The organism is Pseudocolwellia antarctica, assembly GCF_049933045.1.
Classification (GTDB): Bacteria; Pseudomonadota; Gammaproteobacteria; order Enterobacterales; family Alteromonadaceae; genus Pseudocolwellia.
In genome coordinates this window covers 2,191,511-2,249,181 of sequence record NZ_CP187926.1, presented here as the reverse complement: position 1 = coordinate 2,249,181, position 57,671 = coordinate 2,191,511, and the positions used below count along the sequence as shown (strand labels likewise).

The following is a 57,671-nucleotide window of genomic DNA, read 5'->3' as shown; positions in this document are numbered from 1 at the left end:
ACGGGTTAATTAGACAATATTTGGTAAAAGGAACATCAATGAAAGGATTAACTCAACAGCGATGTAATATCATCGCTGCTAAATTAAATGCAAGACCAAGGAAGCGACTTGGTTATAAAACACCGGAGGAATGTTTTTATGAATAACTACTTTTGTTGCACTTCAAACTTGATACTAAGAACCCTATAGATAGTTTTTAGTTCAGGATAGCGACATTAACAAAAACAATGGTTAATAAAATAGGGCAGCAATATCAACAAGTGCATAGGTGCAAGCAATCATAAATGTAATTAATTCATCAAAATATAAAATTAAGGCAGTAAGGTTTATGATCTTACTGCCTTAATTTTAGAGCTTGAGTTCGTTGTTACAAACCCTTTAGCTACTTTTTAGTTCAGGATAGCGACATTAACAAAAACAATGGTTAATAAAATAGGGCAGCAATAACGTAAATAGTTACCCCATACTTTTAACGATGTACTGTTATTTTCAGTATTCATGTTAGCGAGTTTGTTACCACGCTTCCATAACCAACCAACTACGATGAAATAAAATAAGCAGCTTAATGGTTGAACAATAGTCGTTAGTATTTGAATCACTAAACCAAACAAGCTATCGAAAAAGGCGATTATAAGTAAACTTGCCGTAAGTACAACGAGAGATACAATCCACGTTGCGTTGATGCGTGATTTGTTTTTCTCTTCAACTAAATACGAAACAGGTACTTCAATCGACGAAATAGTTGATGTTAATGCGGCTATTGAAAGCAGTAAGAAAAAGGCAAAAGATACCACTAAACCTATAGTACCCATACTTGAAAACAGCTGCGGTAAAATACTAAAAATTAACTGACCTTCGCCAATAAGTTTTTCATCTGAAAATACTTCAAAGCCAGCGTGTTGAGCAACAAACAGTGCAGGTATAATTAATAAGCCAGCCATAAATGCAATAAGCATATCTACAGATGCGATTGAAAAAACAAGCTTGCCAATGTCTTGGTCTTTTTTCATGTACGAGCCGTAAACCATCATGCCGCCAACACCTACCGACATTGAGAAGAAAGCTTGTCCCATGGCTGATACGATTAAACTTGGCTCCATAACTTGAGTAAAGTCAGGTATTAAATACACTTCTAAACCTTGCATAGCGCCTGGTTGTTGTAAAATATAAATAATTAAAGCGACTAGCATAATAAATAACAAAGGCATTAGTCGGGTAGACCATTTCTCTATACCCGAATTTATTCCCTGATGGATAATTGCTGCGCCAAGTAGAGAAAATATAGGAGTGAACACTAAGTTTCTTGATGTACTTGAGGTTGATAACCACAATGATATATCAGATAAACTAAACAATTGAGCCAGTGGAGCTAATGCATTAGCTAACATCCAACCTGCAACTATAGTGTAGAAACTCAGCATGAGTATTGCTCCACCTAAGCCGATAATACCTGCGTATTTACCAAAGGTGGGTATGGTGTCTTTACAAACGTCTTGTAGCGCTCTTACAGGGTTTTTTTGCGCTTGGTTACCTATGTATATTTCTGCATAAAGTGCGGGTAAGGCGAAAAGTAAGGTAACGATTAAGTAAACAAATAAAAATGCACCACCGCCGTTATTCGCAGCTTGTGTGGGAAATGCCCAAATATTACCTAAACCTATAGCTGAACCTGCGGCTGCAAGGACAAAACCTAAGCGTGAATGAAAAGAATCTCTTTTTAATGTCATTAATGATTTAATTGTTTGTTGTTTGCTGAGGAAATCTTACCTACTAAAATGAATTATAAAAAGTTTTTTATGTTTTTAATGAATATAAACACTCATATTAGACATAATTGCTTATCTCTACTTCAAGTTAACGATAAAATAGTGCTTGGATTACCTTGATTAATCCCAATATAGGCATAGATATTTGATTTGTTTTCAACTGTGTTTAAGATTATTAATATACGATAAATAATCTTGTTTCTCTTAAAAAGGTTGTATTGATGCTTCAGTTTAAAATTATTCCCGTAACAAAGTTTCAGCAAAACTGTACCCTGTTTTGGTGCGATGAAACCATGGATGCAGCAGTAATTGATCCAGGTGGAAATTTTGAATTAATAGAAGCAGCAATTAGTGAAAACAAACTTAAATTAACTAAGGTGCTGCTCACTCATGCTCATATAGATCATGCTGGCGCGACGCATAAAGTTGCTAGCTTTTATAATGTACCTATTGAAGGACCTCATAAAGAAGATCAGTTTTGGATTGACCTTATTCCACAACAAAAAGAAAGTTTTGGATTTAGTGAAGCTGATTTCTTTGAACCTGATCGTTGGTTAAATCAAAACGATACCGTTAGCTTTGGTAATATCGAACTTGAAGTTTATTTTTGTCCTGGGCATACACCTGGGCACGTTATATTTTTCCATCGAGATAGTCAGTTAGCACAAGTGGGTGATGTGTTATTTAAAGGCTCGGTGGGGAGAACTGATTTTCCAAGAGGAGATCATGCAACACTTGTTCAGTCGATACGTGAAAATTTATTTCCACTAGGTGATGATGTACGTTTTATTTCAGGTCATGGACCTATGAGTACATTTGGTGAAGAGCGTAAAAGTAATCCCCATGTTGCCGATAAAAACTTTAACTAAACTGTCTTAATTAAGCTTTAAAATAATATCGATAAAGTTACGGACTCTAATTTAACTCAAGCATTTTATTCAACTATATTCAACTAAGAGAAACACTGTGAAAGCCACACTATACGAAATTCAAACTTTTCTACATAGGATCAACTCAAGTAAGATTTTTCAATGGTCTATTATCGCCGTTATTATAATATCTGCGTTGTTAATTGGCGCTAAAACGCATAATTTACCTGAAAATATAGTAACGATTCTTTCTATTTTAGATCAAGGTATTACCGTGTTTTTTGTAGTTGAATTAACCATACGTTTTATTACTTATAAAGATAAAAGAAACTTCTTTAAAAGCGGCTGGAATATATTCGATACCATTATAGTTATTGGTAGTTTGATCCCTGCAGGTGGTTCAGGAGTGTTGCTGGCTCGTTTATTAAGAGTGTTCAGAGTTTTGCGTTTAGTTTCTATGGTGCCAGAACTACGATTACTGATTAATGCGTTACTTAAAGCTATTCCAAGAATGGGTTATATCGCTTTATTAATGTTTGTTATTTTTTATATTTATGCAGCGGTTGGTAGCATTATGTTCAGCGCAATTAACTCTGTGCTGTGGGGTGATGTTTCTATCTCAATGTTAACCTTATTTAGGGTAGCAACTTTTGAAGATTGGACCGATGTTATGTACGAAACCATGGCGGTTCATCCAATGAGTTGGATTTATTATTTAAGCTTTATATTCTTAACTGCCTTTATCTTTTTGAACATGATGGTAGGTACAGTTCTTGAGGTTATGGGTAAAGAACATGAGGCTTTTATCGCTGAATCTCATGGTGAAACGGGTGAAGAAGGGCAGCCAGCGAGTAGAGCGCAAATTGATAAATTAGAAAAAGAATTACAAGAAATTAAACAGCTGTTACTAGAACAAAAATCTAGAACTGATTAGCTTAACTCACCTGATGAGCTTGCTAGAAAGGTTGAGCTGTTTAAATGTTTAAACAAATGAATATAGACCAATTGCCGAAGAAGGTTACAGCTTAGCTATTCTTAAGCTAGGACTAAGCAATAGTTAAGTTAAGACTAAGCGTGGCATTCTTTAGCCAGTTCACAGAGTTTTACTACTGTTTTTAAATTTCTAGAGGTAGCTGTAACATCGAGTTTCTTTTCTAAGAAGGTATTCGATAATTTAGTTTTACCGTAACCATTAGGGCAATGTAGGTAAACCACCTTTGCACTAGCTGAATCGTTTGAATCAACAGACGATTCAAGTTCTTCACCTGCCGTTAAATAACCATTTAATAACACGATATTATTTGTATTTATAGCGCCTGATAAAAAGCTAAAAATCACTTGGCTACCTTGCTCAACTACTGAGATATTATCAAACGGTAATTGTTTTAACGCATTGTTTAATGCCGTTTCAGATAACACTAAAACAGGTACGTTAAAACCAAAGTGTTTTAAAATAGCAGCTTCAATTAACGTACTTAATTCAACTTCAGACTTGTCATTGCAGCTAAATACAAGGTTGCCACTTTGAATATAGGTGGATACTTGCTTTAAACCGAGAGTTTCGTACAAAGACTTTAACTCTTTCATGTTAACTTTTTTCTGTCCGCTAACATTAATCCCACGTAATAAAGAAATATAAATAGACATTGATGGCCTTTGTTTTTAAGTGTTTGTAAATAAATTAATATGATCACTTGTTCTAATTTACTTTTATAAAACCTTCATCTACCTGTTTGTAAATTGTATAAGGTAAAACAAGAGTATCTAACGCTAAAGATAAAACTGTATCTATAAAATAAAAAGGTACGCCACCTCTATCTGTATTTCTTATCGACGCTGGAATGTTCTTTTCTGCTTCTGTGAGAGGAGGCCTTACACGCTTAGGCTCTCCATAAAATAAACAAAGATGGTAAGAAAGACCGCTATATATACGAGGGATTTCTTCACAAAAACTGTTTTTATTTCCTATTGAAATATTTATATGATTATCGGTTGGATCAATTGTCTTTACTGTTGCACATGACAGAGTGCCAAAAATTAAGAATATACTGATAATTCCTTTCATAAAAATGTCTCCTGACTATTTATTATATACTTTTAGAAATAAAGATAAATTGCTATACACAGCATAATATTTTTGCTGTTTTTATCATTTTATTTTAACTTGATATTTTTGAAGTTAATATATGATCTTGCCATATACCTGCTATTTTCAAGTAAGACTTAGCTAAACCTTCTTTTTGAAAACCTAATTTAATAAGTAAGCTTTCTGAAGGTCTATTTTCAGGCATGTAATTGGCCATAATCCTATGTAACTTGTAGGTTTGAAATACATATTTAATAGATACATTAAGCATTTCATACATTAACCCTTTATCTTGATCTTCTTCGTTAATTGAGTAACCAAGATTACAGGCTTGAAAGGCACCATGTACAATATTTGAAAAAGTGCATAAAGAGACTATCTTATTTTTGTCTTTATTAAGGGCTACAAGAGATATGGAATTACCTAATTGATAGTCCAATGAACTATTTTCAATACGTTTTTTAGTTTCATATTCATCAAAATATTCAGGTGTTCGGATTGGTTCCCACTGAGATAAATGCTGTTTATTATTGTTTTGATACTCCACGAGTAACTTAAAATCTGCAGGAGTTAATATAGTGATGATTAAGTTTTTTGTTTCTAATACAGGGACTAATTTCACTCTTAGTTCTCTTTGATATTTATGTGGTTTGAAGTTTTAGCTTATGGAGGCCTTAATTTTTTAAGTGTAAATTTGGGGTAGTTAAAATACTAATACTCATTAAAATAGAATCACATAAGTATTGTAGATAGGTAATAGTGAAAAAACTAAACCTACATACCAATAACCAGAAGCATTAAATTGGTCATAATGTTTTGTTGCTGTTGGATGATTTGACCAATTAGATTTTTTAAATAAATGAGGGAAGATTAATAAGGATAAAACGGCTAACCATTGAAAACAATAGCTGATTTCGCCTCCGCTATCTCCAAACGCATCATCCCAACCGTTATTCATTGAATAAACAAAGTAGGGAAAAAATATTTTAGCGCTAAGTACTATTAAAGCGAGTAAAATAGCTAACCAAACACCTATTCTATTTTTAGTATTCCACGTAAATCCATCATATTTTTTATTTCCTCTTTGAAATAAATACATACCTGTTAATGGCAGATAAACAATAAATAAAAAAAGATAAAAGTATTTCATAAAAATTTAGACACATTATGCATATTGAAGAAGGTAGAAGTCGAACATATTAATTGTTATGAAATTAACTATTGTGACGTTAATTTAGCGTAGCATTCTTTTAATTCAATATATAAGTTAATTCAATATATAAGTTAATTTAATCTTGCTCTAGTATATTGGTGTTATTAGTAAAATTTGGTTCCCATAGCGTTATCTGGTTACGACCCAGTGATTTAGATTTATACAGAGCTAGATCAGCTTGGTCAATTAATTCGGTAGGGGATTTTGCATTAAACTCTATAGATGACACACCAAAGCTACAAGTTACGGCTATATCATCAAAACGGCTTTTTTCTACTTTCTTACGCATGGTTTCTGCAAGCGCTAGGGCTTGCTCTTTCGTGACTCGATGTAAAATAATACAAAACTCTTCGCCACCAAAACGCGCAACAATATCGTTTTGACGAACACAGCTTTGCAATATATCAGAAACACCAACAAGTACAGAGTCACCCGCACTATGACCATAGGTATCATTAACATTTTTGAACAGATCAATATCAGCTAAAATAATACAGTATTCTTCGAGTAACTCAGGGTTAGTAAAGTCTCTGTTCATATGATCAAATAAAATACGGCGATTATAACTATTTGTTAAAGGATCACGCGCCGCGAGCAGATCAAGTTCTATATTCAGTTTGTTAGAGGCGATAAATCGACGATATATAAGTCCAACTAATAATACACATACCGATAATAATAACGCTAGTGCAATACTCGCATATTTGTTTTTTATAAGTTCTAACTCTGTAATGGTTCGTGCTTGTTCTGTTATTTCTATTTCATTATTCTTTTTAACTAATTCAAGTTGATCGAACTTTGTTTTTTCTCTTAATGATTTTAGCTCAATTTCTAATTTATGTGAATGTAAGCTGGCTTTAGCAAGAATAAGTTTATTGTTATTGTTTTCATTTTGGATCATTTGAGTGACTGCAATTTCTTCCTCTGCATAACGTAAAGCTTCAAGGAAATTCCCCCGTGACTTTTCAGCGAGTAGTAAATTTCGGTAGGCGTATAACGCTTGTGACTTGTCGTCAATATCGATTGATTGAGCAACAGATTTTTGTAGTAAACTAATCGCTTCTTCGTTGTCTATTCCTATTAAAATCCCTGCTAAAGCAGTTTGGGATTTTATCTGATATATTTTACTTCCTATTTCAGTCGCTAATTTCAAAGACTCTCGATAAGATACTATCGCATTAACATCATCTTCTTGTTCACGGTAAATGTTGGCAATAACACGTGCTGTAAGTGACGCTTTTGATTTGTCATTTTCGAGTAAATAAACATCGTATGCTTGTTTTGCCATTATCATCGCTGAGTCATAATTACCCGCGTTTAAATCAATAACGGCAATCTCTCTTAGTGCAGAGGCTCGAGTATTTAGATCTACTTTTTTATCTGATAATTCTATTGTTAGTTGATAAAAAGATCTCGCTTGGGTGAATTGTTTTAATCGAGTGTAGATAAATCCTAATTGGTTAGATGTTTTTGCTATACCACTGTCATCATGCATTTTTTTATAATACAAATGTGCTTCGTAAATATGCTCAAGAGATTTCTCATATCGACCTATATGTCGATAAATTATACCTGCTCCCATCAAAGATTTATTACGACCTATGGGATCATTGAGTTGTTCGTGTATTTTTAAGCCACGAATAGAATACTCAAGTGCTATTACTAAATTACCTAAATAACGCTCTGCTTCAGCAAGTGTATTTAGGGTACGTGCCATTAATTTTTTATTACCTAGGTTGGTATATACATCTAAGGTTTTTTTATAAAAGTAAGCGGTTTGCTTTCTATTTTTTAAACGTTTGTACGATTGCGCTATTTTTTTATAGGTTTCACCAAGCTTGTCTTGTACTTCTTTATCGTATCCTAAAAGGTATTTTGTGGCTTGATTGTATTGAGCTATAGCGTCGTCAAAATCTTTTTGTTTATAAAGGACATCACCCTTAGCGATTAACGTTAATGCGATAGGAAATTTATCCCCATGTTCGAGAGTGGCAGGTAATAACTCTTCAATATTTATATTCGCTTGTTCATAGCGTTTTTCATCAATTAATATCTGGATGTAATCAATCGACGACATTATCTGATTACTTTTATCATTCGTACTTTTATAAGTAAGAGAAGCTTGTAAGAAATGGTGTAATGCCTGCTCTATATCTTTAGAACGTTGAGCTAGTTTAGCGAGTAAGGTATGTGATTGAGCACTAATAGAGTGATTCTTATTGTTTTTTGAGAGACGTAATGCTTCATTAGCTAACTTGATGCTTGTTAATGTGTCTGCATGGGTAAGAGACTTTGCTCTTTTTAAAAGCTCAGCTTCGGTTAACTTCTTATTACTTGAAGCTTTGCTTGAGGTTTGTGATGAGTGTTCTTGTGAGTTGGCTGTGCCAAAGCTAAACGTAAAAATAATGCATAAAAAAAGCCTCATTGAGCATAGCTTAATGAGAGGGAATAATGGATTGATAGGCTTTTTAAGATAAGTCTGTAACATCCGATGTAATGTGCGCAAGTAAACGTATATCAACATATTTCGCAGTTTAAAATATTTATAGTTTTACGGGTAACCGCAGGACTTGATAAAAAGTATAGCTGGTAAAACCAGATGGTCAAGCAGGATAACATATTAATAATAAAACTGATTTTGGGATTGAAATCCGTAACATTTTCATTATTTATACCAAGTGATTAAGCTTATTAACTTATGTTAATTAAGCTTAGTGGTTATCACTTTTAAGCCCAAAGCTATCATGGCAACACCTGTGACTCGGTCTACCCAATGTCCCATTGCTTGAAACTTCTTATTGATAGCGGGTCTTGAAAGTAACAATACGACACTTGAAAACCATATAAATTGAATAGCCATTATCCACGTACCGTAGATTAATAAATGCGATAAAGGTAAGTCAGGAGATAATACTAAGGTAAACAATGATACGAAATAAATAGGGGCTTTAGGGTTTAATGCATTACATAAGAAACCTGCACCAATACTTTTTAGTGCTGATTTTTCTTTAGGAATAGTTTGAGTTGTTTCATCAGCAGCAATGTTAGTGGCTTTTTTGGATGTAAGTCCTTTATAACCTAGATACATTAAATAGCAGCCACCAATAATTTTAATCGCCCAAAGTGCTGAGCTTGAATTGGCAATAATGGCTGCTAACCCAAGTGCTGAATAAATAAGATGAATAGATAAGCCTAAGGTGATGCCTATACTACAAAGTAAGCCTGTTTTCTTACCATGGGTTAGCGTTTGTTGCGAAACCAAAACAAAGTCGGGTCCTGGGGCTGCAGCCGCTAAAAAGTGAATGGTAGTGATGACAATTAAGCCTTGAATTAAATCCATTTTATTCGTCTCTGTTTTAACATCAGGTCTCTGTGATGTAAATAATTAGACTCATTCTATGTTGAGTCAGCAATTTTGTCGAATGTTAGATTACGAGCAGTAGACTAACATGATAAACTGGACACAATTCATCACCATAAATTACAGAATACAAAACAGTCTATGTTCCAATTAAATTTAACGCAGTTTACCCAAGAAGAATTCTTACGTGATTACTGGCAAAAAAAGCCTGTATTGATCAAGCAAGGTTTCTTAAATTTTGAAGATCCAATCTCACCTGATGAATTAGCGGGCATTGCTTGTGAAGAGCAAGTTCAGTCGCGTCTTATTCACCATACTGATGGTAAATGGCAAGCTGATTTTGGTCCGTTTGAGTCTTACGATCATCTAGGTGAAGAAAACTGGTCGTTGGTAATACAGGCATTAGATAATTGGTCGGAAGATGCGGCTAAAATTATAGAAGCTTTTCGCTTTATTCCTCATTGGCGTTTAGATGACTTAATGGCGAGCTTTGCAACGCCAGGCGGTAGTGTTGGTCCTCACATGGATAAATACGATACTTTTATTTGCCAAGGTTCTGGAAGCAGACGTTGGAGAGTAGGGGATAATGGTGAACATAAAGAATTCTCTGCTCATACGGCTTTACTTCATGTTGAAAGCTTCGACGCGATTATTGATGAAGAATTAGACGCTGGCGATATTTTATATATCCCACCAGGTTTCCCACATGAAGGTTCATCATTAAATAATTCAATGAGTTTTTCTGTTGGTTTTAGAACAAATTCAACGGTGAGTTTGTTAAGTGCTTTTGCTGATCATTTAATTGATAACGATCAAGGCAATGAATTAATTCAAGATCCTAATCGTGAAGCGACGAATAACAGCGGAGCTATTGATAATAAAGATTATCAATTGATTAAAAATCAACTCCAACAAATTCTTGATAACGATGATGCTTTTAGAGATTTTACGGGCAGCTATATGTCGCAAGCTAAACATGAAATGGATCTTGTGCCTAATGAAGAGCCGTTCTCAGATGAAGACATTTCAGACATATTGTCGCAAACAAGTATATTACGCTTAGGTGGATTACGTGCTTTTTACTTTACCGACACAGTAGAGCAAGGCATTTGTTACATTAATGGCAGCCAAGTTGATTTCGATTCAAGTATTACACCTGTTGTTAAATTAATGTGCGATAACGTATGTGTCGAGGCAGAAGATTTAGCACAATGGAAAGATAACTCAGCATTTATTGGCTTTGTTAAAGCACAATTAGATTTAGGTTATTGGTATTTTTCAGAATAAATAAAGTGAGATTATCTTAAAAGAATTTCAATAAGCTAATCTCAACCATTTATGAAAATGAATACCCAAGTTAATAGTAAAGGTTATTGTTAGAGTTATGTTATGCGTATAGATAAGTTTATTTGTAAAAGTACTGAATTAACCCGAAATGAAGCTAAAAAAGTACTTAAAATTGGTGATGTAAAGGTAAACGGTGAAGTTGTTAAAAATGCAGCTACACAAGTTCATGAGAATAATACCGTTGATATTGATGGACAAATTCTAACTCCACGAACCTCTCGCTATATTATGGTACATAAACCATTAGATACTATTTGCTCGAATATTGATGAGGTTTATCCTTCTATACTCAATTATGTTGAAGTAGATAAAGCCTTTGATTTACACATAGCAGGGCGATTAGATGCAGATACCACGGGTTTAGTGATAGTTACAGATGATGGTCGATGGTCGCATAATATTATTTCCCCTAATAAAGAATGCCCTAAAACGTATCGTGTGTGGTTACGTAACCCTATTGATAAATCAGCGATTGAAAGGTTCAAAGTTGGTGTTCAGCTTCAAGGCGAAGACGGTTTAACCAAACCAGGCATACTTGAGATTATTGAAGAGCAAGAAGTGCTATTAACGATTACTGAAGGGAAATACCACCAAGTAAAACGTATGTTTGCCGCTATAGGTAATAAAGTGGTTGGCTTACACCGCGAGAGTATTGGTATTGTTGAATTGGCTGATTTACCTTTGGGTGAATGGCGTTATTTAACAGAAGGTGAAGTTGATTTTTTTAAATAATTAAGCTGGTTAAATACTTATTAGCTGGTTATTTCTATAGTTATATTTAAAGTTATAAATTGACTCAAATAGAAGACCGAAATAACTAAACCTCTACTGTTCTCTGCCGATATAAGTAAATATCCTATCAAAAGTTAATATAAATTATTTAGAGGTTGGTTGTCATGGATGTTCTTCCAGAGCTATTAGCAGCAGCGCTTGTTCCCAAAGCTGAAAGTACAGGGAACAATAAAAAACAAAAGAATGAACATTATAAGAAAGAGGCTTTGCCGAAAAAGGTTGATGCTTCTGACGAAGATGATGTTGATGAAAATAAAGCTAAGCTGGTTGAGAAAAGATCTAACTGGGTTGAGAAAGATAGACGCTCTACTAATGACCGTAGAAAACAGGTGGCTAAACGTGGTCGCTGGTTAGAGTCTAGAGATATTAAAGATCGTAGAAGATCTGAAAATAAAATATCAATTACCATTTAACCATTTTAGTATTTAATGCCTTTCTGATATTGAATTGTGTAGTTTTTAGGAGACTTTTAAACTGTAGATTTTATAGGTAAAAATAAACTAGTCAGTGTTTTATAACTATGAACATATAGCTATTAGTTATATGTTTGTAAGCTGTATTGAGTAGTTTGTAGTGATATAATTTTACAGAATAGCGCTTAATACTAATAAGATTTAAGCGCGTATTTAAATTTTATATAGGAGTTTTCCGAGTTTACTTTTTAGGATTTAACTCATTAAATTTAGCTAACTGTTCAGGTGTTGCTGGCAGTTGATGTTTCTCTTTCCATTCAGAATACGGCATTCCATATACTTGCTGGCGTGCAGTTTCAATATCGACTTCCACACCTAACTTTTCAGCTTCTGAAACTGTCCATTTAGATAAACAGTTTCTACAAAAATCAGCTAAGTTCATTAAATCAATATTTTGTACATCTTTACGACTGTCTAAATGTGCAAGAAAACGTCTAAATACTGCTGCTTGAATTTCTATTTCTTTATCCATGACTTATTACTCTTTATTTGTTTTAGTGCGTTTAAGGCTATTCTAACTACACCGTAATTGTTTATTAATCTAATGACTCTATAAGTTGTTCGTCTTCTGACTCTTCAACTGGCGCTATCTGATCATGTCGTCTTATTTGAATGATCATCCCCATGTACGGATGATCAAAATAGTGTATTTCTTTACTGCGTACACGTTTGTTTTGTTCAAGGCGAATAGATTTTAATTTAACTGGCTGTTTTGTAATAAGTTGATTAGTTGCCTGTTCTGCAAGCGACATATTAATAACGTTGAAGTCAGCTGTTATATGCAGAAAATGTTCTACTTCAACTTTTAATAAACCTTCTATTGTCCAATCTTGCGAAGGTTTTTGTGGTTCTATAAGTTGCTGCTCAGAAGTTAGCTCATCACCTGTTACAAGGGAGTTTGTTACTGGGTTAACTAAATCATTAGGATCAGAACTTAGCTCAGCTAATACGCTTTTTATATCTGGCTGTGTGTTTTTAGCTTGTTTTAATATGTTGGCAATTTGCTCTTGAAGCGCTTCTTCTTGTATTTGGCTATTAATGTTTATTGTTGTGTTTGAAGAAATATTATTAATATCATTTAATGAGCTGTAAGCACCTTGTTCAGTAAATAATTGATTATTTTGTTGAATAGCTAATGCATTTAGGTTCGCACGCTTGTAGTTACTTAGCGCTTGATTATAGGGCTGTATAAGATTCTCACCTGCATATAATTTAAGAGGTATTGCGTCTTTTGGGCCTTTTGTTATTTGGCGCCATCCCATATGTAATAAAGGTCTGAAGTTTCGACTACGCTTTAGCTGTTGAAAAATATCTTGAAGTTGTAAAGATTCTTCACTGATCAAGTAAGGATGATCTGTCGTTAAGTCTTCTTCACCTGTTATTAACTCTGGAATATTATTTGGCTCGGTTCCGTTGTAATAAAAGTTTGGGTTTTCTTTTTTATACTCAACAAAAAAGGCTTCTGGAATTTTACACAATTCTTGTGGAATATTTACTTGAGTTAACGGCTGATTATGTTGGTAACTACTTTCTATAGCTTGAACCAATTCAGCATCAATAGCCGTGTTATTTTCATTATTTTGATAGCTATTAGAAATAAATGTAGATGAATAAACTTCTTGTCTGCCTATTGAGTTTTCAGTCAAACCAACTAAGCCTGCGCCTAACTCAGCGTTAGAAAAGAGAGTAAGTTCTGAGTTATCAAAAAGGTTAAAGTTATGATCTTTAGCTTGGATTACTTTTTCTTCATAGTTTGAAGATTGAATAGTAAAGTTACTTGTTATGAAAGGTGAGGCAGGAGTATTGATAAAACCTTCACAAGTCGGCAATCTATTTTTTAATGTTGAAATGTCAGAAGCTAAATATGGACCTAAAAGGTCAATAACTGAGATGGGTTTAGGTAATTCACTGGATTCAGGAAAGGCTTCTTGCAGACGACTTTTATCGTCAATCTGGCTGAATAATATTACTTCAATTTCAAACCATGTATTTTCATAATTTCTTGCTGCATTAACATTTAAAGACAATGTAATTGCAGGGAACAAGGCAATGAAACTGGTTTTCTTTAGTAAGTTCCTGATCAATTTTTTTCCTTTAATTTCTATATTTCGAGTAACTTATTGCTCAATAATACCAAATTTTAACGGTAAATAGTTACTAATAAATTTACATTTAATTAACAAATAGATATTACTTCGCTAAGTTAATTCATTTAGTACTGAAGCGATTAAAATAAATCGAGACTTGCTGTCTTCAGTTTTTTGAATAAATCTCAGTTTATTTGCGCCTTCCATTTTGTACATTGTTTGTTTTTGTTGAATGAGTTTAATAATTTGCATTGGATCAACTTTCGTATCGTCACTAAATTCGATTGAACCACTGGTGTTGCTTGCTTCAATACGAGATATTCCTATTTTTTGTGCTTTTAGGCGCAATTTAGCAATATGAACTAAGTTTTTCGCAGGCTGAGGTAATAAACCGAAACGGTCGATAAGCTCTACCTGTATCTCGTCTAGCTCTTGCTTGTTTTTGCAACTGGCAATACGTTTATAAATACTCAATCTTAAGCTAATATCAAATATATAATCATCAGGCAGTAAAGCTGGAACTCGTAGTTCAATTTCTGTTTGGCTTCGCATCACTTGGTCGAGTGATAATTCTTTACCATCTTTAAGTGCAGCAACTGCTTGGTCGAGCATTTCCATATATAAACTAAAACCAATTTGACTCATAGAACCACTTTGATCTTCACCTAACAATTCCCCCGCACCACGTATTTCTAAATCGTGTGTGGCGAGTGTAAAACCTGCACCCAAATCTTCAAGTGATGCGATTGCGTCTAAACGCTTTTTAGCATCTTTGGTCATGGCTTTTACGTGAGGGGTAAGTAAGTAAGCATAGGCTTGATGATGAGAACGACCTACACGACCACGAAGCTGATGCAATTGCGCTAAACCTAAACGGTCAGCTCGGTCCATAATAATAGTATTTGCACTCGGTACATCAATACCCGTTTCAATAATAGTAGTACATAAAAGGACATTGTAACGTTGATGATAAAAGTCGCTCATTACACGTTCAAGCTCTCTTTCACGCATTTGTCCATGGGCGACAATAATGCGAGCTTCAGGCACTAAGGTTTGAATGTCAGCTGCTGTTTTTTCTATAGTGTCTACATTGTTATGTAAAAAGTAAACTTGCCCACCACGCACAATTTCACGCAGTATTGATTCACGAATAAGAGCGTCGTCTCTTTGTCTCACAAAAGTTTTTACTGCTAAACGTTTTGCTGGTGGTGTAGCAATAATAGATAAATCACGCATGCCGCCCATCGCCATATTTAACGTTCTTGGAATAGGTGTGGCTGTTAGTGTTAAAATATCAACATTACTTCTTAGCTGTTTAATTTTTTCTTTTTGTTTAACACCAAAGCGATGTTCTTCATCAACAATTAATAAACCTAAATCTTTATATTTAATACTGTTTTGTAAAAGCTTATGAGTACCGATTAAAATATCTATTTCGCCAGATTCTACTTTGGCGATAACTGCATTTTGCTCTTTAGTGGTTTTAAAGCGCGATAATACTTCGATTGAAATAGGCCAGTTGGCGAAGCGATCTCTGAAGTTTTCATAATGCTGCTGAGCAAGTAGAGTAGTAGGTACAAGAATGGCGGTTTGTTTACCATCGTTAACCGCAATAAATGCCGCACGCATTGCTACTTCTGTTTTACCAAAACCAACATCACCACAAACTAGACGATCCATGGTTTTAGATGACAACATATCACTGATCACTGCATTAATAGCTTGTTCTTGGTCATGCGTTTCTTCAAAACCAAAACTGTCAGCAAAGGCACGATATTCTTGCTTGTCTCGTTTAAAAGTATAACCATGATTGTTAGCGCGTTTGGCGTAAATATCTAATAGTTCTGCCGCTACATCTTTAACTTTTTCAACGGCTTTTTTCTTCGCTTTACTCCAGCTATCTGTACCTAACTTATGTAAAGGTGCATGTTCAGCATCTGTGCCTGAATAACGGCTAATCAAATGTAATGAAGCAACGGGCACGTAAAGTTTTGCATCGTTAGCATAACTTAACATTAAAAATTCAGTGGTCATGCCGCCAGTTTCTAATGTTTCTAATCCTGAATAACGTCCAATACCATGGTCAATATGCATAACCGGTTGACCGATAGATAATTCAGCGAGGTTTTTAAATAATGCGTCAGCTTGAATATCTTTTTGTTTATTGCGACGACGAGTTTGTTGGACTCTATCACCGAGTAATTCTGATTCAGTAATTAAAGCGATAGCATTCTTTTTAGCCACGCCTTTACTTTGAAAGATAAAACCATGGGTGAGGGCGTTTACGGTAATACCTATAACGTCATCACTTTCAACAAAACTGTCGATATCATTAAAGGTTTTAGGTTTTATATTGTCGCGTTTAAGCAGTTCTAAAACACTTTCACGTCGACCTTGGCTCTCAGCAACAAAGAGTATTTTACCTGGCGATTCTTTGTCTTTCATGAATCGAGTTAATAACTCAAATGGTTGTTTTAATTTATGGTCTACGGTGAGATCAGGTAACGATTTTACATCGAAATGAATTGTGCCTGCTTTAGTGCTAGGTTCTTCATCAAGGTTACTTTCAAGTGTAGCAGTTAATTCTATGTTTAATTGAGGGTTTTCTGCTGTTTTAGTTGCACGGTTCGCTTGTAAAACAATTCTATCGTAAGGTTTTAACTCGGTGTAAAGCTCTTCACTATTTAAAAATAATTTATCAGGGGCGACTAACGGGCGAGAAGTATCATATTTTCGATCTTCATATCTAAAGGTGGCATCTGTCCAGAATCCAGCTTGTGCTTTATCAATATCACCCGAAATAATGACTAAAGTATTCTCGGGTAAGTAGTCACACAAGGTATTAGTTTCATCAAAAAATAGTGGTAAATAATATTCGATACCAGCGGGTAAAATGCCATTGCTGACTTGATGATACACAGACTCTTTAGGAATATTACCTGTGAACATTTCACGGTATTGACTTCTAAATAAATTAATACCGTTTTCATCTGTTGGAAATTCATGGGCAGGTAATAAATCTATGCCTGCAATTTTGTCACTCGAACGTTGAGTTTCAGGATCGAATAAACGAATTTCGTCAATTTCATCGTCAAAAAAATCTAATCTGAATGGTGTTTTACTGCCCATAGGAAATAGATCGATAATTGCGCCACGTGCACTAAATTCACCATGTTCCATTACTTGATCTACAGCACGGTAACCGCTCGCTTCCAGTTCTCGTTTTAACTGAGTAAGATCTTTTCTATCACCTTTTTTGATGATTAAACTGTTTTGTTCAAGATACTTCTTAGGTGAAATACGTTGCAGTAAAGTACAAACTGGAACAATCACTACGCCTTTTTTCATTCGAGACAATTGATATAAAGTTGCAAGGCGTTGCGAAATAATGTCTTGATGCGGTGAAAAAGTATCGTAAGGTAATGTTTCCCAATCAGGAAATAAGCAAATTGATAAGGCATTACTGCTATTTAAGCTTTTAAGTTCGTGCTCAATTCTTATGGCAGATGGCGTGTCATGAGTCAGTAACAAAACAGGCGAGTCGGCATTACATGCACCATGATATATCGCTAAACTTGAGCTACTGCCTTGTAAGTTCGTCCATGTTTTTTTATCTGCATTTTTCCCTTTTCTTTTCGCTAATACAGGATTGAAAAGGCTTGTATTCTTACTCATAACATCTCTATAAATTTGTTGTCTTTATATTATTACGTATGGCTTCGGCTAAGCGATCATTAAAATTAACCGAAATGAAAAGTAGACGTATTTTATTCGCTCTTCAGTCTATTAAATATAAACTAAAATTTTGAAAAATCAGCGTTATATTACCATGAGAATGATTAAAAAGTTTATAGGCTACTAAGTATTTAAGGTAAGTTTTAAGTTAACGTATTATTTAAGGTAAAAAAGGGTAAAAATTTGAGTAGGTCCTTTACATAAAAAAGGTTTAATAATACCCTAGCTTCCTACAATTAACTTAAAAGGAATTAAGTATGTCTTGGGCAAAACTCGACACACATATAAACGCACACTCACTTATTACTGTAGATAGCCATTCTTGTAAACAATATGGTGTTTCATTAAGCCAAACTTTCCCATTTCATAAAGTTAACTTTACTTGCCAAGCATTAGCTATGCTTTCGCAGTTAAACGATTTTGACCAACAAATGGTAGAAAAAGAAATTAAACATATTTGTGCCCACCCTAATGCAAAAAACTCATTAAAGCACAGTCGCAATCCGTTAAAGCGACTTTGGCGAACACAATACCCGTTTAAAAATTATCATTATTTGGTCAGATACGACTTAGATTTAAATACAATCAATATTACAGATATCTTATTTGATAAAAAATTGACCGGACCAAAAGATAAGTTCTCAGCAGAACGAACCATGCTATATGAAGTCGATAGGATAACGTCAGCTACTTATGATAAAGCTAAGGACTTGGATGGCATTGAAGAATTAAAAGGCGCATGGGAAAGAGCTCCAATACCTACAACACAAGTAAAAACATCTCATGCAGCTGTTAACGGTATGTTGAACGAGTTAGATAAAGCTGCGTGGTTGATGGGCACACATTTAGATACGGCTTATCAAAGTGATAAAATAAAAGCTTATACTTTATTTCATAACCCTACAGATAAAGCTCTCTTAGATGTTGCAGAGTGTGCTTTTGATAAACGCCAAGGCAATAAATCTCATAATGCTCAACATTTAGCGGCTATATTGGCACAGAATCATCAACAAGGTAAAAAAGTTAAATGGGTAGTACATAGCCAAGGGGCTATTATATTCTATGCAGCATTACAGCATTATCGTATCCATTACGGTAAAAGTTTAACTACGCAAGAAGTAGCAATTCATGGTTCAGGGGCTAATGTAAATAACTTTATTGAAGTAGCAGGTAAATTAGGTATAACTATTAACTCTGTTCGCAATAACCCCTATGATATGGTGCCGAATGTATTTGGTGCTAATGACCTGTCAGCAAGCAGCTTGGCTCGTTCGCTAAAGTTTGGGATATATCTTGTAGCAGACCCAGGCGTTAGCCCACATACATTACCTTTTTTAGGATTAAGAACTTACGCTGACCAATTACAATTATTGGGTAATGTGCCTGCGGCAACTAAAGTGAGAAAATTTATGAATACTCTACCAATAGGTGACAGTCGAATATGATACAACTCATCAAAGGTTATTGGCGTGGTTTTGTAGGTGGTCCTAGTTTTGATCAAGCGGTTAACCATAAGTTTATTTTAGAGGATAAGCAATTAACAGTAACCTTACCTAATACTAACCTTGCTGTTGTTCCAAACAAAATAGATATCAGTTTTCCGTATACGTCAGCTTGTTGGTTTGATGAGAATAAAAAGATGTATGAACAACATACATTTGTTCGGATTGTTACCAGTGCTTGGATGTATGTACCCGTTATTAGCATTATCCCAGGCGATGAATTTGGCATGTTAAGTTGTCAATTACGTATTAAACAGACTGATAAAATTAATGTATTCGATAAGCAAGCATTAGCTGTATTTGTAATACAAGCTTATAATGATTTTCATAATGGATCAGATGGTAAAAATACAAAAATTCGTAAAGAGATCACTGAGCAATCGAGTAAAATGGCTGTACCTTTTACAGCCGAAGAGTTAGAAGAAGAAATTACTGGCTGGATTGAAAATAGAGGGAAACCTCCCATCCCTCCAGCTCAAATGATTAAGTTTAATCAGAATGATTGGGTATTTTATCAAGAAGTACGCAGTAATAGTTTATCAAGAAATGATTATTATTGTTTACCGTTAAATGAAAGTAGTTTTTTAGAAGTTAAGTTTGATCATAGTGTCGATAGATCTGATAAACACAAAAAGTGGTCGAAAGCAGCTCTAGCGTCTCAACAACAGATTATGGAATCTATTCGTTTAACACCTATTCTGGATGAGAAAAATAATTTACTTGTTGATAATGTGACAAAGGATAAAGCGTGATAAAACTACTTAAAGGTTTTTGGCGTGGATTTTTTGGTGGGCCTGATTATATTAACAATACTCATTACCAATTCACGTTAGAGAATCAGAAACTCGAAGTGGTATTGCCAAGTGAACCTGTTAAATATGAACATGTGGATTTAACCTACCCCTATAAATCAAAACAATGGGTAGAGGAAAATTTTAAGATTGAAAATCAACATGAATATTTTCAATTAATGGGAGATGGATGGAGTTTTTGTCCGTTAAGAGGGTTATTTTATTATAATGTATATGGTTCAATACTTTGCTTGATTCGTTTAAAAAGAGTTAATTCTATAAATGTATTAGATAAACAAGCTTTATCTCAATATGTTATTCAAGCTTATGATGATTTTTATAATGGACCTGAAGGATCAAATACTCAATTACGACAATCAACCCAAGAACAATTACCTGATGTTTCACCTGAACATTTAGAAGTAGAAACTATGGCTCGAATACAGGTTTGGGGTCATCCTTCAATCCCTGCTGCAACGATGAAAAGTATTAATAATATTGAATGGGTTTTTTATCAAGAAATTAGAGATACAAGCTTTGCAAGAAAAGATTTTTATTGTTTACCTTTGAATGAAGATACCTTTTTAGAATTTCAATTTGATTATACTGTTCAGAAGAGACCCGAAAAATTTAAAGGGTGGGAGAAATATGCTTTAGAGCTACAAGAGCGTATTATGAAGTCTATTCGTTTAATCGATATTCCACCGAATAAATAATAACTCATTAATGACAAATCGACTATTCATAACTCAGTGTAAAAGTTAATGATACAACTAATAAAAGACTTTTGGCGTGGCTTTGTTGGGGGACCTGAGTTTAAGCTTAGCATTACTCATAAATTTAACTTAAAAGATGAACAATTAAGCGTTACTTTACCTGATAGTAATGTTGCAGCCGCTTCTAGTACTGTTGATGTTCACTTTCCTCACTCATCAAAGAGTTGGTTTGAACAAAATAAAAAAGTATATGAACAACATGAGTTTGTTCGGCTTATTACTGAAAATTGGATGTATGTACCTACTATAAGTATTACTCCTAGCTCTGAATATGGCATGCTGAGTTGTCAGTTACGTATTAAACAGACCGATAAAATTAATGTACTCGATAAGCAAGCATTAGCTGTATTTGTAATAAAAGCTTATAACGATTTTCATAATGGACTAAATGGTAAAAATACAAAAATTCGTCAGGAGATAACGGAACAGTCAAGTAAAAAAGCCACACCTTGGACACCAGAAAAACTTCAAGAAGAAATTGATGGTTGGATTGAGAATAGAGGAAAGCCTCTTATTCCTGCAGCCCAGATGATTAAGTTTAATCAAAATGATTGGATATTTTATCAAGAGGTACGTAGTAATCGCTTATCACGATACGATTATTATTGTTTACCCTTGAGTGAGAACAGTTTTTTAGAAGTTAAATTTAATTATCGAGTTGATAGATCAGATAAATTTAAAAAGTGGGAAAAACATGCATTAGCTTCACAAGAGCTAATTATGGAGTCTATTAGTTTAGCACCCATTCCTTTAGATCAAGATAACTTACTTGTTGATAATACAGCAAAGGATTAGAAGTGATAAAACTACTAAAAGGTATTTGGCGTGGATTTTTAGGTGGTGTTGACTATAAAAATGATGCTACCTACCAGTTTACTTTAGATTCTGAAATGCTTGAAGTTGTTTTACCTTGTGACTATCCTATAAGCTTCAGTGATAGAGATTTACATTACCCGTATCAGTCAATTGAATGGTTTGAGGACAGCGCTAGAGTTGAAGAACAACATAAATTTATTGCAATAATAACTGATGGTTGGAACTTTCGGTCATTCTGGAGTTTATTATTTTATCGTGTATACGGGACGTTAAGATGTTCTATACGTTTAAAAAAAACCGATTGTATAAATGTACTAGATAAACAAGCTTTATCTCAATATGTTGTTCAAGCTTATGATGATTTTTATAATGGACTTAAAGGATCAAATACTCAATTACGACAATTAATCCAAGAGCAATTACCCGATGTTTCACCTGAACATTTAGAGGTTGAAACAATGGCTCGAATACATGTTTGGGGGCACCCTTCAATTCCTGCTGCAATGATGAAAAGTATTAATAATATTGAATGGGTTTTTTATCAAGAAATTAGAGATACAAGTTTCGAAAGAAAAGACTTTTATTGTTTACCTTTGAATGAAGATACCTTTTTAGAAGTTAGATTTAATTATATTATTCAGAAGAGACCTAAAAAATTTAAACGATGGGAGAAATATGCTTTAGAGTTACAAGAGCGTATTATGAAGTCTATTCGTTTAACCGATATTGTTGCTGTACAAGCTAGTAAAAACACTAACTCTCAAGATCTTAAATAAATCAATTAAGAGTTATCTGTTTTAAATTCTGATAAAATAACTTTTTTGCAATTTTCAGTATGTACCTTATATTTTTAAGGACAATTATTTGATTTATTTTTTAGGATACTCCTTTGACCAATAACGATATTTTACGTCGCCTTAGATACACGTTTAATTTTAACGACCAAAAAATGATTAACATTTTTGCTCTAGCTGAAAGTACGGTTACCCGTGAAGAAGTAAGCAATTGGTTAAAGAAGGAAGAAGATCCCGCTTATATTAATTGTCCGGACGTTACATTAGCGACTTTTTTAAATGGTTTGATTAATGAAAAGCGTGGTAAAAAAGAGGGTCCTCAACCACAACCTGAAAAAAGAATTACCAATAATATTATTTTAACTAAGTTAAAAATTGCTCTTAACTTAAAAGCTGAAGATATACTTGAAATTGTAAAAGCTGAAGAGTTTAATTTTAGTAAATCTGAACTTGGTGCTTTTTTCAGAAAGGCTGATCACAAGCATTATAAAGTATGTAAAGATCAATTCTTACGTAACTTTATTAGAGGTTTAGATAATAAATATCATGTAGCTCGTCCTGAAAAGTTTACTAAGCAACAAGATACGGCAGATAACGAAGTAACTCGCACGGATAACAAAGCAAAAACTTGGACTAAAAGAGCCGATAGAACGTCAGATAATGCTCAGGATAAATCTATTGAAAATAGGGACGAATATTACAAGGAGGCTAAACCTAATGCGAGTAAATTGTATGTTAACCCTAAAGCCAAAACGACTGAAAAAGCTGAGCCAGAACGTAAAGTGTTAAAACTTAAACCGAAAGATATTTGGGGCGAGTAATTTCTTTGTAAGTTTTTCTTTAATAGCCCGATGAATATTGGGCTTTTTTAATTCTTCACTTATACAATTCTAAAATCATAAACATCAGAAGCTTACATCATGTTGTATCTATTCATTATATTTTTAAGTGCCTTTTTACTTTTTCAAGTTCAGCCTTTAATTGCTAAATTAATATTGCCATTATTTGGTGGTGGTGCTGCTATTTGGACTGCTTGTTTATTGTTTTTTCAAGCTTTTTTACTGCTTGGTTATTTGTATGCCCATATATTATCAAAATGTAAAAGTTTAACGACTCAGGTATCTATCCATTCAGTTGCACTGTTAGCTAGCTTACTGTTTATGCCGATAGGTTTAAAAGAGCTTACTGAGTTTGATCAATCAGCACCGTTATCAGATATTTTAAAGCTTTTAGTATTATCTATTGGAGCACCTTATTTTTTATTATCTTCAACTGGGCCCTTAGTACAAAAATGGTTGAGTTATGTTTATGCATCTAAGCCTGATTTTACACCTTATAAGCTTTATTCTTTATCTAACATAGGCTCTTTGCTAGCGTTAGTTAGTTATCCTTTTATATTTGAGCCCTTATTATCATTACCTAATCAGTTAACGTATTGGTCGGCAGGTTATATTGTTTTAGTCGGCTTACTTATTGTGTTTTGTGTGCAGTTATTTAAGTTGGTTTCTGCTTCGTCTAAGGAGCTAAGTAACGAATCTTCAGAAAAAATCACAACAAAAGAAGTTACTGTAAATCATCTTTCTTCCACTCATAGTAACCCTATTCTCTGCTTTAAACTTGATTGGTTATTATGGTTAGCATTATCAGCGATTGGTGTGGTGTTGTTGGTTTCAATAACTAATGCGATGACACAGAATATTCCACCTGTGCCTTTTTTATGGATATTGCCACTCAGTTTATATTTACTCACTTTTATTATCAGCTTTTATAGCCCTAAATGGTACGTACGTTGGTATTGGTATGTACTATTTGTATTAAGCTCGTTTGCTGGTTTATTAATGTTTTTTATTGGTTCTCAGTTCGATATTTTCTCTCAAGTATTTATCTATTCAGGCATCTTGTTGTCTGCTTGCATGATCTGTCATGGAGAACTTGTTAAGTTAAAACCATCAACCGATAGACTAACGTTATTTTATTTGAATATGTCGTTAGGTGGTTTTTTAGGTAGTGCTTTTGTTGCTTTTGTCGCTCAGCGTTACTTTACTCAATTTTTAGAATTTCCAATCGCTTTAGTCGCTGTATTTGTTTTATTAGGGAGTTGTACTTATTTACTGAGAAACTCTGCGGTTAAAGATAATAATAAGTCGCCTTCTCTAATCGCCAGTTCTTGTGGCGTTTTTTCTGTAATGCTCGTGGTAGGTTTTGTTTCTATTAATCAACAGTTTAAAGAAAATGCGGTGGAGCTTAGTCGCAATTTTTACGGTATTTTAAGTGTTAAGGATGTTGATGTTAATGGTGTTATAGAGCGACGCTTAATTGATGGAACAACTTCTCATGGTACTCAATCTACAGATGAGAAACTTGCCAATCTCCCCATGAGTTATTATCGAAAAGATTCAGGTGTGGCTTTAGCGCTTCAGCATCTGTTTTTAACTCCACAAATGAATGTTGGTTTGATAGGTTTAGGTGCTGGAACGTTAGCAACTTATGGTCGTAGAGGTGATAGTTATACCTTTTATGAGCTAAACCCTAATGTTGAACGCATGGCGCGACAGTATTTTACTTATATTGATAACAGCAAAGCGAATGTAGAAGTGATCATTGGCGATGGTAGAGTTACTTTGCAAAAAGAGTTAGATAATGGTGATGCTAATGCTTTTGATGTGTTAGTGGTTGACGCTTTTTCTGGCGATTCTGTTCCTGCACATTTGTTAACGGTTGAAGCTTTTGATTTGTATTTTTTACATCTGAAAACGAGTGGAGTGTTGGCGATTCATGTGTCTAATAGCCATTTAGATTTAACGGCTTTAGTGAAAGGTTTAGCGGTAAATCGTGATTACTCAGCTTTGTATTTTAAAACTGAAGCAACAGATACTGAAGTAACTCAAACAGAATGGGTGATAGTAACGAATAATCAATCATTCATCAGGAATGCTAAAGTGAAACGCTTACAATCTGAATGGCCTAATGACAATGAACTCGTTTGGACTGATAACTACAGTAATTTATTGTCAGTGCTTAAGTAATTACTTTATCTGGTGATTGGCTATTCTTGATTAGTGATTAGTGATTAGTGACAAGTAGTAAGAAATTCAGGAGAAAAAGGCTAATAGCTTGGAAACATATTTTTAGATATTATCTAAAGTATGTCGAAGTTATTAGCCAATGCAGTATCTAGTGTTTTACCAAGACCCTGTGTTTTCCATACTTAACCAAGGTTCTTGAGGTGCTAATGCTTCACCTTTTTGTAATAACTCGATTGATATATTGTCAGGCGATTTAATAAAAGCCATGTTGCCACAGCGAGGTGGTCTGTTAATTTCAACACCGTCATCCATTAACTTTTGGCAAAAATCGTAAATATTATCTACTTCAAAGGCTAAATGACCAAAATTTCTGCCTGTATCGTATTCTTCAGTTGAACCCCAGTTATGGGTTAGTTCTACTTCAGCTTCGCCAATAGCCGTGGCAAGATATATCAGTGTAAATTTACCTTCAGGTACGTCAATACGTTTAGTTTCTACTAATCCAAGTTGATCGCTGTAGAATTTTAGAGAAGCGTCTAAATCTTTTACTCTCACCATACTGTGCAAAAATTTCATTATTTATTTAACCTATAATTTACGTGATTGTTGTTTATATGAACCAATAATATAGCATCTCATTGGCTATTACTTTGTTCACCGTGAATATTGTTATATTTTACATTGATGTACTAATTTTCGGTAATTTTTGTTTAACTAAATGTGACAGTGCATTTATAGTTTGTATGGATAGATGAGTGAGTATATATTTGCACCATTTTCATTTGTTAAAAAAGACTTGTTACAAATTAATTAGAACGAAATTTTATGCATTTTGAGTGATGTTTTTTCATTTATAATAAGATGTTCATTTTAAGAATTACGCGTTAGAGTAGTTATACTAAGTACTACAAGCGTATGGTTAACATTGAACTTGTTCTATTTTAGTTAAAGAAGAATTACCGCCACGGATTGCGATAACATTTATAGTGAGTGCTGTATTTAAATCAACAGCTATTTATAATTAAATAAGCAATAATACTCAGTAACTTAGCGACAAAATATTTTTCCTATATGTCTAAAGATAATATTTCCCATACCTATTTAGAAATGCTGATCAAGAAGTTTCCTTTTTTGTCAGGGTACGTACTCAAGCAAAATTTATATTTACTTATTTCAATTGTTGTCATCATGTCATTCGTCTTAGTGGGTATCTCAACATATACCTTATACAGTAAGAAAAACATGACTGTAGATCCTAAGCTGAAAGAAATTTCTGGCATAGAATTCGATAAATATAGCCGTTTATGGGCTATTAATGATGGTGGTAATGAAGCCAAACTTTATCGTTTAAATGAAGATGGTTCTATTGCTAAAGAAGTACTGATCACTAATGCAAAAAATATCGATTGGGAAGATATGACTCAAAATAAATTTGGGCATTTCTTTTTAGGTGACTTCGGTAATAATGAACAAGATAGAAAGTGGCTGACGATATATAAGATTGAAAACCCAATCGATATTAAAGCTGATACCGCTGAAGCTGAAATAATCAAATTTACCTACCCAGGAATGGATGGTAACCCTGTCGCACCACATGAAAGAAATTATGATTTAGAAGCTTTTGTTGCTTTGGGTCGTCATTTATATTTATTCACCAAAAATCGTACAAAACCTTTTAATGGTATTACTAATGTTTATAAAGTTGGCGATCATGCAGCTAACTTTAACGCTGAGTTGGTCGGTTCATTTCAAACATGTACTACGCTTGAAAAGCTTTGTTGGATAACCTCTGCGGCTTTGAGCCCTGATCGTAAAAAACTCATATTACTTGATTCAACAAGTATTTGGTTATTTGAAAACTTTGAAGGTGATAAGTTCTTCTCAGGTGATGTATCTCGTATTGATTTGGGCATAGTTACGCAAAAAGAAGCAGTGACTTTTTATGATGATAATACGATTGTGTTTACTGATGAAGAGTTTGTAGGTATTGGTGGTAATACTTACACGATTAAACTAGATAAAGCGAAGAAGAAGGTGATAAAGAAGAAAGCACTTCCAAAACCTGTTGTAACTGAACCTCCAGCTTCTAAAACACCAGCATCCGATCCAACTAAAACTAAAGAGCCAAAAGATAAGCAAGAAAAAGATAAGCAACCAACGAGTAAGCAGCCTTTAGTTGTAGAGTCTATCAGCGTTATAGCTGTGAGTTTTGTTACTTGGATTACTCAATCATTAAAGCAAGCTTTTTAGTTTGCTTTAATGCGTTCTAAGGTAAGGTTTTATTCAGTCTTTTCTTTGAAATCACACAAGTCTTCAATGATGCATGAACCACATTTAGGTTTACGTGCAACACAAGTATAACGACCATGCAGAATAAACCAGTGGTGTAAGTTAAAGAAAAATTCGGTTTTTCTTGGTGTGTGTTTAACTATGTTTTTTTCTGTTTCTTCTACTGTTTTACCTTTAGCGTAACCTGTTCGGTTGGCTAAGCGTTGAATATGAGTATCCACCGCAATAAAGTAATTACCTTCGTTATCTTTCAACTGACCAAATGCTGTATTTAATACAACGTTCGCTGTTTTTCTACCTACACCTGGTAAAGCTTCTAAAGCTGCGCGGCTTTCAGGTACTTCACCACCATGTAAATCTACAAGCATTTGGCAAGTTTTCATGGTGTTAGCTGCTTTAGTATTGAATAGACCTATAGTTTTTATGTATGACTTTAGCCCGTCTAAACCAAGGTCAAGTATAGCTTGAGGGGTATTAGCGACAGGATAAAGTTTATCTGTGGCTTTATTAACGCCAACATCAGTTGATTGAGCAGAAAGAAGAACAGCGATTAGCAGTTCAAAAGGCGTGCTAAAGTTTAACTCGGTAGTCGGGTTTGGGTTATCCGCTCTTAACCGAGTCAGCATTTCTATTCTTGTTTCTTTATTCATACGTTAACTACTTTTGCTTTTATTATTTGAAATAGACTTGGGTGACCTAGTTAGCGTCAAAATTCACGCGTACACGTTCTATTGCTTCAGCATCTTTTTTAGGTGCACTTTTCTTGATTTTTTCGTCTACTGCATTTTTAAATGCAATGAATAATCCCATCGCAATAAAAGCTCCAGGAGGAAGTACAGCAAGTAAAAAATAGCTATCAACAGTATATAATTCTATACGTAAACTACGCGCCCATTCGCCCATTAATAGATGTGCGCCATCAAACAATGTACCTTGTCCTAACGCTTCTCTTAAAGCGCCTAAAACAAACAAAACAAGTAGGAAGCCAAGTCCCATCATTAAGCCATCGAATGTTGCTTGTTTAATAGGGTTTTTAGAAGCGTAAGCTTCAGCTCGACCGATAATGGCACAGTTAGTAACGATTAACGGAAGAAAAATACCTAACGATTGGTAGAGTACAAATGTATAGGCGTTCATTAATAATTGTACGCAGGTTACAAATGAAGCGATAATAAGTACAAATATCGGGATCCTAACTTCTTTAGGTACCCAATGGCGTACTAATGAAACCGTCGCATTTGAACAAATTAATACGAACAAGGTTGCTATACCTAAACCTAAAGCATTAGTAATTGTTGAAGTAACCGCTAATAACGGACATAAACCTAATAATTGCACTAAGCCAGGATTGTTCTTCCATAAACCCTGCCATGCGAGTTCTTTGTACTCAGCACCATTTGCCATTAAATGCCTCCACAATTTTTAGGTTGATTGAATAAGTTGTCTTTATTTTCATTAAAAAATACTAAGGTAGTGTGAACAGCTTTAACTACAGCTCTAGGGGTAATAGTCGCCCCTGTAAATTGATCAAACATGCCGCCATCTTTAGCTACATTCCAACGAGGATCTGGAGTGGCTATTATTTTTTTACTGGAAAAACTTGTGATCCATGGATTTCTTTCAAGTTCTATTTTGTCGCCTAAGCCAGGGGTTTCTTTATGCTCTAGCACTCTAACGCCACTAACAACGCCGTGAGTTGTAATACCAACAATGATGTCAATGTTACCGTTGTAGCCATCTGGTGCCGTTGTCGTGATTGCTATAGCAACAGGTGTTTCATTAAACGATGCTATGTAGGCTGCATGTGCTGTTTGACTATTAATTTCTTCGCCTGCCTCAGTTGTTGAATGAGGGATCATAATACAATCTTCAATTATTTGATTATTGTAAGTGCTTGGGTCAATAACTTGAGAGAGTCTGTCAAGCAGCTGTTTTTGCTTTTGTAGCTCTATTTCTTCTTTAGTTAATGAATGTACTATACCAACAACAGCCGTACAAACGATGGCGAATATAGCGAGTACATTGGCGTTTTTTTGAATAGCTTTACGCATGGGTATTATCCTCAGCATTTTGCTCTTTTTTATGTCCGTATGTACGAGGGCGTGTATATTGATCGATCAATGGTGCACTCATATTACAAAGTAAAACGGCGAAAGCCATCGCTTCAGGATAACCACCGTACTTTCTAATAACGAATACAAGAAGGGCGGCTAAAGCGCCAAAGATTATTCTGCCTTTACTACTTGTTGCTCCCGACACAGGGTCAGTCAGTATAAAGAAAGCACCCAACATGCAAGCGCCATTAAACCAGTGGAACATCGTTGAGGCATTTGAATCTGGGCTGAATGTGAAAGCGATAAATGAAAATACAAATAAGCTAAATAAAAAGCTAAATGGTGTTATCCAATCAATCGCTTTTTTAAATATTAAGAATAATCCACCTGCTAAAAATCCAGCGTTTATCCATTCCCAACCAATACCAAAGTTTTCACCTATTACTGTGCTATCCATACTTTCAGCAATAGTTAAGCCTAGAGTTAGGTTGGTTTTAACAGTATCCAATGGTGTTGCCATGGTATAGCCGTCAATATGTGTTTTTATTTGGCCCACAGAATAACCGTCAGTAGTGAAGCTTGTGAAAATAACAGACAAGGTATCAAAGAAAGTTAAATCAATGTCTAATAACTGAAGTGGTGGTTGCCATGAAGTCATTTGAACTGGAAATGATATAAGTAACATCACATAACCAGCCATAGCTGGGTTGAAAGGGTTGTGACCCAAACCACCGTATAATTGTTTTACTATGATGATAGCAAACGCAGCACCTATAATAGATATCCACCAAGGGGCTAATGCGGGTAAGCTTATACCTAATAAAATCGCGGTTAAAATCGCGCTCCCATCAAAAATCTGTTCGGGGATTTTCTTTTCTCTTAACGATAAAATAAAAAACTCAGCAATTAATGCACTAGCAATAGCTAATGAAATATGAATTAAGTTACCCCAACCAAAAAAATACCATTGCGCAAAGATGCCTGGAAGAGTGGCGTAAATAACTAACCTCATTAAAGCGGAAGTTTTATTTTGTATATGGTTATGCGGCGAACTTGCGATCCAAAATGCCATAATATTAATTTAACTCTATACGTTGTTGTTTTTTGGCTTTTGCTTTAGCTACTGCTTCAGCGATTCGTTTTTTCTTTTCTGCTGCTTTTGTATCTTCAACTTCAGACTGATTATTGTCTGAGCTTTTAGCTTCTTGTTCTTTGGCTAGTTTTTTAGCTTTTGCTTTAGCTATAGTTGCTGCTATTTTAGCTTTTCTACTATCAGCGTCAGAAACCTCTGCTTCAGATATTTCAGCTTTTTCATTTTCTGGTGCCTGATCATTGTCTTGGGTACTTGTATCTTGAGCACTCGCATCTTTATCAGCTTGTTCTTTAGCTAGTTTCTTAGCTTTTGCTTTAGCGATAGTTGCAGCTATTTTAGCTTTTTTGCTATCAGCATCAGAAACTTCAGCTTCAGCTTCAGAAAGATTACCTTTAGCTGCTTCTGATTTTTCATTTTCTGGTGCCTGATCATTGTCTTGGATGCTTGTATCTTGAGCACTAGCATCTTTATCAGCTTGTTCTTTAGCTAGCTTTTTGGCTTTTGCTTTAGCGATAGTTACAGCTATTTTAGCTTTTTTGCTATCAGCATCAGAAACTTCAGTTTCAGAAAGATTACCTTTAGCTGCTTCTGATTTTTCATTTGCTTGAGTTTCTTCTTGAGCACCTATATTTTTATCTGATTGCTCTTTAGCTAGTTTCTTAGCTTTTGCTTTAGCGATTGCTGCGGCAACTTTAGATTTCTTATCGTCAGCATTATTTACTGCCGTAGCTTTATTGTCAGTATCTAGCTTTAGTTCTGTTTCAGGTTCAGCTGCTTTATTCGGCTCTACTGTTTTTTCTGTATTATCTGTAACTTGGTTAGCAAGCTTTTTGGCTTTAGCTCTAGCGATAGCTGCCGCTATTTGTGGATTTTTAGGCTTAGCAACTGGCTCGGTTGTTTCTTTTTGAGGTGCTGCATCACTTGTTTGTGCTTTTTTAGCTTTTACACGTGCTAATGCTGCAGCAACGGCAGACATTTCATTATTAGCTTCAGCAGTACCTGAATTCATTTTAGCTTTACGAGCTTCTGCGGCTTTACGCTGTTTTTCTTCTCGTGCTTTTTTATCACGTTCTAATCGTAGTTTACGTGCTTCAAATCTGATTTTTGCTTTATCAGCTTTAATCTCTAGCTGCTTGTGTTCACGTATTTCAGCTTTACCAATACGATAATAATGTACTAGAGGAATATGGCTTGGGCACACATAAGCACAAGCTCCACATTCTATACAATCGAATAAGTTTAAGGTTTCAAGCTGCTGGTGGTCTTTAGCTTTAGCACTCCACTGTAGTTCTTGTGGAAGAAGTTGAGCGGGGCATACGTCAGCACATTGTCCACAACGAATACATTCAACTTCTGTGCTTTCGTCTGATATTTCTTTTTCACTTGGCGCAAGTACACAGTTTGTTATTTTTACAACAGGCACGTTACCCGAAGGTAAAGCAAAGCCCATCATAGGACCGCCCATTATGATGCGTTGCTTATCTTGTGGTTGATATTCACATTGCTCAAGTAAAAAATTAACAGGAGTACCTAATAAAGCCCATACATTTTGAGGTTTATTGAGCCCAAGCCCTGTAACGGTTGTTACACGTCTAATTAATGGAATATCATTAATTACAGCATCTGCTATGGCAAAACATGTCGCGGTATTTTGCATAACAATACCTTGCGAACTTGGTAATGAACCACTTGGTATTTCTTTACCCGTCAGAATTTGAATTAATTGTTTTTCACCACCCGAAGGGTATTTAGTTGGTATGACGCACACTCGAATATGATCTAAATCTTTAGTGGCGTTTTGTAATGTTTTAATTGCTGCTGGTTTATTGTCTTCTATACCAATTAATACGTATTCTGGCTTGATGATTTGGTGAAGAATATTAATGCCATCAACAATTGTTGGACAATGCTCTCTAATAAGCAGGTCGTCAGCTGTGATGTAAGGTTCACATTCTGCAGCGTTAATGATCAAAAATTCAATCTTGGCCGATGTATTTGCTTTTACATAGGCAGGAAATCCAGCGCCACCCATACCTGATATGCCAGCATCAGCTATTTTCTGTAATAAGTCTGTATGGCTTTGTTTGGTGTAATCTGTGCAAATATTTCGCTTTACCCAAGTATCATTGCCATCAGGAGCTAAAAACAAACAAGGTTCTTTTAGAGCTGATGGATGAGCTATGGTTGAGTCTTTTATTGCTGTAACAGTACCGCTTGTTGGCGCATGAACAGGAACAGCCATAGGATGAGCGCTAGCTGTTAGCGGTTGTCCTTTTAATACAGTATCACCCACAGCAGCAAGTAGTTCACCTGCTTGGCCAATGTGCTGCTGCAGAGGAAGAATAAATTCTTTCGGTAATGGTAAAGTTCGAATAGGTTTATTTTCAGTGATAAACTTTTGTTCAGGCGGATGAATGCCACCATGGAACTTCCAAAATTGTTTTTTATCAATTCGGTTAATAATAGAGTCCACGTAAATTCCTAATCAACTTGTGTTACAGGTATGCTATTTAAATCCCACTGCCAACTTTGCTTTGTTGTTTCAATTGGTCGCATTTCAATACAATCAACTGGGCAAGGGGCAACACATAAATCACAACCTGTACATTCATCTATAATTACGGTGTGCATTTGTTTTGTCGTACCAATAATTGCGTCTACTGGGCAGGCTTGAATACACTTAGTGCAGCCAATACAATCTTCTTCAATAATAAACGCCACTTTAGGTGTATTGTCTGCTTCATGGTTTTCATCTAAAGCTTGTACTTCAACACCCAATAATTCAGCTATTTTTTTTATGGTTTCTTCACCACCAGGAGCACATTTATTTATTGCTTCACCATTAGCTACTGCTTCAGCATAAGGTTTACAGCCTGGGTAACCACATTGACCACATTGTGTTTGTGGCAGTAAGTCATCTATTTGTTCTGCTAAAGGATCACCTTCAACCTTAAAGCGAATTGAAGCGTAGCCAAGCAAAGCACCAAATAGTAGGGCAAGAATACCTATAACAATAATTGCGATAATAATAGACATTAAAACTTAACCAATCCTGTAAAGCCCATGAAGGCTAGTGACATTAAGCCAGCAGTGATCATAGCAATAGCTGAACCTTTAAAGGGAGAAGGGATATCTGCGTTGGCTAATCGTTCACGCATGGCTGAAAACATAATAAGGACTAATGAGAAGCCAGCGGATGCACCAAAACCATAGATAACAGATTCAAAAAAGTTATGTTGTTCGTAAGTATTAAGTAGGGCAACACCTAATACAGCGCAGTTAGTAGTTATTAGCGGTAAAAATATACCTAAAAGTCGGTATAAGTTAGCACTGGTTTTATGAACCACCATTTCAGTAAATTGTACTACCACAGCTATAACTAAAATAAATGCCATAGTAGTTAGGTATTCTAATCCTAGCGGCGCTAAAATATAGGTGTTAACAAGGTAACTAAGTAATGAAGCGAGTGTCATTACGAATGTCGTGGCATATGCCATTCCTACAGCGGTTTCTGTACGTGAAGAAACCCCCATAAACGGGCAAAGTCCTAGGAATTTTACTAGTACAAAGTTATTAACTAACACTGTACCAACTAGCAGTAATAGATATTCAGACATTTAAGAATTACATTAGTATATTAATGGCGCATATTATCCGTTTTTATCACTAAAGAAACAACCTGTGGTTTGTAGGGATATTCGACAATTTGGAAAGTTTTCAGAGTATTTGATTTAATTGATGATTAGATGAGCGATTAAGGGGCGTTGGTCTTTATTATTAATGAGAATTGTTTTTAATATTTAAACGCCATTAACACCGTTTTAGTATGTTAATGACGTAAATTGAAAGTATTTTATAAAGGTAATGGTTTTCCTATGTAAAAACCTTGGCAACCATCAATAAATAGTTTTTCTAAAGCAAACTTCTCTTCTTGCCCTTCAACACTTTCTGCTAATACCAGTATGCTTAATCTATGAGCCAAATCCACCATTAAGCGTAAGAAGTATTGGTTGTTCTTATCTTCATCTATATCACGAGTATAAGTACTGTCCATCTTAATAAAGTCAGGCTTTAAGTCTTTAAAGAATTTAAATGAAGTTAAACCAACACCAAAGCGTTCAACGGTTATTTTTGAACCTGCTCTGTGTATCATGTCGATGAAACGTTTACTGGTTTTTATATTTTGCTGTAAACCATATTCAGTGATTTCAAAAACAAGTTTAGCCGCAATAGCTGAGTCTCTTAATAATCTTCTTTCTAACCAAATTAAGAAATGTTCATCATGAATGCTACGTGTACTTATATTAATACCATAAGACGAGTCTCTTAGGTTTTTATTGGTTATCTCTGTCATGACCTTTTCAATGATCATTTTATCGATAGCGACAATTTTATCTAATTTCTCAGCCATAGCTATAAACGAAGCTGTAGGTAACATTTCATCATTAGAGTTTAAGAAGCGAGCGAGTACTTCACCATATATCTTCGCATTTCTGTTTGACGGTTTAATATTTTGAACAAGTAAAGTAATACGTTGGTTTTCAATAACGTTATCAATTTCTTGACGCCAGTTTTGATTGCCGTAGCTCGAACTTGAATTTTGTAGGATATTTGTATCAGTTTGCGCATACCAAGAATTTTTCTGCTGTGTTTGAGCAATACTGATCCCTGTATCAGCTAATGCTAATAACTCACCTAAAGGCTTGTCTCTAGCGAAGGACACTAAGCCTGTATAGGCTACTGAATCTAGATCTGATGCTTGCTGAAATAAGTTAAACTTATCGGTGAGCTGTTGAGCAAAGCTTTCAGCTGTTTTCATTGTGCAGTTAGGAATGATAGTGGCGAAATCAGAACTGTTAAGTCTGAATAATTGTGCACCTTGGTGTTTCGTTATTGCTGCTTTCATGATATCAGCAACACCACAAATGTAAGTATCACCCGCATTGTAACCATGTATTTGATTAATGGTTTGTAATTCTGAACATCGAGTAATTGTTAAAGCACCAAATTTGATAGATTGATCTTTATTGATTTGGTTTTCAAAATACTGAACAAAACGACTGCGGTTTTTTAATTTGGTTACTGGTTCTAAATAAGCTTTTTCTTCAAGTTCAGAAGTGTTTACATTATGAAAATTAATCAGCTTTTTTAATTCATCATAAACTTCATCAAATTCAGAGCTGATGTTTACATCTAAGTCTTCATTATTTTCAAAGCTCTTTTCTATCGCATTTTTCAATTCATTACATAGTTTAGTTAATACTGTTTTGTAATTATGTGAACTTAAAATGCTACCTATTAATATAAAGACAAAAGTTAAGCCTAAAATTAAAAGTAATATCTGTAAGAGAAAGTTCGATTCATCTTCAACATTTAGTTGATAAACAACCGTTAAATTATTATCTAATGTAACCTGTTGAACTTTAGGTACAGTAAAAGGCAAAACAAAACCATTTATAGGATTAGATGAGTTATAAATATTTTCTGTTTTGTTGTAAGTAACTTTAAGAAGCGCATATTTATGATTAGCACGTAAACTATCAATAAATATTTTATGGTTAGATTCTATCGACTCTACACTTGGTTTATCCTTAAAGGCCTCGGTGTAGTTAGCAGTAATCACAGTAGCATGTTTATCTTGTTTTTCTTCTAGATATTTAGAGGTAGTAAATATCGAAAAAAGAGCAATTATTAACGAAAAAACGATGCCTAATATGCAGTTCCGTAGCAATGATTCAGAAAATGAGTACATAGTTAGTTTATTAGCCCTAAAAAAGAACAAAAGTTAATGGTTTATCAATTTGCATTTATACCATATTGATAAAAATTATACTAATAGCATAAACGCTTAAATATATAATATATGTGTGTTTTTTGTTCATTAATGTTTACTTAAAAAAATAAGCGCACAATTAAACCATCTTTTTTTAAACTACTAAGGTAAAGCTCTTGCGCTTAGACATTAGGAAATATATAATTCATCACAGCTTTAGTATAGCAGTTGTCACTAAATATTCACTGAATCCTATTCGTTAAATATTAATTGTTATACTTAGGTGCTGTAATTTATTACGCACCAATACAGAGGGTTAGTGAATTTGGGCCCCTCGTTAGGGGCTTTTTTGTGTGTGAATGTTTGTTAAATTTCATCTACATACAGATAAATGTTTTTAATAATGGGCTTCATGCCCTTTTTTTGTTTCTGGAGAAAATGATTGGCTAAGTTTGAGCAAAAATTAACTGCAATGTTAAGACCTGCTGTTGAAGGTGTAGGTAAAAAGTTACTCGGTGTTGAGTATATAAGCGCGGGTAATAATTCAGTATTACGTTTATTTATAGATCATGAAAATGGCATAAACGTTGATGATTGCGCAGAAGTTAGCCGTCAAGTTGGTGCAATATTAGATGTTGAAGATCCAATCGGTCCAGAATACAACTTAGAAGTTTCTTCACCAGGTTTAGATAGACCTTTGTTTGATTTAGAACATTTTCAAGCAGTAATAGGTGAAACGATTACGGTTAAATTATCTATGCCATTAAATGGCAGACGTAAGTTTAAAGGAACACTTGAGACTATCGATAACGAAATATTAATAGTGGTAGTTGACGGTCAGGACTATGAACTTGTTTTTAGTAACATTGATAAAGCAAATCTTGTTCCTAAATTTTAATGATAATTTTAGATTTATTTTAAATAATTAAGGCTAAGTAGCATGAGTAAGGAAATATTACTAGTTGTAGATGCTGTTTCAAATGAAAAAGCATTACCTCGTGAAAGTATTTTTGAAGCAATGGAAACCGCTTTAGAAACAGCCACAAAGAAAAAGTATGAAGGCGACATTATTGTTCGCGTAAGTATCGATCGCGTAACTGGCGAGTTTGATACTTTCCGTCGTTGGTTAGTTATTGCTCCAAGTGATGAGCTAATGGAAAACCCATACGCAGAAATGACACTTGCAGCGGCTCAATACGATGAGCCAGAAATACAAGTAGGCGATTTTGTAGAAGAGCAAATTGAGTCAGTTAAATTTGACCGTGTAACTACACAAACAGCTAAACAAGTTATTGTTCAAAAAATTCGTGAAGCTGAACGTGGTTTAATTGTTGATGCATATCAAGAACACGTTGGCGAGATTATTACAGGTGTAGTGAAAAAAGCTAGCCGTGATAGTGTAATTTTAGATTTAGGTAATAATGCTGAAGCGATTGTATATCGTGATGACATGTTACCACGCGAAACTTTCCGTCCAGGCGATCGTATTCGTGGTTTATTATATGAAATTAAACCAGAAGCTCGTGGCGCGCAATTATTTGTAAGCAGAACTAAACCTGAAATGCTTATTGAGCTTTTCAGAGTTGAAGTGCCAGAAATTGGCGAAGAGATGCTTGAAATTAAAGGTGCAGCTCGCGATCCAGGTTCACGTGCAAAAATTTCAGTTAAAAGTAACGACAAACGTATCGACCCTGTAGGTGCGTGTGTTGGTATGCGTGGTTCACGTGTACAAGCTGTTTCTAGTGAACTAGGCGGCGAACGTGTTGATATCGTTTTATATGACGATAATCCAGCACAATACGTAATTAATGCAATGGCTCCAGCAGAAGTTGCATCAATTATTGTTGATGAAGATAAAAACACAATGGATATTGCGGTTGAAGAAGACAACTTAGCAATGGCTATTGGTAGAAGTGGTCAGAATGTACGTTTAGCAAGCCAACTTACGGGTTGGGAACTTAACGTAATGACTGTTGCTGCAATGAACGAGAAGCATCAAGCAGAAAACGATAAAGTATTATCTTTATTTGTTGAGAAACTTGACCTTGATGAAGATTTTGCAACTTTATTATGTGAAGAAGGTTTTACTTCACTTGAAGAAATTGCATATGTTCCAGCATCTGAAATGTTAGAGATTGATGGCATGGACGAAGATATCGTTGAAGAACTTCGTGCACGTGCTAAAGAAGCATTAACAACTCAAGCCCTAGCAAGTGAAGAAACACTTGAAGGTGCAGAGCCAGCTGAAGACTTACTTAACCTTGATGGTTTAGAGCGTCATTTAGCATTTGTATTAGCAAGTCGTGGTGTAATTACCTTAGAAGACCTTGCTGAACAAGGTGTTGATGAAATATCAGATATTGAAGAATTAGATGAAACCAAAGCAGGTGAGCTAATTATGGCCGCTCGTAATATTTGTTGGTTTAACGAAGAATAACCCACCGGGAGAAAATTATAGATGGCAGATGTAACAGTACAAGAACTTGCCAAAGAAATCGGTACACCGGTGGAGCGCTTAGTTAGTCAGTTAGCTGACTCAGGCGTTCAAAAATCGGTAACCGACTCTGTTTCGCAAGAAGAAAAAGAAGCTTTATTAGATCATTTGAAAAAACAACATGGCGATGACTCTTCTGCTCAACCGAGCAAAATGACGCTTAACCGCAAAACTAAGTCTACTTTAGTACTTGGTCATGGCAGTAAAGCTAAATCAGTAAATGTTGAAGTTCGTAAAAAACGCACTTACGTTAAACGTAGTGAAGTTGAAGAACAACAAATTGCTGAAGAAGAAGCTAAAGTTGCAGAAGAAGCTCGTATTAAAGCTGAAGAAAGCGCTAAAGCAAAAGAAGTTGCGGACGCTAAAGAAGCTGAAAATGCTAGAGCAGTTGCAGTAGCTAAATTAGAAGTTGAGCGTGAAGCTAAAGCAAAAGCAAAAGAAGAGTCTGATGCAAAAGCTAAAGCAGCAGCCGTTGCTAAAGCAAAAACAAATGAAGACGTAAAAGCACCAGTTAAAGCAGCTGAAAGTGACGAAGCTAAAAAACTTCGCCTTGTTCAAGAAGCTGAAGCTAAAGCAAAAGCGGAAGAAGAAGCTAAAGCAGCAGCAGAAGCGGCTAAAAAACTTGCTGAAGAAAATGAAGCACGTTGGAAAGTTGAAGAAGCTGAGCGTAAAGCTAAAGAAAAAGAAGTTGTACATTTAACTTCTTCAAAATACGCGCAAGAAGCTGAAGATAAAAGTGATACAGCTGATGAAGGCGGACGCCGTCGTCGTAAGAAAAAATCTGGTCCACAAGATCGTAATTCACGTAATTCACGTGGTGGCAGAAAACAATCTTTATCTTCTCCTCAAAGCTTGAAGCATGGTTTTACTAAACCAGCTGAAACTAAGTTACAAGAAGTTCGCATTGGCGAAACTATTTCTGTAGCTGAATTAGCAAACAAAATGTCTATTAAAGGCGCTGAAGTTGTTAAAGCGATGTTTAAAATGGGTGCTATGGCAACCATTAACCAAGTTATCGACCAAGAAACTGCTGCGCTTGTAGCTGAAGAAATGGGTCGTGAAGTTGTACTTGTGAAAGAAAATGCTCTTGAAGAAGCAGTACTTTCTGATCGAGCGCATACTGGCGTTGAGATCACTCGTGCTCCTGTAGTTACTATCATGGGTCACGTAGATCACGGTAAAACTTCATTACTTGATCACATTCGTGAAGCTAAAGTTGCTGACGGTGAAGCTGGTGGTATTACACAGCATATCGGTGCATATCACGTAGAAACTGGACATGGAATGATCACATTCCTAGATACTCCAGGTCATGCGGCGTTTACCGCAATGCGTTCTCGTGGTGCTAAAGCTACAGATATCGTAATTATTGTTGTTGCAGCAGATGATGGTGTTATGCCACAAACTGTTGAAGCTATTCAGCATGCTAAAGCATCTGATGCTCCAATTATCATTGCTGTAAACAAAATGGATAAAGAAGGTGCAGATCCAGATCGTGTTAAGAGTGAATTATCACAACACGATGTACTTTCTGAAGAGTGGGGCGGAGAAGTTCAATTCTGTCACGTGTCAGCTAAAACTGGTTTAGGTATTGATGAACTACTTGACGCTATTTTACTACAATCAGAAGTTCTTGAACTTACTGCTGTAGTAGACAAAATGGCTCATGGTGTTGTTGTTGAATCTAAACTTGATAAAGGTCGTGGTCCAGTAGCTACTGTTCTAGTTCAAGAAGGTACTTTGAACCAAGGCGATATCGTATTATGTGGTTTAGAATACGGTCGTGTTAGAGCAATGCGTGATGAAAATGGTAAAACCATTCAATCTGCAGGCCCTTCAATTCCAGTAGAAATCTTAGGATTAAGTGGTGTTCCACAATCTGGTGATGAAGCGACAGTTGTTAAAGATGAGAAGAAAGCGCGTGAAGTTGCTTTATATCGTCAAGGTAAATTCCGTGATGTGAAATTAGCACGTCAACAGAAATCTAAACTTGAAAACATGTTTGCTAACATGGCTGAAGGTGATGTTTCTGAAGTTAACGTTGTATTGAAATCTGATGTACAAGGTTCACTTGAAGCAATTTCTGATTCATTAACTAAGCTTTCAACTGATGAAGTTAAAGTTAAGATTATTGGTTCAGGTGTTGGTGGAATTACTGAAACAGATGCAACACTTGCTGCTGCTTCAAATGCTATTGTTGTTGGTTTTAACGTTCGTGCTGATGCTGCTGCTCGTAAAGTGATTGAATCTGAGAAGATTGATTTACGTTACTACAGCGTTATCTATGCATTAATCGATGAAGTGAAACAAGCGATGAGCGGTATGCTTGCGCCTGAGTTCAAACAAGAAATCATTGGTCTTGCTCAAGTACGTGACGTATTTAAATCACCTAAAATCGGCGCAATTGCTGGTTGTATGGTAACTGAAGGTATTATTAAGCGTTCTGCTCCAATTCGTGTACTTCGTGAAAACATTGTTATATACGAAGGTGAATTAGAATCGCTTCGTCGCTTTAAAGACGACGTACAAGAAGTTCGTAACGGTACTGAGTGTGGTATCGGTGTTAAGAACTACAATGACGTACGTGTTGGTGACCAAATTGAAGTATTTGAAACTGTTGAAGTTCAACGTACACTTTAATTAAATAATACATCACATGAAATTAGGGCTAATTTTATATTAGCCCTTTTATGTTTTTAAAGAACGGTAAATAATTCATTTATTGTTTGAAATAATAGGTAATTAACATGGCAAGAGAATTTGCTCGTACCGATAGAGTCGGACAAGAAATTCAAAAAGAAATCGCAACAATACTAATGAGAGAAGTTAAAGATCCTCGTTTAAGTATGACTACGGTTTCAGCAGTAGAAGTTACGAGAGATTTAGCTTACGCAAAAATCTTCGTTACATTTTTTACTAATGAAGAGTCAGAAATTAAAAGCTCAGTTGAAGTGCTAAATGATGCAGCAGGTTTTGTTCGCTCATTATTAGCAAAAAAACTGAGAGCTCGTATTATGCCTCATCTACGTTTTGTTTATGATCAATCTATGGCTGAAGGTGTTCGCATGAGTTCACTTGTTGATCAAGCTGTAGCAAGTGATAAACACTTAATGGATGATGAATCAGTTGAATCAACTGATGTTGAAGATGATAAAGAGTAAAGCTACCATTTTTTAAGGTAAAGATTTAATGGCCAAGAAAAGAAAAGGTAGAGCAATCAACGGCGTGTTGTTGCTGGATAAGCCTTATGAAATGTCATCTAACAATGCATTACAACGAGTTAAACATATTTACTTTGCTCAAAAAGCAGGGCATACAGGCGCTTTAGATCCTTTAGCGACAGGTATGTTACCTATATGTTTAGGCGAAGGTACTAAATTTTCTCAGTTTTTGTTAGATACAGATAAAACTTATATTGTTACCGCTAAGTTAGGTGTAAGAACCACAACGAGCGATGCTGATGGTGATATTGTTTCTGAAAAAGAAGTGAATGTGAGTGCTGAGGAACTTAATACAGCACTTGATTCATTTAGAGGAACAACGCAACAAATTCCATCAATGTATTCAGCATTAAAATATCAAGGCCAACCTTTATATAAATATGCTCGTGAAGGGATTGAAGTTCCTAGAGAGTCGAGAGACATTACTGTTTTTAATTTAGAGCTTTTGAGATTTGAAGAAGATGAAGTCGATTTATCTATTCATGTATCAAAAGGGACTTATATTAGAACGATAGTTGATGACTTAGGTGAATTGTTAGGTTGTGGTGCTCATGTAGCAAACCTTAGAAGAACCGCTGTTGGTAATTACCCTAATGAAAGAATGGTCACTATGGCAGAGCTAGAAACTCTGTTAGAAAAAGCTGAAGCTGACGAAGTTTCACCTTCTACTTTATTAGATCCATTATTATTACCTATGACAACAGCTTGTGATGGAATACCTCCAGTATTTGTTGATGATATGTCAGCTCACTACTTAAGACATGGTAATCCTGTACAAGTGTCTAATGCACCTGAAGACGGTATGGTTCAAGTTTTCATTGGTGAGAACATAGATGAAGGCGAGTTTATTGGTGTGGGTTTCATTGATGATGAAGGCCGAATAGCACCTAAGCGTATTGTTGTTGCTCAATAAAGTATGTACTTTGAAAAACACAGCGTGACGAAATGATAAAGGCAACTTGCAGAGGTTGCCTTTTTTATGACTGAGTATAAAGCGCATGACTATAATAACGTTTTAATAAATGTTGTTTAATCAAATCTCGACATAATAATACCAAACGGATTAATTTATTAAGCAACTTAGAGCTACATTAGCAAGCTTAGAACAAGCAAAATTGATTAAACATAGTTATTCTATATTTTTTTAATTTTGTGATGTTATCAGTTTGCTAATGAGCTCCCGAAGGGCGGGAATTTAAAGGCTCATATGCCGCGTTATTGATTTTGACAAGGTTCCTACAAGGATGTAGGACATTAGGGTAACGCAGGAGCAGTTACCGAGAATAACCATTCTCTTTAATCAATGCCTCGCCTACATGGATGTAGGTGCTTAGGTTCAGTCTGGAACTATGAACCTGTGCCTCTAAGCCTTTAAATTCTCGCTAAGTGAGCAATAAGTTAATCCGTTTGGTATAACTTATCCCTAGTTAAGGTCGTCTATCATTTATATCCTATAAAAGCCGTATTATTAAAAGGATTTACAGTAATAAGTTGCAATCGTAGGTTTTACTGATAGAATACGCGCTCTTTTGTCATCTAAGCTGAATTAGTGTTTGGCTAGATGAGAATTTTACTTACTTATTCCATCTTCGGTTTAAGTAAACACACTAAGGAAATATTATGTCTTTAAATGCTACAGAAAAAGCTGCAATCGTTGCAGAATATGCTCAAAAAGAAGGTGATACAGGTTCTCCAGAAGTTCAAGTTGCTTTGTTAACTACACAAATCAACCATCTTCAAGGTCACTTTAAAGCTCACATACATGATCATCATTCACGTCGTGGTTTATTACGTATGGTAAGTCAACGTCGTAAATTACTTGATTACTTAAAAGGCAAAAACGTTGAACGTTACACTGCTTTAATCGGTAAATTAGGTCTACGTCGTTAAGATTAGATTTAAAAAGAAAAAGGAGCCTTATGGCTCCTTTTTTTTATTTAAATTTCCCTGGTCTTACCTGAGCTTGTTATACCTATTATTATCATGATAAATTGTATAAAAGATGAAATATAAAGGCATGGTTATGAAAAATATTGAAGAAGTATTAGCTCAGTATAAAAGTGTACATTTTAATAAAACTAATATTGTGACTCATTTTATAGGTATTCCTTTAATCATATGGGCAGTAACTTTGTTATTAAGCTTAAATGTATTTCATATTGAAATTTTTAGTATCAGTGTTTTATTAACACCTGCTTATGTGTTTTTTACTTGTGCGCTTATTTATTATTTTATGTTGCATATTAAGTTAGCGATAGGGATGACGCTTTACGTGGCGGTTAACTTATATTTAGTGAGCTTTGTAACGGCTCACCCATCAGCGTTATATATAGCCATCATTGTTTTTGTTATTGGTTGGGTATTTCAATTTATTGGGCATCATTATGAAAAAGCTAAACCTGCATTTGTTGATGACTTAGGTCAGTTTCTTATTGGACCATTATTTTTACTCGCAGAAGTTTATTTTTTATTGGGCTGGGAAAAGAAGTTAGAAGAGACAATAACACCTGTCGCAATTGCTAAAAGAAAAGCATTAACTCACACATAACGTTGACACTGAATTTCAAGTAAAAATTTACAGCCGCGATTACTTTCTTAAGATAATAAAAAACCGAACAGATAAATAGCCTGTTCGGTTCATTTGAAATTCTTAACGCTCATAGATAAATTCATCTTTAATTTCAAAAGATTTAAAAACTATAAAGGTTCAGCTAAAGGCTATGTTAGCTGCTTTTGTATCCATAGAGAAATATCATCTATTTGTTCTGGTAAAACACTGTGTGGCATATTGTAAGTCTTCCATTGCACATTATAGTTTTGTTCAACTAAAAGCTTATTTGCCATTTTACCTGATGACATTAATACCACTTCATCTTGCGCACCATGGTTTTGTAATATGTTTGTGGTTTTATTAGCTTCGTGCAGGTTTTCAGGTAACTTATCTGCGTTAGGTAAGTAACAAGAAAGTGCCATAATACCCGCTAATTTTTGAGAGTATCTTAGGCCTGTAAATAGGCTCACTACGCCACCTTGACTAAAACCAGCAAGTATAATTTTATCAGCATGGATACCTGACTGTATTTGTTCTTCAATCAATTGATGAATAGAAGCTTCAGACTCTAAAACCCCCGTCATATCAGCTCTATTATGTAAGTCCATTGATTTAATATCATACCAAGCCTTCATGACATAGCCTTGGTTAATCGTGACAGCTCTGTCTGGTGCATGTGGGAATATAAAGCGGATATTATGATCTGAAGGTAACTTAAGTGAAGGAACGATAGGTGCAAAACCAGCGCCTGAATCACCTAGGCCGTGTAACCATATAACGCAAGCTTGCGCAGTTGATTTAGGCTCAACGGTTATTCTTTCTAATGAAGATGTTGTCATATAATTAAACTTTTTACTAAAAATGAACTAAATTATATCAAGTGATTCGAATAAAGAATAATGCAAAAGAAATTATTACATAAATTATTAAGCTTTTACCCTAAGTAATACACTTTCTAGGTGGAAATAGTGTGGGTAGTTAGTATAATGTGCCAGCGAATATTTGTGGTTCAGCTAATATTCGTATTAATTATAAATTTATCCAAACTGTATAATTTTTTGTTCAGCTTAAAAAAATCTTAAAAGGGCTCTGCTTTTTTATAATAAGTGAATAAATAATTGTACAGATTGGACATAATCCGAAAAAATAAGGAATGAACATATGTTCAACACTGTTACAAAAACTTTTCAATACGGTCAACATACCGTAACTTTAGAAACGGGTGCTATCGCTCGTCAAGCAACAGCTGCAGTAATGGCAAGCATGGACGATACGTGTGTATTAGTTTCTGTTGTTGCTAAAAAAGAAGCTAAAGAAGGGCAAGACTTTTTCCCTTTAACAGTTAACTACCAAGAAAAAACATACGCAGCAGGTAAAATACCTGGTGGTTTCTTCAAACGTGAAGGTCGTCCTTCTGAAGAAGAAACACTAATCTGTCGTTTGATTGACCGTCCAATTCGTCCGTTATTCCCTGAAGGTTTCACAAACGAAGTTCAAGTTATTATCACTGTTGTTTCAGCTAACCCTGAAATTGCACCAGACATTATTGCTTTATTAGGTACATCTGCAGCATTAGCTATTTCAGGTACTCCTTTTAATGGTCCAGTTGGCGCAGCACGCGTTGGTTATACTGACGGTAAATATATTCTTAACCCATTACAATCAGAATTAGAAACAAGCAAACTAGACTTAGTAGTTGCTGGTACTGAAGCTGCTGTACTTATGGTTGAATCAGAAGCTGACGTATTATCTGAAGATGTTATGTTAGGCGCTGTAATGTACGGCCATGAGCAATCACAAATTGCTGTAAACGCAATTAAAGAATTTGCTGCTGAAGTTAACACTCCTTCATGGAACTGGGTTGCACCTGTTAAAAATGCTCCATTAACAGCTAAAATTGCTGAGCTTGCGACTACACAAGTAGATGAAGCTTACCAAATTACTGAAAAAGCAGTTCGTTATGAAAAAGTTTCACAAATCAGAAACGCAGTAATTGCACAGTTAGAAGCTGAAGATGCTGAACTTAACGTTCAAGAAGCTAAAGATTTATTCCACGACTTAGAAAAAACGATTGTTCGTGGTCGTATCACTCAAGGTCATCCACGTATTGATGGTCGTGATCCTGAAATGATCCGTGCTCTAGATGTTATGACAGGTGTATTACCAAGAACTCATGGTTCTGCTGTATTTACACGTGGTGAAACACAAGCATTAGTAACTGCTACTTTAGGTACTGCACGTGACGCACAACGTGTTGAAACTATTTTAGGTGAGAAAACTGACAACTTCATGTTGCATTATAACTTCCCTCCTTACTCAGTAGGCGAAACGGGTTTTGTTGGTTCTCCAAAGCGTCGTGAAATTGGTCATGGTCGTTTAGCTAAACGCGGTATGTTAGCTGTAATGCCTACTATCGATGAATTCCCGTATGCAATTCGTGTAGTTTCTGAAATTACTGAATCAAATGGTTCATCTTCAATGGCTTCTGTATGTGGTACTTCATTAGCACTTATGGATGCTGGTGTACCAATTAAAGATTCTGTAGCAGGTATTGCTATGGGTCTAGTTAAAGAAGGTGATAGCCACGTTGTACTTTCTGATATCTTAGGTGATGAAGATCACTTAGGCGATATGGACTTTAAAGTTGCTGGTACTAAAAATGGTATTACAGCTCTTCAAATGGACATTAAAATTGAAGGTATCACTCAAGATATTATGCAAACTGCGCTTAACCAAGCGAAGGGTGCTCGTATTCATATCTTAAGTGTAATGGATGATGCTATTGCTGGTGCTCGTGATGATATTTCACAATTTGCTCCACGTATTCACAAGTTAAAAATCAATACTGATAAAATTCGTGACGTTATTGGTAAAGGTGGCGCAACTATTCGTCAACTTACTGAAGAAACGGGCACAACTATCGAAATTGAAGATGATGGTACAGTTAAAATTGCAGCAACTTCTAGCGAACAAGCTGAAGATGCAATTAACCGTATTAAAGCATTAACTGCTGAAATTGAAGTAGGTACTATTTACCAAGGTAAAGTTGTACGTATCGTTGATTTCGGTGCATTTGTTAATGTATTACCAGGTAAAGATGGTTTAGTTCACATTTCACAAATCTCTGAAGAACGTGTTAATGCTGTTACTGACGTACTAACTGAAGGTCAAGAAGTTACTGTTAAAGTACTTGAAGTTGACCGTCAAGGCCGTGTACGTTTAAGTATTAAAGAAGCTGCTGAAAAGCCAGCGACTACTGAAGCACCTGCTGCAGAATAATTATTTGTAAGAATTAATGAGCAAATAACAAAAAAGGGAGCCAATAGGCTCCCTTTTTTATATACTGATCACAATCGTATTATAGGAATATTGCTGTGTTGCTAAAAAGTAAATTGTTAATTGTTAGTTTTGTCTTGTGTGTACAAGGTTGTGCAAGTCTCAATGGAAATAATGCTGAAAGTAATTCAATAGGGCAGCTTATTATTGCTGAACCCGCTACGGTTAATTACAAAAGCGAAATAGCTATTTTACGTTTGAGTGACATTATATTGAGAGCCGACGTTACTGATGAGCAACGTGCGCAATTGTTTTATGACCGTGGTGTTATATATGACAGTGTTGGTTTACGATCTTTAGCTCGATTAGACTTTAATCGTGCACTTAAATTAAAACCTGATTTAGTCGATGCATACAACTTTATTGGTATTCAATTTACTCAATTACAAGAATTCAACCAAGCTTATGATTCTTTTGACTCTGCAATCGACTTGCAGCCTGATCATGAATACGCATATTTAAATAGAGGCATAGCGCTTTATTATGGTGGCAGACCTGTTCTAGCTCGTGATGATTTTGAAGCATTTCATAATGGACAATCAGATGATCCATATCGTGTACTTTGGCTTTACTTAGCTGAATATGAAATTGACCCAGAACAAGCAGCAAAAGATTTACTTATACGTTCATCAGAAATTTCTGATAATACCTGGGCTAAAAGTATTATTGATTTATATTTAGGTAAGTTATCTCAAGGTGAGTTTATTGAAAACTTAACCAATAATATAAACACGAATAAAGAATTAAGCGATAGATTGTGTGAAGCCTACTTTTACTTAGGTAAGTACAGTCAATTAAATGGACAACCTGGTTCGGCAGCTAATTTTTTCAAACTAGCGTTAAGTACAAATGTATTTGAATTTGTTGAACATAGATATGCGCGATTAGAATTAGATTTAATGCGTAAAGATACATTAGAAACTGCGCTTTATTAAATAAGCCCGCTTAGTTAGCGCTATAAAGTGAAACCACTTCTATTTCTTTTTAACATATTAATAATGAGCCTAATGGTAACCATACCGTCAGGCTCATTTTTTTTACCTCAATATATCGCCAGTAAAATCGCATCAAATACCATAAGTGAAGATGAAGTTTCTTATGCTATTAAACACGGTGTAGAAGATGCTATTGAATATAAATTTTCGTCTGTAGAAGATGAATCGAATGAATGGTTTTATTTAGCCAAAATACTTGCCGAAACAGATAAAGAAACAGCCTTTAAACTTGCCACTATTTACCATATTGAAGGTGATAATAAGCAAGCTATCTACTGGTATAAAAATGCATCTAAACTTAATCATAAAAAAGCCTCAGCTGAGCTTATTGATCTATATATAGATGAAGGTGAATTACTTGCAGCCAAAGCACTTTTATTCCCCTTAAAGCATGAAGAAGATGCTTTATATAAACTGATTGATATAAGTGTTAGCTTGGGAGATTTAACCTTGTTAAATGAACTTATACTGTTAATTAAAAAGTCCAATAGTAATGAACTCGTAAAAGAGTTACAACGCTACCGAATAGTAGACACTAATTTATTTAATCGTCCTCATTCAGAAGTCCTTAATGTGAATGAATGTAGCAACACAGTTCAGTTGTTTGCGACTAGTTTAAGTCACTTAAATAAACTTGATACGCTTTTACAAAACATTAAAGACCATCCCCTTTCTAGTTTTATCTGCTTTGAACCGCCACGGTATATTTCTGTTAAACAATTAGATTGTAAATACAATAAAGGCAGCGCGATTAAGTGTGATGATAGTATATGGAGTCATGTTACCTCTGAAATTAATACTCGTTATATCGGACTCATGTTAGATAAAGGTGGAGCTAATGTTGATAACGGCATTCTATATTTAGATGCATCGGATAATACGCAGGTATTTATTCATGAATTGTCTCATTTATTAGGATTTATCGACGAGTATCCATTACCTGTTAAGCATAAAGTTTGTCAAAAACCGCAACAGTCTAGCTTTTCTCATAATATATCTATTATGAAACCTCATTACAAAGGCAGTAAAGAAGAGGTATTAGATTTACTTGAAAAACAAGTTCCATGGTTCAGCCTTATTGATGCAGCTACACCGATTCTTATAAAAGGTGAAGACAAATGGATAATAGGAACACCAGAATCCTACAAGTTAAATAATGAAAATGTTATCGGCTTATTTAAATCGGAAACATGTGATAAAAATAAGGTACAAGCATTCAAACCTACTTCAACTAAGACAAGTCTGCGTTATTACGAAGAGTCTTTTATACCTTTATATACAAACCTATTAATACAGAGGCCAGATCAGTATTTAATGCCTAGTTTTCATTATAATGTTGCGAAAGCTTTATTTAAAAAGAACAAAGAAAACTTAGGACTTAAATGGTTAAATAAAGCTTTAAGTAGAGAGTTAGAACAAGCCGCCAATTCAGATCATTCACCAAATAAAAGCAGCATCAACCGATATAATAAAATGAAACGAGGTGAGTATTAACTTCTCCTTATTTGTATAAAAATTGATTAGAGGAACAGTGCTAAAACCTCGTTGCAATCTATAATAAATACCAGCTTTATGAATATGATAGAAAGAGATGAGAGTTAACGTTAGATTTTAAATTATTATCCTTAAGGACGGTTTTCGCTTTCTTTTTACTCGCTACTATATTAGGTATGTTATTCGTTTGGTTTGGGGTTCTATCATTTTAATAGTTTAGTCATTTTTAAAATACTGTGACTGATTATTATACCAAGAATATAGCTTCATCAGATTTCCTGTTTCTTATGGCTATTTTGTCGATTGTTTCAAACATCTCATATAAATCAGTAGCGATTATCAGTTATAATTATGGCAAGATTATTATGTAAACAAGTCATTATTTCATGCACACTTTTAATGTTGAAAAGTTCAGAGCTCAATTCCCGTTATTAAAAAATAAACTCAATCATGCCGATCTTATTTATTTTGATAATGCAGCAACGACTCAAAAACCTCAGTGTGTTATTGATAAGTACCAAGCCTATTATCAACAAAATAATGCGAATGTTCATCGAGCATCTCATCAATTAAGTGCCGCATCTACAGCTGCATTTGAACAAGCAAGAAAATCTGTTAAACAATTCATTAATGCGCCATATCTTGAAGAAGTCATCTGGACAAAAGGTACAACTGAAAGTGTTAATTTATTAACGAATAGTTTGGGGGATTTGATTTTAGAGGCAGGTGATGAAATTATTCTCAGCCAAAGTGAACATCACGCTAATATTGTTCCATGGCAAATAATAGCTGAAAAAAAATCAGCTGTTATTAAAGTTGTCCCATTAACTAAAACGGGGATAATTGATGTTGAAGCGCTAAAGTCTGTTATTTCAGCAAAAACTAAGATCATGAGTTTTGCTCATATATCTAATGTTATTGGCAAAGTTAATCCTGTAAAAGCGATTATCGATCTTTGTAAACAAAACAATATTGTGAGTATTATTGATGGTGCTCAGGCTATTGCTCACGAAAAAGTTGATATACAAGCACTAGCGTGTGACTTCTACCTATTTTCAGCACATAAAATGTATGGACCTACAGGTGTAGGTGTTTTATATGGCAAGCGTGAATATTTAAATAAAATGCCTCCTTATCAAACGGGAGGAGAAATGATCGCTAAAGTAAGCTTTGCTCATACTAGCTACAATGTTTTACCTTTTAAGTTTGAAGCAGGAACACCTAACATTGCAGGAATAGTAGCTTTTGCAAGCGCGATAGATTTCCTTTCCCAATTCAATATGAATTACATTATTACTTACGAGAATAAACTTTTAAGTTATTGCTATGAGAAACTAAAAACAATAAAAGCTGTTTCATTTCTCGTTGACGATGTGCCTAGTATTCCACTATTTTCATTTGTTATAGAAAATCACCATAATCATGACGTAGCAAGTTTCTTAGATGCCCATAACATTGCCGTTAGAGCAGGGCATCACTGTGCTATGCCTTTAATGGAATACCTAAAAGTTGATGGATGTATTCGCGTAGCATTGACGGCCTATAATACTTTTTCTGAAGTAGACCAGCTGATTAAGGTACTCACTCAGTTATTAAGTAATGAAGCAGAAAGTTTAAGTGCTCCGAATCAAAATGATTCAATAACTGACAGAGAAGATAAACTAATTACTTCTCAAAATAGGGGTAATATTGATAGTCAGTGGATAATCGATAAATTTTTAAATCTTAAAGGTTGGGACAGCCGACATCGTGAAATTATGATGTTAGGGAAAGATCATACCCGACTAGCTAAAGAACTACTTACAGACAATAATCTTGTTGAAGGTTGCGAGAGTAAAGCATGGGTTAGTTTCACTAAGAGCAACGACATATTTCATTTCACGGCTGATAGTGACGCTAAAGTTATACGTGGGTTACTCACCATTACTTTAGCGGCCTATAACAATCAAACAGCAGAAAATATTCTTAACTTTGATATTGATGCTTATTTTACAAAACTAGGGTTAATTCAACATTTAAGTCCATCTAGAGCGAATGGACTCATAGCAATTGTTAATAGAATAAAAGAAATCGTAGTACAGTAAATGTTGCGATCGAGATTTATGTTGATTTTTTCTTAATTAACTTAGTTATTGCACGGCTAACAGCAAAAAAAGCAAACGTTGCTGTTACATGTGTTGTAGAACCAAAACCACCCGCGCAATCTAACTTCATCGCACCATCTTGTTCAGGCTTTTGATGACAAACATTACCTTCTTGATCTGGATATACCAACTGTTCAGTAGAAAACACAGCATCAATTGAAAACTTACGTTTCACATTCCTAGAAAAGTTATGCTCTCTGCGTAGCTGATTTCTTACCTTAGCCAATAATGGGTCTTGATAGGTTTGGCTTAAATCACATATTTGTATACGTGTAGGATCTATCTGCCCACCAGCACCACCAATGGTAATAATAGGTAGTTTGTTACGCTTACAATGTGCAATCAGCTTAGTCTTAACGTTTACAGAATCTATAGCATCGATTACATAATCAAAACTGTTCAGTAGCAAATCAAACAAATTATCGGGAGTGATAAAGTCTTCAACCTGATTAACTTTACATTCAGGGTTTATATCTTTAATTCGCTCAGCCATCACCTCAACTTTACTTAAGCCGACCGTACTGGTTAACGCATGTATTTGACGGTTCACATTAGTGACACAAATATCGTCTAAGTCTATTAGCGTGATTTCACCAACGCCATTACGAGCTAATGCTTCAGCTGCCCAAGAGCCAACGCCACCAATACCAATAACACAGAAATGAGACTCTTTGATAATTTGAGAACCATTATTGCCATACAAGCGGTTAATACCACCAAATCTAAGTTGATAATCAGACATAAAATTAATTATTAAAAAAAAGAGAATTGTATCAGTCTAAAGAAGATAAAAGCAGTCGGAGAAAGCTTTTTTTATAAAAAAATTGATATTTAATCTATTTATATTAATTATTGTAAGTATTCATTTAAGTGATGCGCATTTAACTAAATATCTTAAATAAATACAGATTATTGGTCTGATTAGGTAAAGTTTAGCGATAATAATTGGTTATTATCTTCAGGTGAATTGGTTAAACCATCAATATCAATTGGTAAGTTAGCTAATATTTGTGCCTATTTATTAAAAAATTTATTAATAAATTAAGCTAAAACTAAAGATTAATGAAAAAATTAGGCGTATATAATGACTCTTTTTAGCAAGATAGTTATGTAGAGCGGGTAATGAGTTAACAGAAGAGTAGGGTAGGTTTGACTTTAATTAGGACATAAAAAAAGGTAGCAGAAGCTACCTTTTTACGTGTGAATAACAGATTACTTATCTGAAATAGGCACAAATGTTTTATCAATTTCACCAGTATATAATTGACGAGGACGACCAATTTTTTGACCTGGTTGAGATAGCATTTCTTCCCAATGAGAAATCCAACCTACAGTACGTGACATTGCAAAAATTACAGTGAACATACTTGAAGGAATACCTAATGCTTTCAGTATGATACCTGAATAGAAATCAACGTTAGGGTATAGTTTTCTTTCGATGAAGTAAGAGTCTTCTAAAGCTACTTTTTCAAGTGCCATAGCAACATCTAATAATGGATCTTCGATACCTAATTCAGATAAAACTTCATGACAAGTTTCACGCATTACAGTCGCGCGAGGGTCGAAGTTTTTGTATACACGATGACCAAAGCCCATTAGACGGAATGAATCATCCTTGTCTTTAGCTTTAAGTACGTATTCATCAACGCGTGATACATCACCAATCTCTTCAAGCATAGTTAAACATGCTTCGTTAGCGCCGCCATGTGCAGGGCCCCATAAAGAAGCGATACCAGCAGCAATACATGCATAAGGGTTAGCGCCTGAAGAACCAGCTAAACGTACTGTTGACGTAGAAGCATTTTGCTCGTGGTCAGCATGTAAAGTAAAGATTCTATCCATTGCTTTAGCAGCAATAGGATTAACCTTATATTCTTCTGCAGGTACTGAAAACATCATGTGTAAGAAGTTTTCTGCATAAGATAAATCGTTACGTGGGTATACGAAAGGTTGCCCAACATTATACTTATAAGCCATCGCTGCAATTGTTGGTAATTTAGCAATTAAACGATGTGCACTACGCATGCGTTGTTCTGGATCTGTAATGTCTAAATCATCATGATAGAAAGATGAAAGAGCACCTACAACACCACATAGCATAGCCATTGGATGTGCATCAGGTAAGAAACCTTGGAAAAATTGTACTAGTTTCTCATGTACTAATGTGTGGTTAGTAATTACATTTACGAATTCGTGATATTCAGCTTTAGTTGGCGCAGTGCCGTTTAAAAGAATATAACAAACTTCAAGATAATCAGCATCTTGAGCAAGATTAGCAATAGGGTAACCGCGATGTTGTAAAACACCTTTACCACCATCAATAAAGGTAATAGATGATTCACAAGAAGCTGTAGCTAAAAAGCCTGGGTCGTATGTGAAATAACCACTAGCGCCTAAAGTTCGGATGTCTATTACGTCATTACCCGCTGTACCTGTAAGAATAGGTAACTCAGCAACTTCTTTACCGTTAATACTTAGAGAGGCCTTTGATTCAGCCATATGTTCATCCCCTATAAAATTAGTTTATCTGGAAAGTAACTAAGACTTAGTTACTTTTGATGTATATAAAAACTGCCAGTATTCTACTCCATAACACCCCTAGTAAGTCAATTCAAAAGTGAATGTCTAAAAATCAACTTGGTTATAAAGTGAGCTAAAAACAATGAATGATTAAAATTTAGTCATAAGCCCTGAGAATAGCAAGGATTATAGAATTAAGTGAATTGTAATTAATTATCATCATATATATAATCAAGGGGATCTTGAGTAGTGTTAAGTAATTTCGTCTTTTGACAATATTACACATTATCTGAGATCGTTGGGGGGTCATGTTAAATTAAGAAGAATAACCTAGCATGGCAAAGAAATAAGTTGAAAAGCTCTAAGAGCTCCTTAGGCAACAATCGTGAAAAAACAACGTCCTGTAAACCTAGATCTGACTACAATTAAAATGCATCCTGCTGCAAATGCATCAATTTTACACCGAGTATCTGGTGTAATTATGGTATTTGCTATCGGCATATTATTGTGGACACTTTCTCTATCACTATCTTCTGCTGAAGATTTTTCTCAACTTAAAGCTACACTTGATGGATTTTTCTTCAAGTTTATTCTTTTTGGTATTCTATCTGCTTTGATATATCACGTTTTAGGTGGTATCCGTCACTTGTTAATGGACTTAGGTCATTTTGAAGAATTAGCATCAGGCAATTTAAGTGCTAAATTCATCATGATTTTATGGCTTGTATTGACAGTTGTAGTAGGAGTTTGGTTATGGTAAATAATGCAGCAACAGTAGGCCGTAGTGGCGTACACGATTTTATATTATTAAGAGCAAGTGCTGTAATCCTTGCATTATATACATTCTTCTTAGCTGGTTTTTTTCTAATTACCCCAGAAGTAACTTATAACGTTTGGCATGATCTATTTGCTTGCATGAGCGTTAAAATATTTACTTTATTAGCTATTATCGCTTTAGTGATTCACGCGTGGATTGGTGTGTGGCAGGTTCTTTCTGACTACATAAAACCAGCTTTACTTCGTGGTTCATTACAGTTTGTTTTTTCAATCACGTTGCTTGTATATCTTGCTGCGGGTTTTATCATAGTTTGGGGTGTATAAATGAGCGTTCCAGTTCGTGAATTTGACGCCATAGTAATTGGCGCAGGCGGTGCGGGTATGCGCGCTGCACTAGCAATTTCAGAGTCAGGTAAATCTTGTGCTCTAATCTCTAAAGTTTTTCCTACACGTTCTCATACGGTTTCTGCGCAAGGTGGTATCACTGTTGCGTTAGGTAATGCGCATGAAGATCACTGGGAACAACACATGTACGATACGGTTAAAGGTTCTGATTATATCGGTGACCAAGACGCTATTGAATACATGTGTAAAACTGGCCCAGAATCAATTATCGAACTTGAGAAAATGGGTTTACCATTCTCACGTACGGAAGAAGGTAAAATTTACCAACGTCCATTCGGTGGCCAATCTAAAAACTTTGGTGGCGAGCAAGCAGCTCGTACCGCAGCTGCAGCTGACCGTACAGGTCATGCATTATTGCACTGTTTATACCAACAGAACGTTAAAAACAAAACTAACGTTTATTCTGAATGGTATGCTCTCGATTTAGTTAAAAATAGCGACGGCGGTGTTGTAGGTTGTACTGCAATCTGTATCGAAACTGGTGAAGTAGTTTACTTTAAAGCCCGTGCAACGGTACTTGCTACTGGTGGTGCTGGTCGTATATTCGCTTCAACAACTAATGCTCACATCAATACTGGTGATGGTGTTGGTATGTCGCTTCGTGCTGGCATTCAAATGCAAGACATGGAAATGTGGCAATTTCATCCTACAGGTATCGCAGGTGCGGGTACATTAGTAACTGAAGGTTGTCGTGGTGAAGGTGGTTATCTTCTAAACAAAGATGGCGAACGTTTCATGGAACGTTATGCACCTAATGCTAAAGATTTAGCAGGTCGTGATGTTGTAGCTCGTTCTATGATGACTGAAATACGTGAAGGTCGCGGTTGTGATCATCCTACGTATGGTCCACACATTAAACTTAAGCTTGATCATTTAGGTCGTGAAACGTTATACAAACGTTTACCTGGTGTTTGTGAATTATCAAAAACATTTGCACACGTTGACCCTGCTGATGAGCCTATTCCAGTAATTCCAACATGTCATTACCAAATGGGTGGTGTTCCTTGTAATGTGAATGGCCAAGCAATTCATTTTGACCCAGCTACTGGTAAAGAAACGATTGTTGAAGGTTTATTCGCTGTTGGTGAAAT

General features: G+C 35.1%; 47 protein-coding genes and 3 pseudogenes (2 of these 50 running past the window's edge). 28 read left to right on the top strand and 22 right to left on the bottom strand.

Annotation, left to right across the window (positions count from 1 at the left end; translation table 11 throughout):
* Positions 1–146, top strand: a pseudogene (locus ACPUVN_RS09720) (IS30 family transposase); it begins 807 nt to the left of the window's first position.
* Between the two features lie 243 nt (positions 147–389).
* On the opposite strand, the gene ACPUVN_RS09715 reads toward ACPUVN_RS09720, so the two are convergent.
* Entirely contained in the window at positions 390–1,727 is a 1,338-nt protein-coding gene (locus tag ACPUVN_RS09715) for a sodium-dependent transporter (RefSeq protein WP_426356816.1), read from the bottom strand.
* A gap of 260 nt (positions 1,728–1,987) precedes the next feature.
* On the opposite strand from ACPUVN_RS09715, the gene ACPUVN_RS09710 reads away from it, so the two are divergent.
* Together ACPUVN_RS09710 and ACPUVN_RS09705 are read left to right on the top strand one after the other, a co-directional pair.
* Positions 1,988–2,635 (top strand): MBL fold metallo-hydrolase, encoded by a 648-nt coding sequence (locus tag ACPUVN_RS09710; protein WP_426356817.1) that lies wholly within the window; start codon positions 1,988–1,990, stop codon positions 2,633–2,635.
* A gap of 97 nt (positions 2,636–2,732) precedes the next feature.
* Complete coding sequence (locus ACPUVN_RS09705; protein WP_426356818.1) at positions 2,733–3,569, top strand: ion transporter; 837 nt, start codon at positions 2,733–2,735, stop codon at positions 3,567–3,569.
* A 134-nt stretch (positions 3,570–3,703) separates the two neighbouring features.
* Here the strand turns inward: ACPUVN_RS09705 and ACPUVN_RS09700 are convergent, their stop codons facing one another.
* The 6 genes from ACPUVN_RS09700 to ACPUVN_RS09675 form a co-directional block, all read right to left on the bottom strand.
* Complete coding sequence (locus tag ACPUVN_RS09700; RefSeq protein ID WP_426356819.1) at positions 3,704–4,282, bottom strand: DUF1697 domain-containing protein; 579 nt, start codon at positions 4,280–4,282, stop codon at positions 3,704–3,706.
* A gap of 52 nt (positions 4,283–4,334) precedes the next feature.
* A complete protein-coding gene (locus ACPUVN_RS09695) occupies positions 4,335–4,700 on the bottom strand; it encodes a YceK/YidQ family lipoprotein (RefSeq protein WP_426356820.1) in 366 nt (121 codons plus the stop codon).
* Positions 4,701–4,794: 94 nt separating this feature from the next.
* Positions 4,795–5,343: a GNAT family N-acetyltransferase gene (locus ACPUVN_RS09690; protein WP_426356821.1), complete on the bottom strand. Its 549-nt coding sequence runs from the start codon at positions 5,341–5,343 to the stop codon at positions 4,795–4,797.
* 99 nt (positions 5,344–5,442) lie between these two features.
* Positions 5,443–5,871: a hypothetical protein gene (locus ACPUVN_RS09685; protein WP_426370539.1), complete on the bottom strand. Its 429-nt coding sequence runs from the start codon at positions 5,869–5,871 to the stop codon at positions 5,443–5,445.
* Positions 5,872–6,010: 139 nt separating this feature from the next.
* Positions 6,011–8,359, bottom strand: coding sequence for a diguanylate cyclase (locus tag ACPUVN_RS09680; RefSeq protein ID WP_426370538.1), 2,349 nt, complete (start codon positions 8,357–8,359; stop codon positions 6,011–6,013).
* A gap of 276 nt (positions 8,360–8,635) precedes the next feature.
* On the bottom strand, positions 8,636–9,274 hold the full coding sequence (locus tag ACPUVN_RS09675; RefSeq protein ID WP_426370537.1) for a LysE family translocator: 639 nt from the start codon (positions 9,272–9,274) through the stop codon (positions 8,636–8,638).
* A 162-nt stretch (positions 9,275–9,436) separates the two neighbouring features.
* On the opposite strand from ACPUVN_RS09675, the gene ACPUVN_RS09670 reads away from it, so the two are divergent.
* The 3 genes from ACPUVN_RS09670 to ACPUVN_RS09660 all read left to right on the top strand — a co-directional run bounded on the left by ACPUVN_RS09670 (position 9,437) and on the right by ACPUVN_RS09660 (position 11,847).
* Positions 9,437–10,582, top strand: a complete 1,146-nt coding sequence (locus tag ACPUVN_RS09670; RefSeq protein WP_426356825.1) for a JmjC domain-containing protein — start codon at positions 9,437–9,439, stop codon at positions 10,580–10,582.
* 102 nt (positions 10,583–10,684) lie between these two features.
* Positions 10,685–11,374 (top strand): pseudouridine synthase, encoded by a 690-nt coding sequence (locus tag ACPUVN_RS09665; protein ID WP_426370536.1) that lies wholly within the window; start codon positions 10,685–10,687, stop codon positions 11,372–11,374.
* A 164-nt stretch (positions 11,375–11,538) separates the two neighbouring features.
* Complete coding sequence (locus tag ACPUVN_RS09660; RefSeq protein WP_426356827.1) at positions 11,539–11,847, top strand: hypothetical protein; 309 nt, start codon at positions 11,539–11,541, stop codon at positions 11,845–11,847.
* Between the two features lie 241 nt (positions 11,848–12,088).
* Here the strand turns inward: ACPUVN_RS09660 and ACPUVN_RS09655 are convergent, their stop codons facing one another.
* The 3 genes from ACPUVN_RS09655 to mfd all read right to left on the bottom strand — a co-directional run bounded on the left by ACPUVN_RS09655 (position 12,089) and on the right by mfd (position 17,669).
* A complete protein-coding gene (locus ACPUVN_RS09655; protein ID WP_426356828.1) occupies positions 12,089–12,379 on the bottom strand; it encodes a DUF1244 domain-containing protein in 291 nt (96 codons plus the stop codon).
* A gap of 64 nt (positions 12,380–12,443) precedes the next feature.
* Positions 12,444–13,991 carry a CsiV family protein gene (locus ACPUVN_RS09650; RefSeq protein WP_426370535.1) on the bottom strand — a complete coding sequence of 516 codons (1,548 nt, stop codon included), beginning with the start codon at positions 13,989–13,991 and terminating at the stop codon, positions 12,444–12,446.
* 114 nt (positions 13,992–14,105) lie between these two features.
* Positions 14,106–17,669: a transcription-repair coupling factor gene (mfd, locus tag ACPUVN_RS09645; protein ID WP_426370534.1), complete on the bottom strand. Its 3,564-nt coding sequence runs from the start codon at positions 17,667–17,669 to the stop codon at positions 14,106–14,108.
* Between the two features lie 317 nt (positions 17,670–17,986).
* On the opposite strand from mfd, the gene ACPUVN_RS09640 reads away from it, so the two are divergent.
* The 7 genes and pseudogenes from ACPUVN_RS09640 (at position 17,987) to ACPUVN_RS09610 (ending at position 25,434) form a co-directional block, all read left to right on the top strand.
* On the top strand, positions 17,987–19,174 hold the full coding sequence (locus tag ACPUVN_RS09640) for a hypothetical protein (protein WP_426370533.1): 1,188 nt from the start codon (positions 17,987–17,989) through the stop codon (positions 19,172–19,174).
* A complete protein-coding gene (locus ACPUVN_RS09635; protein WP_426370532.1) occupies positions 19,171–19,983 on the top strand; it encodes a hypothetical protein in 813 nt (270 codons plus the stop codon). Before ACPUVN_RS09640 ends, ACPUVN_RS09635 begins: the two co-directional genes overlap by 4 nt.
* Positions 19,980–20,738, top strand: a complete 759-nt coding sequence (locus ACPUVN_RS09630; protein WP_426370531.1) for a hypothetical protein — start codon at positions 19,980–19,982, stop codon at positions 20,736–20,738. The genes ACPUVN_RS09635 and ACPUVN_RS09630 overlap by 4 nt, the downstream gene beginning before the upstream one ends.
* Before the next feature lie 48 nt (positions 20,739–20,786).
* On the top strand, positions 20,787–21,593 hold the full coding sequence (locus ACPUVN_RS09625; RefSeq protein ID WP_426370530.1) for a hypothetical protein: 807 nt from the start codon (positions 20,787–20,789) through the stop codon (positions 21,591–21,593).
* A gap of 2 nt (positions 21,594–21,595) precedes the next feature.
* Positions 21,596–22,390 carry a hypothetical protein gene (locus ACPUVN_RS09620; RefSeq protein WP_426370529.1) on the top strand — a complete coding sequence of 265 codons (795 nt, stop codon included), beginning with the start codon at positions 21,596–21,598 and terminating at the stop codon, positions 22,388–22,390.
* 113 nt (positions 22,391–22,503) lie between these two features.
* Positions 22,504–22,971 (top strand): annotated as a pseudogene (locus ACPUVN_RS09615) (DUF1456 family protein); the annotation flags it as partial.
* Positions 22,972–23,328: 357 nt separating this feature from the next.
* Positions 23,329–25,434, top strand: coding sequence for a spermidine synthase (locus ACPUVN_RS09610; RefSeq protein ID WP_426370528.1), 2,106 nt, complete (start codon positions 23,329–23,331; stop codon positions 25,432–25,434).
* A 156-nt stretch (positions 25,435–25,590) separates the two neighbouring features.
* Here the strand turns inward: ACPUVN_RS09610 and ACPUVN_RS09605 are convergent, their stop codons facing one another.
* On the bottom strand, positions 25,591–26,010 hold the full coding sequence (locus tag ACPUVN_RS09605) for a VOC family protein (protein ID WP_426356835.1): 420 nt from the start codon (positions 26,008–26,010) through the stop codon (positions 25,591–25,593).
* 612 nt (positions 26,011–26,622) lie between these two features.
* Here ACPUVN_RS09605 and ACPUVN_RS09600 point away from each other — a divergent pair.
* Positions 26,623–27,492 (top strand): annotated as a pseudogene (locus ACPUVN_RS09600) (hypothetical protein); the annotation flags it as partial.
* A 221-nt stretch (positions 27,493–27,713) separates the two neighbouring features.
* On the opposite strand, the gene nth reads toward ACPUVN_RS09600, so the two are convergent.
* The 8 genes from nth to ACPUVN_RS09560 form a co-directional block, all read right to left on the bottom strand.
* Complete coding sequence (gene nth, locus ACPUVN_RS09595; RefSeq protein WP_426356836.1) at positions 27,714–28,373, bottom strand: endonuclease III; 660 nt, start codon at positions 28,371–28,373, stop codon at positions 27,714–27,716.
* Positions 28,374–28,419: 46 nt separating this feature from the next.
* Positions 28,420–29,127, bottom strand: coding sequence for an electron transport complex subunit E (locus tag ACPUVN_RS09590; RefSeq protein WP_426370527.1), 708 nt, complete (start codon positions 29,125–29,127; stop codon positions 28,420–28,422).
* Positions 29,127–29,774: an electron transport complex subunit RsxG gene (gene rsxG, locus ACPUVN_RS09585; protein ID WP_426370526.1), complete on the bottom strand. Its 648-nt coding sequence runs from the start codon at positions 29,772–29,774 to the stop codon at positions 29,127–29,129. The genes ACPUVN_RS09590 and rsxG overlap by 1 nt, the downstream gene beginning before the upstream one ends.
* Positions 29,767–30,849, bottom strand: a complete 1,083-nt coding sequence (gene rsxD / locus ACPUVN_RS09580) for an electron transport complex subunit RsxD (RefSeq protein WP_426370525.1) — start codon at positions 30,847–30,849, stop codon at positions 29,767–29,769. The genes rsxG and rsxD overlap by 8 nt, the downstream gene beginning before the upstream one ends.
* A 4-nt stretch (positions 30,850–30,853) precedes the next feature.
* Positions 30,854–33,343: an electron transport complex subunit RsxC gene (gene rsxC / locus ACPUVN_RS09575; RefSeq protein ID WP_426370524.1), complete on the bottom strand. Its 2,490-nt coding sequence runs from the start codon at positions 33,341–33,343 to the stop codon at positions 30,854–30,856.
* 8 nt (positions 33,344–33,351) lie between these two features.
* A complete protein-coding gene (rsxB, locus tag ACPUVN_RS09570) occupies positions 33,352–33,906 on the bottom strand; it encodes an electron transport complex subunit RsxB (protein ID WP_426356841.1) in 555 nt (184 codons plus the stop codon).
* Positions 33,906–34,487, bottom strand: coding sequence for an electron transport complex subunit RsxA (gene rsxA, locus ACPUVN_RS09565; protein WP_426356842.1), 582 nt, complete (start codon positions 34,485–34,487; stop codon positions 33,906–33,908). The genes rsxB and rsxA overlap by 1 nt, the downstream gene beginning before the upstream one ends.
* 236 nt (positions 34,488–34,723) lie before the next feature.
* Positions 34,724–36,622, bottom strand: a complete 1,899-nt coding sequence (locus ACPUVN_RS09560; protein ID WP_426370523.1) for an EAL domain-containing protein — start codon at positions 36,620–36,622, stop codon at positions 34,724–34,726.
* A 463-nt stretch (positions 36,623–37,085) separates the two neighbouring features.
* Here ACPUVN_RS09560 and rimP point away from each other — a divergent pair, with 463 nt between their 5' ends.
* The 7 genes from rimP (at position 37,086) to ACPUVN_RS09525 (ending at position 44,906) form a co-directional block, all read left to right on the top strand.
* The gene (rimP, locus tag ACPUVN_RS09555) at positions 37,086–37,541 is read left to right on the top strand and encodes a ribosome maturation factor RimP (protein ID WP_426370522.1); all 456 of its coding nucleotides are present in this window, start codon (positions 37,086–37,088) and stop codon (positions 37,539–37,541) included.
* Positions 37,542–37,583: 42 nt separating this feature from the next.
* The gene (nusA, locus tag ACPUVN_RS09550; protein WP_426356845.1) at positions 37,584–39,080 is read left to right on the top strand and encodes a transcription termination factor NusA; all 1,497 of its coding nucleotides are present in this window, start codon (positions 37,584–37,586) and stop codon (positions 39,078–39,080) included.
* A gap of 21 nt (positions 39,081–39,101) precedes the next feature.
* Positions 39,102–41,777: a translation initiation factor IF-2 gene (gene infB / locus ACPUVN_RS09545; protein WP_426356846.1), complete on the top strand. Its 2,676-nt coding sequence runs from the start codon at positions 39,102–39,104 to the stop codon at positions 41,775–41,777.
* Between the two features lie 107 nt (positions 41,778–41,884).
* Positions 41,885–42,298, top strand: a complete 414-nt coding sequence (gene rbfA, locus ACPUVN_RS09540) for a 30S ribosome-binding factor RbfA (RefSeq protein ID WP_426356847.1) — start codon at positions 41,885–41,887, stop codon at positions 42,296–42,298.
* A gap of 28 nt (positions 42,299–42,326) precedes the next feature.
* The gene (gene truB / locus ACPUVN_RS09535; protein ID WP_426356848.1) at positions 42,327–43,271 is read left to right on the top strand and encodes a tRNA pseudouridine(55) synthase TruB; all 945 of its coding nucleotides are present in this window, start codon (positions 42,327–42,329) and stop codon (positions 43,269–43,271) included.
* A 707-nt stretch (positions 43,272–43,978) separates the two neighbouring features.
* Complete coding sequence (rpsO, locus tag ACPUVN_RS09530) at positions 43,979–44,248, top strand: 30S ribosomal protein S15 (RefSeq protein WP_426370521.1); 270 nt, start codon at positions 43,979–43,981, stop codon at positions 44,246–44,248.
* A 133-nt stretch (positions 44,249–44,381) separates the two neighbouring features.
* A complete protein-coding gene (locus tag ACPUVN_RS09525; protein WP_426370520.1) occupies positions 44,382–44,906 on the top strand; it encodes a DUF962 domain-containing protein in 525 nt (174 codons plus the stop codon).
* Positions 44,907–45,076: 170 nt separating this feature from the next.
* Here ACPUVN_RS09525 and ACPUVN_RS09520 read toward each other — a convergent pair whose 3' ends face one another.
* Positions 45,077–45,748, bottom strand: a complete 672-nt coding sequence (locus tag ACPUVN_RS09520) for an alpha/beta hydrolase (RefSeq protein ID WP_426370519.1) — start codon at positions 45,746–45,748, stop codon at positions 45,077–45,079.
* A 322-nt stretch (positions 45,749–46,070) separates the two neighbouring features.
* Here ACPUVN_RS09520 and pnp point away from each other — a divergent pair, with 322 nt between their 5' ends.
* The 4 genes from pnp (at position 46,071) to ACPUVN_RS09500 (ending at position 52,818) form a co-directional block, all read left to right on the top strand.
* The gene (pnp, locus tag ACPUVN_RS09515; RefSeq protein WP_426370518.1) at positions 46,071–48,188 is read left to right on the top strand and encodes a polyribonucleotide nucleotidyltransferase; all 2,118 of its coding nucleotides are present in this window, start codon (positions 46,071–46,073) and stop codon (positions 48,186–48,188) included.
* Between the two features lie 95 nt (positions 48,189–48,283).
* A complete protein-coding gene (nlpI, locus tag ACPUVN_RS09510) occupies positions 48,284–49,180 on the top strand; it encodes a lipoprotein NlpI (RefSeq protein ID WP_426356853.1) in 897 nt (298 codons plus the stop codon).
* A gap of 72 nt (positions 49,181–49,252) precedes the next feature.
* On the top strand, positions 49,253–50,734 hold the full coding sequence (locus ACPUVN_RS09505) for a tetratricopeptide repeat protein (RefSeq protein WP_426370517.1): 1,482 nt from the start codon (positions 49,253–49,255) through the stop codon (positions 50,732–50,734).
* A 386-nt stretch (positions 50,735–51,120) separates the two neighbouring features.
* Positions 51,121–52,818 carry a SufS family cysteine desulfurase gene (locus ACPUVN_RS09500; RefSeq protein WP_426356855.1) on the top strand — a complete coding sequence of 566 codons (1,698 nt, stop codon included), beginning with the start codon at positions 51,121–51,123 and terminating at the stop codon, positions 52,816–52,818.
* A gap of 16 nt (positions 52,819–52,834) precedes the next feature.
* Here the strand turns inward: ACPUVN_RS09500 and tcdA are convergent, their stop codons facing one another.
* Positions 52,835–53,620 (bottom strand): tRNA cyclic N6-threonylcarbamoyladenosine(37) synthase TcdA, encoded by a 786-nt coding sequence (gene tcdA, locus ACPUVN_RS09495; RefSeq protein WP_426356856.1) that lies wholly within the window; start codon positions 53,618–53,620, stop codon positions 52,835–52,837.
* Positions 53,621–54,090: 470 nt separating this feature from the next.
* Positions 54,091–55,377, bottom strand: a complete 1,287-nt coding sequence (locus tag ACPUVN_RS09490; RefSeq protein ID WP_426356857.1) for a citrate synthase — start codon at positions 55,375–55,377, stop codon at positions 54,091–54,093.
* A 406-nt stretch (positions 55,378–55,783) separates the two neighbouring features.
* On the opposite strand from ACPUVN_RS09490, the gene sdhC reads away from it, so the two are divergent.
* The 3 genes in view from sdhC to sdhA are tightly spaced (each overlapping or abutting the next) and all read left to right on the top strand, a layout consistent with a single transcriptional unit that may run on beyond the window.
* Entirely contained in the window at positions 55,784–56,158 is a 375-nt protein-coding gene (gene sdhC, locus ACPUVN_RS09485; protein ID WP_426356858.1) for a succinate dehydrogenase, cytochrome b556 subunit, read from the top strand.
* Positions 56,152–56,499, top strand: coding sequence for a succinate dehydrogenase, hydrophobic membrane anchor protein (gene sdhD / locus ACPUVN_RS09480; RefSeq protein WP_426356859.1), 348 nt, complete (start codon positions 56,152–56,154; stop codon positions 56,497–56,499). The genes sdhC and sdhD overlap by 7 nt, the downstream gene beginning before the upstream one ends.
* Positions 56,500–57,671, top strand: the 5' portion of a protein-coding gene (sdhA, locus tag ACPUVN_RS09475) for a succinate dehydrogenase flavoprotein subunit (RefSeq protein WP_426356860.1). 601 nt of this gene lie beyond the right edge of the window; only the first 1,172 of its 1,773 coding nucleotides appear in the window; it begins with the start codon at positions 56,500–56,502; the stop codon falls past the right edge of the window. It begins immediately after the preceding gene.

What these genes read in the sequence shown, in the direction of transcription:
- ACPUVN_RS09715 (WP_426356816.1), bottom strand. Translation starts at nt 1,727, where the DNA reads ATGACATTAAAAAGAGATTCTTTTCATTCACGCTTAGGTTTTGTCCTT.
- ACPUVN_RS09710 (WP_426356817.1), top strand. Translation starts at nt 1,988, where the DNA reads ATGCTTCAGTTTAAAATTATTCCCGTAACAAAGTTTCAGCAAAACTGT.
- ACPUVN_RS09700 (WP_426356819.1), bottom strand. Translation starts at nt 4,282, where the DNA reads ATGTCTATTTATATTTCTTTATTACGTGGGATTAATGTTAGCGGACAG.
- ACPUVN_RS09695 (WP_426356820.1), bottom strand. Translation starts at nt 4,700, where the DNA reads ATGAAAGGAATTATCAGTATATTCTTAATTTTTGGCACTCTGTCATGT.
- ACPUVN_RS09685 (WP_426370539.1), bottom strand. Translation starts at nt 5,871, where the DNA reads ATGAAATACTTTTATCTTTTTTTATTTATTGTTTATCTGCCATTAACA.
- ACPUVN_RS09680 (WP_426370538.1), bottom strand. Translation starts at nt 8,359, where the DNA reads ATGAGGCTTTTTTTATGCATTATTTTTACGTTTAGCTTTGGCACAGCC.
- ACPUVN_RS09675 (WP_426370537.1), bottom strand. Translation starts at nt 9,274, where the DNA reads ATGGATTTAATTCAAGGCTTAATTGTCATCACTACCATTCACTTTTTA.
- ACPUVN_RS09670 (WP_426356825.1), top strand. Translation starts at nt 9,437, where the DNA reads ATGTTCCAATTAAATTTAACGCAGTTTACCCAAGAAGAATTCTTACGT.
- ACPUVN_RS09665 (WP_426370536.1), top strand. Translation starts at nt 10,685, where the DNA reads ATGCGTATAGATAAGTTTATTTGTAAAAGTACTGAATTAACCCGAAAT.
- ACPUVN_RS09660 (WP_426356827.1), top strand. Translation starts at nt 11,539, where the DNA reads ATGGATGTTCTTCCAGAGCTATTAGCAGCAGCGCTTGTTCCCAAAGCT.
- ACPUVN_RS09655 (WP_426356828.1), bottom strand. Translation starts at nt 12,379, where the DNA reads ATGGATAAAGAAATAGAAATTCAAGCAGCAGTATTTAGACGTTTTCTT.
- mfd (WP_426370534.1), bottom strand. Translation starts at nt 17,669, where the DNA reads ATGAGTAAGAATACAAGCCTTTTCAATCCTGTATTAGCGAAAAGAAAA.
- ACPUVN_RS09640 (WP_426370533.1), top strand. Translation starts at nt 17,987, where the DNA reads ATGTCTTGGGCAAAACTCGACACACATATAAACGCACACTCACTTATT.
- ACPUVN_RS09635 (WP_426370532.1), top strand. Translation starts at nt 19,171, where the DNA reads ATGATACAACTCATCAAAGGTTATTGGCGTGGTTTTGTAGGTGGTCCT.
- ACPUVN_RS09625 (WP_426370530.1), top strand. Translation starts at nt 20,787, where the DNA reads ATGATACAACTAATAAAAGACTTTTGGCGTGGCTTTGTTGGGGGACCT.
- ACPUVN_RS09610 (WP_426370528.1), top strand. Translation starts at nt 23,329, where the DNA reads ATGTTGTATCTATTCATTATATTTTTAAGTGCCTTTTTACTTTTTCAA.
- ACPUVN_RS09605 (WP_426356835.1), bottom strand. Translation starts at nt 26,010, where the DNA reads ATGAAATTTTTGCACAGTATGGTGAGAGTAAAAGATTTAGACGCTTCT.
- nth (WP_426356836.1), bottom strand. Translation starts at nt 28,373, where the DNA reads ATGAATAAAGAAACAAGAATAGAAATGCTGACTCGGTTAAGAGCGGAT.
- ACPUVN_RS09590 (WP_426370527.1), bottom strand. Translation starts at nt 29,127, where the DNA reads ATGGCAAATGGTGCTGAGTACAAAGAACTCGCATGGCAGGGTTTATGG.
- rsxG (WP_426370526.1), bottom strand. Translation starts at nt 29,774, where the DNA reads ATGCGTAAAGCTATTCAAAAAAACGCCAATGTACTCGCTATATTCGCC.
- rsxD (WP_426370525.1), bottom strand. Translation starts at nt 30,849, where the DNA reads ATGGCATTTTGGATCGCAAGTTCGCCGCATAACCATATACAAAATAAA.
- rsxB (WP_426356841.1), bottom strand. Translation starts at nt 33,906, where the DNA reads ATGTCTATTATTATCGCAATTATTGTTATAGGTATTCTTGCCCTACTA.
- rsxA (WP_426356842.1), bottom strand. Translation starts at nt 34,487, where the DNA reads ATGTCTGAATATCTATTACTGCTAGTTGGTACAGTGTTAGTTAATAAC.
- ACPUVN_RS09560 (WP_426370523.1), bottom strand. Translation starts at nt 36,622, where the DNA reads ATGTACTCATTTTCTGAATCATTGCTACGGAACTGCATATTAGGCATC.
- nusA (WP_426356845.1), top strand. Translation starts at nt 37,584, where the DNA reads ATGAGTAAGGAAATATTACTAGTTGTAGATGCTGTTTCAAATGAAAAA.
- infB (WP_426356846.1), top strand. Translation starts at nt 39,102, where the DNA reads ATGGCAGATGTAACAGTACAAGAACTTGCCAAAGAAATCGGTACACCG.
- rbfA (WP_426356847.1), top strand. Translation starts at nt 41,885, where the DNA reads ATGGCAAGAGAATTTGCTCGTACCGATAGAGTCGGACAAGAAATTCAA.
- truB (WP_426356848.1), top strand. Translation starts at nt 42,327, where the DNA reads ATGGCCAAGAAAAGAAAAGGTAGAGCAATCAACGGCGTGTTGTTGCTG.
- rpsO (WP_426370521.1), top strand. Translation starts at nt 43,979, where the DNA reads ATGTCTTTAAATGCTACAGAAAAAGCTGCAATCGTTGCAGAATATGCT.
- ACPUVN_RS09525 (WP_426370520.1), top strand. Translation starts at nt 44,382, where the DNA reads ATGAAAAATATTGAAGAAGTATTAGCTCAGTATAAAAGTGTACATTTT.
- ACPUVN_RS09520 (WP_426370519.1), bottom strand. Translation starts at nt 45,748, where the DNA reads ATGACAACATCTTCATTAGAAAGAATAACCGTTGAGCCTAAATCAACT.
- pnp (WP_426370518.1), top strand. Translation starts at nt 46,071, where the DNA reads ATGTTCAACACTGTTACAAAAACTTTTCAATACGGTCAACATACCGTA.
- ACPUVN_RS09505 (WP_426370517.1), top strand. Translation starts at nt 49,253, where the DNA reads ATGGTAACCATACCGTCAGGCTCATTTTTTTTACCTCAATATATCGCC.
- ACPUVN_RS09500 (WP_426356855.1), top strand. Translation starts at nt 51,121, where the DNA reads ATGCACACTTTTAATGTTGAAAAGTTCAGAGCTCAATTCCCGTTATTA.
- tcdA (WP_426356856.1), bottom strand. Translation starts at nt 53,620, where the DNA reads ATGTCTGATTATCAACTTAGATTTGGTGGTATTAACCGCTTGTATGGC.
- ACPUVN_RS09490 (WP_426356857.1), bottom strand. Translation starts at nt 55,377, where the DNA reads ATGGCTGAATCAAAGGCCTCTCTAAGTATTAACGGTAAAGAAGTTGCT.
- sdhD (WP_426356859.1), top strand. Translation starts at nt 56,152, where the DNA reads ATGGTAAATAATGCAGCAACAGTAGGCCGTAGTGGCGTACACGATTTT.